The organism is Pseudomonas sp. SbOxS1, from assembly GCF_013416725.1.
Lineage (GTDB): Bacteria > Pseudomonadota > Gammaproteobacteria > Pseudomonadales > Pseudomonadaceae > Aquipseudomonas.
Genome location: NZ_JAAVXC010000029.1, coordinates 57672 through 111448 on the forward strand (window position 1 = coordinate 57672; position 53777 = coordinate 111448).

Below are 53777 nucleotides of genomic sequence, written 5' to 3' on the forward strand. Positions count from 1 at the left end.
ATGCCCAACCTTGCCACCGAACTGCTCCACCTCGGCAATCACTTTGGATGCATCGCCGAATCCGTTGAGAATCAGGTTGGCGCCAGCCTTGGCCAGGCTCAGGGCTATGCCCAAGCCAATGCCGCTGGTGGAACCGGTAACCAGTGCGGTCTTGCCCGAAAGAGTCGTCATCAATACCTCACACAATGCCAGTGGCGTAGAAAGTGCCGATCACTACGAAAACCGCCAGGGTCTTGATCAGCGTAATACAGAAAATGTCTTTGTAGGCCTCGCGGTGGGTCAGGCCGGTCACCGCCAGCAAGGTAATCACCGCGCCGTTGTGCGGCAGGGTGTCCATGCCGCCACTGGCCATCGCCGCTACCCGGTGCAGGACTTCCAGAGGGATGTTGGCGGCGTGGGCCGCTGCGATGAAGTCATTGGCCATGGCCGCCAGCGCAATGCTCATGCCGCCGGACGCGGAACCTGTGATGCCCGCCAGCAGGGTCACGGTGATCGCTTCGTTGACCAGCGGGTTAGGGATGCTTTTGAGCCAGTCGGCCAGCACCAGGAAGCCCGGCAGGGAGGCGATCACCGCACCGAAACCGTATTCCGACGCTGTGTTCATCGCTGCCAACAATGAACCGCTGACCGCACTTCTGCTGCCTTCGGCCAACTTGCCGCGAATTGCCTGGAAGCCGAACACCAGCACCATGATGATGCCGACCAGCAATGCAGCCTGAACGGCCCAGATCGCCGTGAGCTTGGCGATTTCGGTGGTCACCGGCGCGGCCATGCCCGGCAGCGCGAGACTGTGGGTCTTGCCGTACCACTGTGGAATCCACTGGGTAAACAACAGGTTCATGATGCCCACGGCCAGCAGCGGCGACAGGGCGATCCACGGATTGGGGAGTTTGATGTCGGCAGCGGTTTCCGGCTCGTTGCGCAGTTCGGTGCCATAGCCTTCGCCGCTAAGCTGAGCCTTGTTACGCTGGCGCTGCAGAAACAGCATGCCGGCGCAGACCACGAAGATCGAGCCGATCAAACCCAGCCATGGCGCCGCCCAGGCGGTGGTGTTGAAGAAGGTGCTGGGGATGATGTTCTGGATCTGCGGGGTGCCGGGGAGGGCGTCCATGGTGAACGAAAAGGCGCCGAGGGCGATGGTCGCCGGGATCAGGCGCTTGGGAATGTTGCTCTGGCGGAACATTTCCGCGGCAAACGGGTAAACCGCGAACACCACCACGAACAGCGAGACGCCGCCGTACGTCAGCAGGGCGCAGACCAGCACGATCACCAGCATCGCCTGGCGGGTGCCGAGCACGCGAATGGCTGCCGCGACGATGGAGCGCGAGAAACCGGACAACTCGATGAGCTTGCCGAACACCGCGCCCAGCAGGAAGACAGGGAAATACAGTTTGATGAAACCGACCATCTTTTCCATGAACACCCCGGTGAAGGCGGGGGCGACGGCGGAAGGATCGGTGAACAGGACGGCGCCGAGGGCGGCAATCGGGGCAAAAAGGATAACGCTGTAGCCACGGTAAGCAGCCAGCATCAGCAGCGCGAGGGCTGCCAAGGCAATGATCACACTCATGGTGTGTCTCCTGGATTGTTATTTTTGTGTGGGTGAAACGTTGTAGGAGACGGCGTTAGCGAGTTTCGTGCCAGATGCGTAAGCAATTGAAATATATGGATATATTTTTTGAAAGTGGATCGAAAATTATCGTGCTGTCTCAATCTGGAGACTTTCTTTGACCGGACTGGCCTCTTCGCGGGCAAGCCCGCTCCTACAGGATTATCGAAAGGTCGGAAAAATGCGGTCCCTGTAGGAGCGGGCTTGCCCGCGAAGAGGCCCTGTCTACCAATAGAGATGCATGTCTCGTTATTGAGACTCTGCAATCCCCAACGCCACCATCTTCTTGTACAAGGTCGACCGCCCCAGCCCCAACCGCGCCGCCGCTTCAATCACCTTGCCCCCGCATTGCGCCAGGGCCGCTTCAATCAACTGCCGGTCAAAGCGCTCACGCGCCGCACTGAACGTCTCATGCTCCACGACTTCGACAGGCAACGGCGCTACGCGCTCTATCGGCGTAAAAGTCCCGATCGCCGCACGGATGTCCGCCACCGTCAGCCGCAGGTCATCACTGAGCAACGCCGCCCGCTCCAGCACGTTGCGCAGTTCCCGAATGTTCCCCGGCCAGGCGTGTTGACCCAGGAGCGCCAGCGCTTCGCTGTTCAGTTCGTGCTGGCTGCGCAGTTCTTCAAGGATCGCTTCAGTGAGGGCGGGCAGGTCGTCGAGACGCTCGCGCAGCGGTGGTACCTGGATAGGCAGGACGTTGAGGCGGTAGTACAAATCGGCGCGAAACTCGCCACGCTTGATTGCCGCCTCCAGGTCGGTCGAGGTTGCAGCGACCACCCGCACATCGCTCTGGATCACCTCGTTGGAGCCCACTGGTTCGAATTCCTTTTCCTGCAGCACACGCAGCAATTTGCTTTGCAGGGGCAACGGCATGTCGCCGATTTCATCGAGGAACAGCGTACCGCCCTGGGCGATCTGCAGTTTGCCGGCGCGGCCTTTGCGGTCGGCGCCGGTATAGGCGCCAGGAGCGGTGCCGAAGAATTCGGCTTCCAGCAGTGCTTCGGGGATGGCCGCACTGTTGATGCTGACAAACGCCTTATGTGCTCGCGGCGAAGCACTGTGGATCGCCTGTGCCAGCAATTCCTTGCCGGTGCCGGTTTCACCGAGCAGCAACACCGGCGAGTCGGTGCTGGCGCTGCGCCGGGCCCGGCGCTTGACTTCCAGGCTGGCAGCGCTGGTGCCGATGAAGTGGGCGAAGTTGTAGCGAGTCTGCCGCGAGCGCAGCAGCGAGCGCGTGGAAGCCAGCTCTTGCTGCATGCTCATGTAGCGCTTGAGCATCGGCGACAAGCTGCGCAACTCGTCGAACAAGGCAAAGCCAATGGCACCGATCACCTCGCCGGAATCGTCGTGAATCGGCAGGCGCATGACCACCAGCGGTTCCTTGGGGGTGTCCTGCATGTCGAGCAGGATCGGCCGGCCGGTGCGCACCACCTCGCGCAACAGGCTGCCGGGGATGACGCTTTCGCAGGCCTTGCCAATCGCGCCTTCGGCCGAGGGAAGGCCGAAGCGCTTGGCATATCGCTCGTTCATCCAGACGATGTTGGCGTCGCGGTCGACGATCACCGTGCCTTCACTGGACTGCTCGATGATCTCGAACAGCGAGCGGATCGCCAGCAGGCGCACGCGCTGGTAGTCCTTGAGGCTTTCGGTGGTGTTCATGGGGGCTGATCCTGATTATGTGTTGCCTGGGCTGGCCTCCTCACTGTAGGAGCCAGGCTTGCCGGCGAAGAACGATAACGCGGTGCAACAGATACACCGCAGCGTTTGGTTCGCCGGCAAGCCTGGCTCCTACAAGCGAAGAACAATAACGCGGTGCAACAGATACACCGCGGTGCCTGGTTCGCGGGCAAGCCTCGCTCCTACAGAAAGCGACGCGGTCTGACTGGATTATGCCTGCCCCACATGCGCCGCCGCCAACAGCTCTTTGGTGTAAGGATGCTGCGGCGAATCGAACACGTCGTGGCTGGCGCCGCTTTCGACCACCTTGCCGTCCTTGATCACGATCATGTCATGGGCCAGGGCGCGCACCACCGCCAGGTCATGGCTGATGAACAGATAGGTCAGCCCGTGCTTTTCCTGAAGCTGGCGCAGCAGGGCGACCACCTGCTTTTGCACGGTGCGATCCAGCGCCGAGGTGGGTTCGTCCAGCAGGATCAGCGCAGGCTTGAGTACCAGCGCGCGGGCGATGGCGATGCGTTGGCGCTGGCCACCGGAGAACTCGTGGGGGTAGCGATGCCGGCTTTGCGGGTCGAGCCCGACTTCCTGCAGCGCCCGGATCACCTCGGCGTTGCATTGCTCGGCGTTCAGCTGACTATGCACCTCCAGGCCTTCACTGATGATCTGCGCCACGGACATGCGCGGGCTGAGACTGCCGAACGGGTCCTGGAACACCACCTGCATTTTCTTGCGCCACGGCCGCAACTGCTTCTGCGTCAGGCCATCGAGCGCCTGGCCTTGGAAGCGAATGGCGCCCTCGGAGTCCAGCAGACGCAGGATCGCCTGGCCGAGCGTGGACTTGCCGGAACCCGACTCGCCGACGATGCCCAGGGTCTTGCCGCGCTGGATGCTCAGGCTGATGCCGTCCACGGCCTTGAGGTAAGTCTTGCGTTGGAACAGTCCGCCACCGACGGCAAATTGCACTCGCAGGTCGTGCACTTCCAGGACTTTTTCCCGTTCGTCCCGGGGCAGGGCTTCGCCTTCGGGCTCGGCGTTGAGCAGCACGCAGCTGTAAGGGTGTTTCGGTGCGGTGAACATCGTCTCGCAGGTGGCTTGCTCGACGATTTCCCCGGCTTTCATCACGCACACGCGCTGGGCAATGCTGCGCACCAGATTGAGATCGTGACTGATCAGCAGCAGCGACATGCCCAGTCGCTGTTGCAGCGACTTGAGCAGCAGCAGGATCTTGCGCTGCACTGTCACGTCCAGCGCGGTGGTCGGTTCATCGGCGATCAACAATTCCGGCTCGCAGGCCAGGGCCATGGCGATCATCACCCGTTGGCGCTGGCCACCCGATAGCTGATGGGGGTACGACTTGAGCCGTTCCTGGGGGTTCTGGATGCCCACCAGATGCAGTAATTCGAGAATCCGCGCTTGCGCCACTTTGCCGGCCAGGCCCTTGTGCACCAGCAAGGTTTCGCCGATCTGCTTTTCGATACTGTGCAGCGGGTTCAGGGAGGTCATCGGCTCCTGGAAGATCATCGCGATGCGATTGCCCCGCAGTTCACGCAATTTGCGCGCATCGGCGCCCACCAGTTCCTGGCCGCGATAACGGATGCTGCCGCTCGTTTCGGTGTCGCATTCGGGCAGCAATTGCAGGATCGAGTGCGCCGTCACCGACTTGCCCGAGCCCGACTCGCCCACCAACGCCAGGCATTCACCGGGGCGGATGTCCAGGCACAGGTCGCGCACCACGGTCTGGCCGTTGAAGGCGACGCTGAGGTCACGGATTTCGATCAGGTTGGTCATATCAACAGTCCGCTTCACGAACGGGGGTCAAAGGCGTCGCGCAAGGCTTCGCCGATGAACACCAGTAGAGAAAGAATCAACGCCAGGGTGAAAAACGCCGTCAGGCCCAGCCACGGCGCCTGCAGGTTTTGCTTGCCCTGGCCGATTAATTCACCCAGCGAGGCACTGCCGGCCGGCATGCCGAAACCGAGGAAGTCCAGCGCGGTGAGGGTCGAGATGGCCCCGGTAAGAATGAACGGCAGGTAGCTCAAGGTCGCGTTCATGGCGTTGGGCAGGATATGTCGCACGATCACCTTGCGGTCGGTGAGGCCCAGGGCGCGGGCCGCCTTGACGTATTCCAGGTTGCGCCCGCGCAGGAATTCGGCGCGCACCACGTCCACCAGGGCCAGCCAGGAAAACAGCGCCATGATCCCCAGCAACCACCAGAAATTCGGCTCGACGAACCCCGAGAGGATGATCAGCAGGTACAGCACCGGCAGCCCGGACCAGACCTCCAGCAGCCGCTGGCCGAGCAAGTCGACCCAGCCGCCGTAATAGCCCTGCAGGGCACCTGCGGCGATGCCGATCAGCGCACTGACGAAGGTCAGCATCAAGGCAAACAGGATCGATACCCGCGCGCCGAATATCACCCGCGCCAACACGTCCCGTGCCTGGTCGTCGGTGCCCAGCCAGTTCACCTCCGAAGGTGGGCTCGGCGCAGGTTTGTTCAGGTCATAGTTGGGTGTGTCGTCGCTGAAGGGGATCGGCGGGAACAGCAGCCAGCCACCGTCCTTCTTGATCAGGTTCTGCACATAATCGCTGCGGTAATCGGCCTGGAATGGCAATTGCCCACCGAATTCCTGCTCGGTGTAGCGCTTGAACGCCGGGAAGTACAACGAACCCTGGTAGCTGACCACCAGCGGTTTATCATTGGCGATCAGCTCGCCCCCCAGGGTCAGCAGGAACAACCCGACGAACAGCCACAGCGACCACCAGCCGCGGCGGTTTTTCTTGAAGCGCTCGAAGCGGCGTCGGCCTAATGGCGAAAGCTTCAACATCAGGCGTTCCTCGCAGCGAAGTCGATGCGCGGATCGACCAGGGTGTAGCACAGGTCGCCGACGAGTTTTATCAGCAGGCCGAACAGCGTGAAAATGAACAGCGAACCGAACACCACCGGGTAGTCCCGTGACACGGCCGCTTCGTAGCTCATGCGACCCAGGCCATCGAGGGAGAAAATCACTTCGATCAGCAGGGAACCGGCAAAAAACACGCTGATGAAGGCCTGGGGAATTCCCGACACCACCAGCAACATGGCGTTGCGGAACACGTGGCCGTACAGCACCCGGCGTTCACTCAGGCCTTTGGCGCGGGCGGTGACCACGTACTGGCGGGTGATTTCGTTGAGGAACGAGTTCTTGGTCAGGATGGTCAGGGTGGCGAAACCGCCAATCACCAGCGCGGTCACCGGCAGTACCAGGTGCCAGAAGTAATCGGCGACCTTGCCCAGGGTCGACAGCGACTCGAAATTGTCCGAGACCAGCCCGCGTACCGGGAACCAGTTCAGTGAGGTGCCGCCGGCGAACACCACGATCAGGAACATGGCGAACAGGAAAGCCGGCATGGCATAGCCGATGATGATCGCTGTGCTGCTCCAGACATCGAAATGACTGCCGTGGTGCACGGCCTTGCGAATCCCCAGGGGAATCGACACCAGGTAGGTGATCAGGGTCGCCCAGAGCCCGAGGGAAATGGTGACCGGCATCTTTTCCAGGATCAGGTCAGTGACGGTGGCGCCGCGAAAGAAGCTTTTGCCGAAGTCCAGGCGTGCGTAACTGGTGAGCATCAACCACAGGCGTTGCGGTGCCGGTTTGTCGAAGCCGTATTGCTTTTCGATGTCCTTGATCAACTTCGGATCGAGACCGCGGCTGGCCCGGGAATGGCCCATGGTCTCGCTCGAGCCGCCACCGATACTGGCCCCACCGATGCCCTGCAGGTGCGCGATGGCCTGTTCCACCGGGCCACCCGGTGCAGCCTGGACGATGACGAAGTTGACCAGGAGAATGATCACCAGCGTCGGGATGATCAGAAGCAGGCGCCGTACGATATAAGCCCACATCAATGCGGTCCTCCGGGTCTGCCACGACGGATGCGCTCGGCGGTCATTTGCTGGTTGGTCAGCGGCGAGGTGCTCATTTCCCACCAGCTCTCGATGGCTTCGTCATTGCTCGCCTGCACGTTCGGTATGCCGAAGCGATTCCACCACACGGTAGAGGTGCCTGGCGGGTAATAGTTGGGAATCCAGTAATAGTTCCATTGCAGCACCCGGTCGAGCGCATGGGCATAGTGCAACATGTCGGCCTGGGTGTTGGCGCGGATCAGGCCGTTGATCAGGGTGTCCACCGCCGGGTTCTGCAACACCATGTAGTTGTTGGCGCCGGGATCCAGGGCCGACACCGAGCCGAAGTAGTTGATCAGTTCGCCCCCGGGCGAGGTGGTGACCGGGTAGCCAGTGACAATCATGTCGTAGTCGCGGCTCATCAGGCGATTGATGTATTGGGACGAATCGATGCGGCGGATGTTCAGGTCGATGCCGATCTGTTTCAGGGTGCGCTTGTAGGGCAGGAGCAAGCGGTCCATGCCGTTCTGGCTGACCAGGAAGGTGAAACTCAGTGGCTCGCCGTCGGCATTCACCAGTTGATCGCCCTGGGGTTTCCACCCGGCCTGTTCGAGCAGGTCCAGGGCTTGCAGCTGCTTGTCGCGAATCAAGCCGCTGCCATCGGTTTTCGGTGGTTCGAACACCTGGCTGAAGACTTCATCGGGGATCTGTCCCCGCAAGGGTTCCAGAATCGCCAGCTCGGCGGCATCGGGCAACTGCCGGGCCGCCAGGTCGGTATTGGAAAAGTAGCTCTGCTGGCGGATGTACAGGTTGCGCATCATCTGCCGGTTGCTCCACTCGAAATCCCAAAGCATCGCCAGCGCCTGGCGCACCCGGCGGTCCTGGAACATCGGTTTTTGCAGGTTGAACACGAAACCCTGGGCCGATTGTGGCGCTTCGGTGGCCAGGTGGGCCTTTTGCAGGCGACCGTCGCTCAGGGCCGGGCTGTCGTAGCCGATGGAGTAGCCAGTGGCGGAAAACTCGCGGTTGTAGTCATAGGCGCCGCCGCGCAGCACCTGGCGCGCGACATCGGTATCGCCGAAGTACTCGATGCTGAAATGATCGAAGTTGTACAGCCCGCGGCTGACCGGGAGGTCCTTGCCCCACCAGTCGGGGTTGCGCTCGAAAGTGATGCTGCGTCCCGAATCGACCTTGCCGACCTTGTACGGGCCGCTGCCCAGGGGCGGCTCGTAACCGCCGCCATCGGCAAAGTCGCGGGTCTTCCACCAGTGTTCGGGAAACACCGGCAAGGTTGCGATATCCAGCGGCAGGGTGCGGTTTTCGTTGTTCTTGAAGTCGAAGCGCACGGTCAGTGGAGACTCGACTTCCACGCCCTTGACGTCGGCGAACTGCGTGCGATAGCGCAGGCTGCCCTGGGTCATCAACAGATCGAAGGTGTAGCGCACGTCCTGGGCTGTGATCGGCGTGCCATCGGCGAATTGTGCCTTCGGGTTGAGGTAGAAACGCAGGGACAGGCCGTCGTCGGAGCGCTCCATTTGCTGCGCCACCAGGCCGTACACCGTGTAAGGCTCGTCCAGCGAGCGCTGCGCGAGGGGAGAGTAGAGCATGCCATCGATCTGCGTCACGCCGATGCCCTTGTCTATATAAGGCAGGACGTGATCGAAATGCCCGATCTCGATCGCCGAACGGCGCATTGTCCCGCCCTTGGGCGCCAGTGGGTTGGTGTAGGCAAAATGACTGAAGCCGGCAGGGTACTTGGCGGGCTCGCCGTATACGGTCAACGCATGTTGCGGTGCGGCATTCACACCAACGGCGCCCAAGAGCAGGGCCACGGCAGTGAACAACAAAGTCGGGAAAGCCAGTCGCATTGTCAGCCTTAGAGCCGGGGGTCGTTAAGCACAATTTGTACGCTAGCGGCGCGTCCCTCGCCAGCCGAATTACGTATCTGAAACACGACGGCCCACCAGAGGGCGGGCCGTTGCACAGCAAATCCAGGCGTTTATCAGTCCTGGCGGCTGGTCACTTCCAGCAGGTGATAGCCGAACTGGGTCTTGACCGGACCTTGTACCACGTTGATCGGCGCGCTGAAGACCACGGTGTCGAACTCCTTGACCATCTGGCCCGGGCCGAACGAGCCCAGGTCACCGCCCTGGCGGCTGGAAGGGCAGGTGGAGTTGGCTTTGGCGACTTCGGCGAAGTCTGCACCCGCCTCGATCTGGGCTTTCAGTTCATTGCACTTGGCTTCGCTGGCAACAAGGATGTGACGGGCAGTGGCTTTGGCCATGGGTAAACTCTCCATTCAATGTACGGTAAAGTGCTGAGCCTACCGGATTAAGTGGGGTATTTCTCCTCAAAGTTCCGTTGCCAGCGCTCTGGACGGCAGGTTTGGGTTAAAGACCGGCATTTTCCAGGCGCTCGGCGTGCTGCACGTAAAGATCGATCGGGTCGATGCGCCTTTCACTTTGACCACCGACCTGGCGAAGGGTGCCCAGATGATCCAGCGGATAGTCGGAGCGGATGATGGTGCCCAGATGCGAGCTGTAGCGCCCGACCATGCCATCGTTCTGCAAGGGCTCGGTGGTGAAATAACGTGACAGCGCCCGCAGCAGGTCGTGTGAGGGATCGAGTGCGTCCAGTTCCGCATCTCGCCGTTTTCCCTGCAGGATGCCACTCCAGGAATAGTAGCGGACGCCATTGACCTGTTCGTTGCCCTTGTCACCCCAGCTCGGCGGCAGGCCTTGCGGGTACTTCTGGTTGAATGCGCCCACGCCTTGCGTGGTCAGGGCGTTCAGCGCGGCGATAGCATTTTGCGGTATCCGACGCTTGCCGCTGAGCAACGACAGGAGGTCGGCGAACAAGGTGGCGATGGTTTCGGCCAGCGTTTCCGGAAGGTCGCCGGGCGTCAGTGCCTTGCGTAGCAAGTCGGCCAGTTCCGACCCGTGGTTCGGTCCGCTGACGGATGTCACCGAGGCCACCTTGCCTGGCGCTGTCGCGGCGGCATACCGTGCGGCCAACGCGCCCTGGCTGTGGCCGATCAGATTGACCTTGTGGGCACCGGTCCCCTGCAGTACCCGCTGGATCTGCGCCAGGAGCTGTTCGCCGCGGACTTCGTTGCTGTGGGTGGCGGATAGATGCGGGATGAACACGCTTGCCCCGGCCCCCCGCAGGGCCTGCTTGACGTCGTGGAAGAGTTGCACACTGGCGATCCGCTCGAAGCCGAAAAGCCCGTGCACCAGGAGGATGGGATAATGAGTCTTTGCATTCCGTTGCATGTTCATTCCTTTTTCCAGGGTTCAAGAAAGTGATTTCGACTTCACTTTAAAGACTCCAATGCTGGCGCGATGCATGAAATGGCCGCGGTGGCTTGGAGAAAAAGGCATAGGCGCGGTACGAATGCTCGGAGGTTGGCGTGGCCTTGGTCTTGAACTGTGCAAGGCTTTTGTGGTGCGTGATCGTTCCCACGCTCTGCGTGGGAATGCCGCCAGGGACGCTCCGCGTTCCGCTGACGACGCATGACGTGAGCCATGCGCAATGGTGACGCGGAGCGTCACAGGATGCATTCCCACGCAGAGCGTGGGAACGATCACCAAGCCCAAGAGCCCCGCGGGGTGTCAGGCTCCCGGAGCATGCTCGCTCCTGCAGGCGTCATTCCTGTGTCCGCAGCCGATCCGCCGCCTGGCGCAACAGCTGTTCTGTCGCGCTCCACCCCAGGCAACCGTCGGTGACCGAAACGCCGTACTCAAGCGACGAGCCCAGCGGCTGGCAACCCTCGAACAAATGACTTTCGATCATCATGCCGATCAGCGAGCGATCACCCTGCAGGCGTTGCTCCAAAACGTCATTGAACACAGCAGGCTGGCGCAGCGGATCTTTACTGCTGTTGGCGTGGCTGCAGTCGACCATGATCCGGGTCGGGATCTTCAGGCGGGTCAGGTCGGCGTGCACGCGGGCAACGCTGGCGCGATCGTAGTTCGGGCCGTGATGGCCGCCGCGCAGCACTAAATGAGTGTCGGCGTTGCCCGGGGTCTGGATGATCGCGGGATGGCCCTGGCTGTCGACACCGAAATGGCGATGCGGATGGGCGGCCGAGCGCATGGCGTCACAGGCCACGCCGACTCCGCCATCGGTGCCGTTCTTGAAGCCGACTGGCATGCCCAGGCCGCTGGCCATCTCCCGATGGATCTGCGATTCGGTGGTGCGGGCGCCAATGGCCACCCAGCTCAGCAGGTCATCGAAGTAGCCGGCGGCCATGGGTTGCAGCAGTTCAGTCGCCACCGGCAAGCCGAGCATGAGCATTTCACGCATCAGTTCCCGGGACAGGGTCAGGCCGCCGGCCATGTCATCGCTGCCATCGAGGTGCGGATCGTAGGCCAGGCCTTTCCAGCCCACCGTGGTGCGAGGTTTTTCGACGTAGGCGCGCATCACCAGGAGCATCTGGTCGCTGACGTCGGCGGTCAAACGGGCCAGATTGTCGGCGTATTCGAGGGCTGATTTCGGGTCATGGATCGAGCAGGGACCGACGATGACCAGCAGGCGGGAGTCTTCCCCGTCGAGGATTGCGCGAACTGCCTGGCGGTGAGCCGCGACTTGGCGGACCAGGGCATTGCTCAGTGGCAATTGCTGTTTGAGTTGCAACGAACTTGGCAGGCGCAGGGTCAGCGCTTCGTTGGCAGGGTTGAGGGTCGACAGTGGCAGAGCAGAGACGGACGAGTTCATGTTCAGGCTTCCTGGGCGGCGGCGGGTCGTTCCCGCGCGCTCGGCCCTACTGGGGTGTTCGACAATTGGCCGGATTGGCTGCGTGTGTGTGCTTGCCACCAGTGGGTGACCGATCGGAGGCGGCAGGCTGTCCCGAGCGGAGGGTGGTAAATCGCCAGGCGCTAAAACTGTCGTGACGGTAATAAGTGGCGTAGTTCATTTGTAAAATCCTCTTGATGGCGGTGTGTCGCTAAATAAGTGGCGGGCCCAAAAAACAAAACCCCCGGTCGGGAGGCCGACCGGGGGTTGAGAATTCTCTGGTGGCGACCCGTTTGAAGTGGGCGCCGTGTGGGTATCAGGCGCGCCAGTGGCTAAACCAATACCCAAAATAAAAGCTTGCCGGAGCGCGCACGTCGTTCACCCGGGCAGCCGCAACCGAGCGCGGGGCGCTGGCGGTACGAAGCGGTGGGCGGGCGTTGAACATGGTCTGTCTCCGATCAATGCGCCGAGCTTACTAGAGGCCGGTGCGAGGTTTCAATCAGAAAATGCTATCGGTCATCAGCGGCGGTTTCTATCGCTTGAGTGCCCATGGGGTTGTGACACACACTCCTTGTTTTTGAAAACGCCCCCGTCACAGGATCAAGCATGACGCCATTGCATGACCTTCGCCGCCGCTTGCCGGAGGTTGACTGGCGCCCGGCAACGGACCGCGACCTCGATTTTGCCCGGGACCTGACGTGCGTCAACATGTTGCGCTATTACATCCAGCACGATCTGTTGTGGCTGGACGAAGCGTTCGATGTCGCCTGGGCCGGGCGGGACAACCGGATAATCGTGAGCGGCGAGCGTCGACTGGGGTTCGTCAGCCTCAGTCGGGATGCCCGGGCGCTGTACATCCGCGAACTTCATGTTGGCCAGGCGTTTCGAGGGCAGGGTGCCGGTTTCTGGGCAATCGATCAGGTATTGGCACTGGCGTGCAGTGAAGGGCACCAGCGCTTGCGCTTGACGGTTTTTGAAAATAATCCGGCGCGTGCCTTGTACGAACGCAAGGGCTTGAAGGTGGTGGGCAGGGACGAGTGTTTCCTGCGCATGGAGCGTGAAGTGTTCGCTGCTCCTGGCTGAAACACACTGCCGACAAGCTCTGCAAGACGAATGGAAACTTTTTATATAGCGCTGGGCGCTAGGTCTGCCAGATGCTTTTTGCTAAGGTGGCGGGCAATCCAAATAAGATCCTATCGCGAGGTGTCTGCTTGATTAGGGTGCTAGTAGTCGATGACCATGATCTCGTTCGTACAGGCATTACGCGAATGCTGGCTGACATCGATGGCCTGCAAGTAGTCGGCCAGGCAGAGTCCGGGGAAGAGTCCCTGCTCAAGGCGCGTGAGTTGAAACCCGATGTGGTCTTGATGGACGTGAAAATGCCTGGGATCGGCGGTCTTGAAGCCACTCGCAAATTGTTGCGCAGCCATCCCGACATCAAGGTTGTCGCGGTGACCGTGTGCGAGGAAGATCCGTTTCCTACCCGGCTGTTGCAAGCCGGCGCGGCGGGCTACCTGACCAAGGGCGCCGGATTGCCGGAAATGGTCCAGGCCATCCGCCTGGTGTTTGCCGGGCAACGTTACATCAGCCCGCAAATTGCCCAGCAACTGGCGATCAAGTCGTTCCAGCCGACTAACGATTCGCCCTTCGACGCGCTGTCGGAGCGGGAAATCCAGATCGCGCTGATGATCGTCGGCTGCCAGAAAGTCCAGATCATCTCCGACAAGTTGTGCCTGTCGCCGAAAACCGTGAACACCTACCGATACCGCATTTTCGAAAAGCTTTCGATCAGCAGCGATGTCGAGTTGACGCTGTTGGCGGTGCGACACGGCATGGTTGATGCCAGCCTCTGAAAATGACTGAAAAATTCGATCCAAGTGCCTTCCTGTCTACGGTCAGCGGGCGCCCCGGCGTCTATCGCATGTTCGACAGCGATGCGCGCCTGCTCTACGTCGGCAAGGCCAAGAATCTCAAGAATCGTCTGTCGAGCTACTTTCGAAAAACCGGCCTGGCTCCCAAGACCGCTGCGCTGGTGGCCCGTATCGCCCAGGTCGAAACGACCATCACGGCCAATGAAACCGAGGCCTTGCTGCTCGAACAGACGCTGATCAAGGAGTGGCGTCCGCCGTACAACATCCTGCTGCGCGACGACAAATCCTACCCTTATGTCTTTCTCTCCGATGGCCAGTTCCCACGGTTGAGCATCCACCGCGGGGCGAAGAAGGCCAAGGGCAAGTACTTCGGTCCCTATCCGAGCGCCGGAGCGATTCGCGAAAGCCTGAGCCTGTTGCAAAAGGCCTTTTTCGTTCGCCAGTGCGAAGACAGCTATTACAAGAACCGCACGCGGCCTTGCCTGCAATACCAGATCAAGCGCTGCAAGGCGCCTTGTGTCGGCCTGGTCGACCCGCAGGTGTATGCCGAAGATGTGCGGCACTCGGTGATGTTCCTCGAGGGTCGCAGCAATGCGTTGAGCGACGAGTTGTCCGCGGCCATGGAAGAGGCGGCGATCAACCTCGAATTCGAGCGTGCTGCCGAACTGCGCGACCAGATTTCGCTGCTGCGCCGGGTTCAGGATCAACAAAGCATGGAAGGCGGCACGGGCGACGTCGACGTGATAGCTGCGTTCGTCAACCCGGGCGGCGCCTGTGTCCACCTGATCAGTGTGCGGGGCGGGCGAGTGCTGGGCAGCAAGAACTTCTTCCCGCAGGTGGGTATCGAAGAAGACGTGTCTGAAGTCATGGCGGCGTTTCTTGGCCAGTACTACATCAGCAGTCCCGAACGCGACTTGCCGAGCGAGTTGATCGTCAATGTGGTTCACGAAGATTTTCCGACACTGATTGCGGCCATTGACGAACTGCGCGGTCGCGAACTGACCATCAGCCACCGGGTGCGCGGTACGCGTGCGCGCTGGCAGCAATTGGCCGTGACCAATGCCGAGCAAGCCCTGGGCGCGCGCCTGGCCAACCGACAACACGTAGCCGCGCGTTTCGACGCCCTGGCCGAAGTGCTCAAGCTGGACGAGCCACCCCAGCGCCTCGAGTGTTATGACATCAGTCACTCCAGCGGGGAGGCGACCGTGGCCTCGTGCGTGGTGTTTGGCCCCGAAGGCCCGATCAAGTCCGATTACCGGCGCTACAACATCGAAGGCGTCACCGCGGGCGATGACTACGCCGCGATGCACCAGGCACTGACCCGGCGCTTCAGCAAGCTCAAGGACGGGGAGGGTAAGCTGCCGGATATCCTGCTGGTCGACGGCGGAAAGGGCCAGCTGTCGATGGCCCGTGACGTGCTCGATGAACTGGCGGTCCCCGACCTGATCCTGCTCGGCGTGGCCAAGGGTGCGACGCGCAAGGCCGGTTTCGAAACCCTCTACCTCAACGACGCCGCCCACGAATTCACCTTGCGCGGTGATTCCCCCGCGCTGCACCTTATCCAGCAGATTCGCGACGAAGCTCACCGTTTTGCGATCACCGGGCACCGCGCGCGACGCGGGAAAACCCGGCGCACCTCGACGCTTGAAGGTGTTGCCGGAGTCGGGCCGACACGTCGGCGCGATTTGCTCAAACATTTTGGTGGATTGCAGGAGCTGTCTCGTGCCAGCATCGAAGAGATCGCAAAAGCCCCCGGGATCAGTAAAAAGCTCGCAGAGTTGATTTATGCCAATCTGCACAGCGAGTAGAATGCCCCCCTCACCTCGTAGCCAGTTGTGCCGATGAATATCCCTAATCTGATTACCGTTCTACGCGTCCTGCTCATACCGATCTTCATTTTGCTGTTCTACCTGCCTTACCAATGGAGTTACCTGGCGTCAGCCTCGGTCTTCGCCTTCGCCGCCGCCACCGACTGGCTGGACGGATACCTGGCCCGACGCCTGGAACAAAGCACGCCGTTCGGGGCCTTCCTCGATCCCGTGGCCGACAAGCTGATGGTCGCCGTTGCCCTGGTGTTGCTGGTACAGGAACACGGCAATCTGTGGCTTACGCTGCCGGCTGCCGTGATCATCGGTCGCGAGATCGTGGTCTCGGCCTTGCGCGAATGGATGGCCGAGCTCGGCGCCCGTGCGCACGTGGCCGTGTCGAACCTGGGCAAATGGAAAACCGCCGCGCAAATGCTGGCGCTGGTAATCCTGCTGGCCAATCCTAAGGACTTCAGCTTCTGGGTCTTGTTGGGTTACGCCTTGCTGATGGTCTCCGCAGGCCTGACATTGTGGTCCATGGTTCAGTACTTGCGGGCTGCCTGGCCGCACCTGAAGACTGACGTGCAAAAGAAATAAAACTTTTTTGAATCAAAGGGTTGACGTGGCTTCTGGATTCTATAGAATGCGCCACACCAAGACGCGGGAATAGCTCAGTTGGTAGAGCACGACCTTGCCAAGGTCGGGGTCGCGAGTTCGAGTCTCGTTTCCCGCTCCAAGTTTTACGCATTTGATGTCGCGCTACTGACAACAAATGTTTTGAGGCCGAGTAGCAAAATGGTTATGCAGCGGATTGCAAATCCGCCTACGCCGGTTCGATTCCGACCTCGGCCTCCACTATTGAAAGCCCCGCAGATTAACGTCTGCGGGGTTTTTTATTGGGCGCTGGAAAGTGAGGGAGTTCCGAAACTTTAGGGGGTGGAGTTCCGAAACTATTTCATTTTGACGGTTGAGCGATCGCCCCGATACGGCGATAAACACGTTTGGTGATTTCCTGCTCAGAGTGGCCCAGCAGGAGACTCGCGTCGGCGATGTCGGTTATTTCGGAAGCTGCTTTTGGTCGGATATCCTTGAACTGGAATTGGCGAATCTTCTCTGCGTCATCACTCCGGCCCTCGATGATTGCCAGCGATCGAGCTGATTCCCGGGCGTCATCCCATCTATTGCGCAGCATCTGCTGAGAAACGCGCATCCCCGACTTGCTGAGGATGAAGTGCGACGCGCTGTGCTGTTTGTTTCTCTCCATGATTTCCTCTATGAGTAGGCCAAGGCTATTTTTCACCCCATCGGCCTGCATCTGGATTCGAAGTCGTTTGCTGGTTTTGCCTTGCTGCACAGTCAAATAATCCCCCTCGATGTCTCCACGTGTCATTGCAATAACGTCGGCCGGGCGCTGCCCCGTCAAATATGCCAAATCCATCGCGTCCCTCAGCTCCTGCGGAGCTTTTCCATACACTGCCGACCAGACCATATCGTTGGCATAGTAGTCTCGGACCTTTTCCTTATTTTTCCGGACGCCTGCACACGGGTTCTCCCGGTCAGTGAAACCCCATTCCCGCGCAATATTGAATACATGGGACAGGAGGGCAATTTCCCTGTTTGCCCTGGTCTTGGCCGTCCTTGCATCCCGGTACTGCGCAACCATGGATGGGGTAATTGCGTCGATTGGCGCGCCTTCAAACCCTTTGCGTAGATGCTTGAGCTCAGCCCTGTTGTCCTTTTGCGTGCGTGGCGCCTTCTTCGGGATAATGTCCCGCTCGTATCTGTCAAAAATCCCCTTCATGACCTTCAGGTCAGCCGGTTTTGCCTTGGCTTCCAGTTCAGCCCATTTCAGCCTTGCCTTGTCGAAGTCCCCGCCAAGCGACACCTCCTTGCCGTTCGCGTCCCGGTAGTAGTACCCAATCCAGACAGTACCGTTCTTGCGGGGCCGTTTACGCCGCACCATCCCTGGCGGCAAATCCCTATTTTCTGTCTTGCGGGGGCGCATATCAGTTCACTCTGGAGAAGTCTGGCGTCCAGGCCGGACGCGTCGGGGGCGGGTTTGGGTCAGCGATAGACGGGGAGAGCACGCCCAACTTCATGCGAGCGTACATCCGGCCAACCAAAGGGCGCTTGCCGCGGCTTTCGACGAACACCCACTGACGATCAATCAGCCAGCGACGCTGGTAGGCTCTGGCCTTGTAGCCAGTGAGTTCGGCCAGTTCCTCGTCCGAGAGGATTTCAGTTTCCATGGAGATGCTCCATGCCGCGCGTGGCGGCAGAAGGTGGTTATTGGATTAGCCTGCTTTGCGCAATGCTTGGGCGAAGAGTCGGCGGCGGCTTATGAGAACCTGCAAGCGATACGCGTGGAATCGGCGACCGCCCTGCGATTTGATTTCCGGTGCCAGGTACGACAGGTCCTCTTTCATTTGGCCAAAGTAATAGAGGTGCTCGCCGTCACTTCCCCGCTCGGGCTGTGCGGTTACCCAGTTGCGAGCAGTAAGACATGGCATGCATATTTTGAACGAGCCCATGTCACCCTCCCGGCTTCCGGATATGAGCTGATATTTCTGGCCGGGATCGATGTGCCCGTGGCACTCGCCGCATTTGCGCACCTTGCGAACGGTGGCGTGGATTCCGCTTGAAAATCGGACATAGCGATTCCTTGCCCGCCGCTCATCGGCAGGCTCGAGAGTTGTCGTTTGATGGGGGGTATCAGGTGGGTTGGATGAGTGCATCGCGCGTACAGAGTCGCTGCAAGATTTTCTTTGTGAATTTTAATGTTGCACAGTAAATCTCCGAGATTTATGATGCCATCTCCACGGCAAGGAGGTGTTTGATGGGGCGATCGGTAGCGACAGAGGATGGGGCTAAAATTTATGCGCACGAATGCAGGGTTCGCGATGCTTACGCAGAAACTCTTAGCGATCACCGTAACGGAGAGATTCTGGCCAGAACAGAACAGGGTTATGACGGAACGCTTTTACGTGCGGATATGCGCACTATTGATAAAAGTGATTTGATACGGGAGTGGGAATTTAAAATTTCCGCTGACTACAAGGCATTAGGGCAAATCCTTCAATATGTTGCGTTGGCTAGAAAGACAGAGAATTTTCGCCCTATCCGTGGAGTAATTGCAGCGTTTCGTTTTTCGCCTGAGATGATTGTTGCCAACGAGGTAATGAACTTGAATATCGAGTTCGTAGTTTTGCCATCCTGGTTGCGTCGATCTGGTTTTGTTGTTGGCGCACCATTGCAAGTATTGCCAAAAATTCCTTTTCTTCCTAATGAATATGTTGAGAGCAAATAATATGGCCATACCAAACTTAGCTAAAAAAGTTATTTTAACCAATAGCATTCCAAAGGATGGAGAATATCAGGGGCTTCGGATTGTACGTGCACAAAGCAATTCTGATGACCTTGATGCATTTGAGCGAAGTGCTTACGAATTTCAGAGTCCAACCTCTAACTATATTAGGCTCCATGCAACACTTAGTCGGAAAGGTTTCGTTTCCGATAGTGGGCAGTGGCGTATTTTAGTTACTGCACATCCTACGTTAAGCGTATTTGTTGAAATGGTTCGATATGATCCTTCGAATCCTCCACCCGATAATTATGACGCTTTGCGAATGACCGAAATGCATGAGCGTACTCAAAGCGACTTTAAGGGGCAGAAGGCACAAAATAAGATTGATTTCCGAGATTATATACTAGAGGGAATTAGGGGGGATAGACCGTTATATCTACCTACGATTTCTGGGTGGCAATCATCAGTTGTATTTGATCAAACTGTTTTTGTTGCCTTGGATGAAACTAATCCAAATAGTTTGTATGGGATAATATATTTGCCTAAGTCGCCACTCATGCAGTCTGACGGTCAAACGCAGACGGCGGCCCTTTTTTCGGTAGCGAATTCTAAGGACGCGGTCGACGTTGGTGCCCTAGAAAATTTAGTGGTGACTCTAGAAGTTGAACTCAATATGGATGAGCGAAAGGCTGGCCAAAGCTTTGCTGATCGAAATGGTCGGGGTTCGAAGAAGAATAAAAACCTTGTGATAAGCCTGGACACATCCTCTGCACTAAGTGAGTTGCGTGTCAGTGCTATCGCTGGGACGATATTTGAATCAAGGCTCGCAACCGGTCGCAATACTAGTACCAGTGAGACAGCAACTAAGTGTCTTGTCGATTTGAGCACGATGGAGCAAATATTGCTGAATGTCGTGTCGGAAGGCAGATTGAAGACTGAGCACTTCAAGCACTTTCATGTTAAGCACTTTCTTCCTTTTGCGAAGGATTTTATAGCGATTCTTGAGCAAAATTTTGGCCCGGCCTGGTTGGAGGAAACTCCCGCCGACTCAGACCCCTTTAGAAAATTGTATGTCCATGGTTGGCCGTTTGCGTTAAAGGCGCTTGCAATTGCATATCATCGGTCTCGCATTGATGAGATAGGTCCTCTTGTATCGGCTATAGGAGCCAAAGATGCCGGGAAAACTGTCGAAGAGGCTTATAACTCGCAGGTTAATAGTTTAAAGGCTAATTGGGATAAGAAACCTACGTTATCAGTTTCAGAGCTAAAAGATAGAATCTCTAAGATCGATTGGCTTAGATATAGAGCGCATTGGATTACTATCACAGGTTATAAGCAAGATAAAAATGGTCAGCCTCGTCGTATTAAACTAAAAAGCACCAAGGGTGTGGAGGTTGCTATGGCCCAAGCTCAAAACACGGCGTCTGTTATTGGTTTGGTTGCGAATAAAATTGCATCGCAGACTTGGAGTGATTTGACGTCTACTGATAATTTCTAATACTTGGTTGGTTTTTAGCTTGATTTATAACCAACGCTGCCAAAAGGCAGCGTTTGGGTGTTAATAAAAGTTCGAATCCGACTCGATTGTCAAAGCGCCATCTCAACTTGAGTTTCTCGTTGCCAGGCCGGCGCACTGTTGTGCGCCTCAATCCGGTCGGCGATGACGTTCGCGCGCTGGCCAGCAGTAGGTGGCGCGTACATTCCGAAGCGACTGATGCTGCCCCCATTCACTGCTGCATTCGTGGAATCGGCAGAGGCCAGTGGCAATAGCTGAAATATAGCGGGGTCGAGCATGCGTAGTCCGTGGAGTCGGCATATTGGTCGGCCGCTATCATCGCAGATCGCATTCATCGCCGCACCGATACGCTTCCACCATGGATTGGTTCCTGGGCTGGACCACTCGCCGGAACTGCCGATTGCAACGGTCTGCCAGTCAGATGCGAGCTTCTGTAGGCGCTCTAGAGATTCGTGGAGATGCCAGACCGGCACGCCATGCAATTCTCTCGGCCATGCCGCCAGAAGTGCGTCGTTCGCTGTCTCATTACCGTCGATTACATCAGGGATCAGCGCCCAGTCGAAACCGGGGTGCCGGTGCCACTGTTCCACCCAGCGGGTGTATCCGTCGATGTCCAGGGTGCCGCCCTTCTTCCAGACGGAAAACGCGCCGTTGTCGAAGACGAACGACTGGCAAACTTCAGCAACGATGGCTATGTCGTCCTGGCGCGGGAAGGGCACTAGCGCGTGCCTAGAGGCAAGGAAGCGAGCGCCATCTTGCCGAGTTCCGCCGACCGGTGTGCCGTGGTAATGGATCATGAAGGCTCCAATGTCTTTCAGACCTTTTTCTGGTCTGGTCGTTGAGTTTTTTTCATATGGAAATTACGTGATGACTATGAGATATTCCGCCCTAGTTGTTATTAGAGAGCACGGAGCGGACATGAAAGTTTTTGTCAGTTGGTCAGGGCAAAGGAGCAAGGCTGTAGCGGAGTTGATTAGCGATTGGATAAAGTGTGTACTTCAAGCGTCTCAGCCGTGGATATCCACGCGAGATATTGACAAGGGAGCAATTTGGTTTTCTGAGATTTCAGATCAGCTTAAAGATACGGCAGCTGGTATTGTTTGCTTGACTCAAGAAAATAAAAACAAACCGTGGATTCTTTTCGAAACTGGCGCGCTTGCGAAAGGATTAAGTACGAACAGAGTGTGTACGTTTTTGATTGATTTACAGCCTAGTGAGATTGAAGACCCTTTGGCTCAGTTCAATCACACTGTTCCTGAGCGATCGTCGATGTGGAGTCTTATAAGCTCTTTAAATTCATGCATGGAGATCAACAAGCTTGATGAGCGAATTCTAAAGCAGGTGTTCGAAACTTATTGGCCCCAGTTTGCGGATGGCTTTGCATTAGCATTAGAGTCGAACCCTCAATTAGTGGATGTTGCGCCGCGTTCCGAAGAAAGTATATTGGCCGAAATACTTTCAAACACTCGATCCCTTTCAAATCGCGTGAGGGACTTAGAGTTTAGAACGAGTTCGACTGCTGATGCTGGGAATCCGTTTTCCGATTTAGCGGAGAAGCGTCAGTTATTCATATCCCTAATAGAAAAAAATGTACCGATCGAACAGATTGTTGAGCTTGCGAAAAAAAATGAATTCCCTCTTAAAGAATTAGATTCACTGTTAAGCGTTTTCCGTAAGACAACAAAGATTCGCGGTACGGTGGATGGCTCGTACAGCGGTGCTAATTTTGCTTCCGAGCCCAAATAAATCCTCACTGGAGAGCAGTTCTTCCTTTTCTCGCGCCGCCCTCCATGACCGGATGCGGTGACGCGATTCATTGAGGTGGGTTATTTGTGTTCGGCCCGGCATGGGGCCGGTCTTAAGGAGTCAATTTTGGATACAGCGGTTTGGGCAAATTGCATTGCGGGCGCCGCACTGCTGATTTCTGTAGTTGCAGCGATTCTTTCTTGGCGAGCGGTGGCCACCGCAAAACAAGCAAATCAAATAAATATTCATCTTTATCAAAAAATATTGTACGAGAAATTTCGCATTGCTTTTGAACAGCTAAAAAAATCAAATTCGGAATCAAGGCAGCGAGAGTTTATGGAGTTTGGTCCCCATGTACAGTCAGCTAGCATTTATGTCTCTTCCGGCTTGGCTGAGGATATCAAGGAGTTTTACAGCGTTTGTTTGGACTTGCATGAGAGTAGAGAAATCTTGGAGGTTTCGAAGTCTAAGTTAGATAACGTGCAGGACCCTAATCTTGTGTCCATGAGCAATCCGGTTTCAAGTCAGGAAACAGAACTGGCTGCGCGAAATTATGCCAAAGCGCGTGGTAATTTCATCTACGCTCGTGCGCATGCAATAAATCTCGGGACAAAATTGCAGGATAGGTTCATAAAAGAAATGGTGCTGGTTTGATGCGTAGTTACCTTCACGCAATAGACTGAGAATGGTTAGCAAACAAAGCCCGTCATTTCGTCAAGTGAAAATTCGATAAGGTAAAAAAGTACCACCGGCGGTACTGTCGTTCAGAGCGTCGCCAAGTTGAGGAGTTACCTCCCGTTAGGCGCGGCCCTCCGTAACCGTTGGTGGCAATTTGGTTTTGGTTCGTGTCTGATACGCGGCTGATTATTTCCCGCCGGATCCTTTATGAAAGAAGATCTACTCGTTCCAGCTATCGTCGCCCTCGTCGTTGGCCTGATTGCAGCCGTTGTGTCTCTGGTTGTCTCTATTCTTGCAAAGGACCAGAAAACCTCAGAGTTTCGGCAGGCGTGGATTGATGCCTTAAGGAACGATGTCTCCCAGTTGATAGCGCAACTTGGGATCAAAATGACCACCACAGAGATTATCCAAAGCAAATCAACGGAACAGGTCGATGAGTATCTGCTTGCTCATCAGGAGGATTATGTGGAGATCGCCATGCTTATCTCTCGAATTCGACTGCGCCTGAATCCGGATGAGCATGAAAAACTGAGTCATCTACTGATAAGCATGGACAATTTCAACGACAAGGGCATGGGAGCCAGGATCGAGACTATATCGGTCGAGGCACAGCAAATTCTGAAAACGGAGTGGGATCGGGTGAAGGTGGGTGAGCCATCATTCGTCTGGTTGAAGAGAATTTCAAAAGCTGGCTTCTTCTCTGTTTTGGCTATTGGCGTAGGAGTGTGCGCTGCAGTCGTATCTGACCAGATCGGCACTTACTGGAGCAGGTGACAGAATTTCGTCCCCTATATCCTGATGAATCAACTGCAGGCTCTTCCGATGAAAAGCCAGCGACACGTTTAGGGATAGCTCGATAACGTGTCGCGTTGCGGCAACCAGCGGCGCGGACTTTTGAGGGCCTAATCCATGAAGATGATGAGTCATCAGCGTGATTGCCTCACCCTGTTCCTCGATGCCGCTCCAGGCCATCATCTCAGTGAGCGCTTGGCGCTTGCCGGGCAGGCAGTGCAGCCTGATTTCCTCTTCGCTGCGGCTTTCGCTGAGCGATCCGCATTGCTCTTGACCATGGCCTGCCTCTTCAATTCCGTGGGCTGGTAGATCCAGCCATGTCTGTCGTCGGCGCTGGCGCACCTGGTTGCTGATGCGTCTCACGGCGGCCCCGGGAACTTTATGTTGTTCTCGCGGGCGATGAGCCTGGCGCGCTTCGATTCCATGCCCATCTCTTTCGCTGCTTGAATGACGGTCTTGCCGGCGTCGGCCAGCTCCTTCAACCGAGGCGCCTGCTTGTTGCGCCCGACCCGCAGCTTGTTGCTGTGGTAGGTGCCGAACATGGCGTCATTTTCGCCGGTGACGCCGGCGGCAACTTCCTGCACCTCGCGACCTGCGCCGAAGAAGTGATCCAGTTGCTGGTTCAGGTTCGCGATTATCGAGTCCCGTGGGTTGGGCATAGGTACGCCGATCATTTCCGGTCACCTGATAGCGAGAGCTTGATGCCATCGGCGCGCGATTCCAGTGCCTGGGCCAGGTTGATCGCTTCCTTCCACGTCCAGCGAAACCCCTTCACCTTGCCGGTGGATCGCTCGATGATGTGATAGGCATGGGTGCCCTTGGCGATGACCTGGAAGCGAATCTCTTGCACGGGCTGCTCCTTGCCAATCATGGCGTAGAACGCGGCGGTGGCGATGTTTGCGCGAGCGCGCAGGGCGGCAACCCCGTCGACTCGCTGTTGAAGTGATGGATGCATGGCGATTCCTCGGTGGGGTTGCGTGTATTCGTCAGTACTCGGGCCGCCAGCTGGTTGCCGTTGGGCGCAGGTGAGAGTGCTGGCGGATAAAGGCGGGCGTAAAAAAGCCCGAGATCACCCGGGCTTTTATTGGCGTCACGAAGACCTCCCTACGTGAGCGCCACCCAGGCCCGCTACTGGCGACGGCCTGGGTTTGAATCATCAGCGGTGACCTTGAGCTTGGGGTGGCCTACCGATTGCTCGGCCGGTGCGCGGTGACACCGTCGGCCCAGATGTCCGCTGCCTGCCAGGGTGAAGGGCGCAGCCTTCAGGCTTACTGCGCCACACAGGTGAAGCGGTTAATGCTGCATTGGTGCAAACCCTCCGTGCTTGAGATGGAAAAACCATTCCGGTTAGGTGCAATTTGTTTCCGGTCCCGCTGGATGCAGGGGGCCGCTTTGCGCGGTGCAGAATCATCCGCATCGGGGTGTGATCTGCATGACGTTTGTCAGCCGTTGCTCTCACGCTGACTGGCGGTACTCAGATCACACTCCGATGCGTCCTGGTGCTGGGGAGTACCAGCGCATCGGGCAGTTATCGTCAGGCTGACGTGGCGCTGGTTGGTCTTACACGTGAGTGATGGATAGATCACTGATCACACAAATCGAACCGTCCTCAGGATCGGTTGAATCGGAGTAGTCGATCTGGTTGTACACGCCGCCGTGGAAAGCGAGAGTCTTCGTGTCCCAGGTGTTGTCGAGGCGCATGATTGCTGAGGTGGATTTGGCGCCGTTGCAGCTGGCAGATACCGATACAGCGCCGCTCGAATTGGCGTGAATGTTGATTTTGAAGAGCGCGCCGAGCGGCACGTTTTCCAATACCGTTGAGTTGACCGGATCGTCTTGTAGGTAGCTCGACCGGAAACCCATGGTGATTTTGCCTTTGTTCCAGAACACCTTTACCGGCGGGCGTTCAGAGCCCTGCACATGAATTTGGCTGATCACGACCTTCTGCAACGAATTGACCTTCGTCAGCCGCATTTCTTGACGGCACCAATGGTCTGCGGCACTGGCAAACAGCCAATAGCCAGGCTCTTTCCATTCACAGCGAGTTCGATGGACGCTTTTACTGGAAGCGCCCAGGGTGGGCGCTGTCATCTGCAGCGATCCGTCGGGAAGCATCGAAATGATGCTTGGGCATTCGATCAACGCTCGCCAGCCGATCAAGTCCAGGGAGATAGGGTTTGTGTCGGAAATTGGAAGCGGGGTGGCGATTATGAAATTGCTGATATCTACAGTCATTGTCGATTCCTTATTTCATTTGATGTCACCTGTGCTCTGTTGAGCCCTTCGCTTGATATAGGCCTACATCCCGCTGCCCACTCAGTGAATGGGCAGAAGTGATGCTCATTCAGCCTGGAGCGCTTCGATTGCCTGCCGGTAGTCCGAGGCGATCACCCTGCTGTTGGCCGCATCTTCGTACCGGCCTTCCTTCTCCTGGATGGCGGCGTTGCGTTCGTAGTTGGTGGCGCAGTTGTCGAGCAGATCGACAGCAAATGTGTGCTTCATAGAGCTCTCCAAGGTCATGCGTGGTGGTCGTAGGCTTCAGCGCGCTTTGCCGTCCGGACCTGAGCGATACGGCGCTCAGGGACGCGGCGATCACGGCGCATAGAGTCACCATCGAGCATTGCGTGCATGGCGATCAGCGCTGCCAGAACAAAGCACATCGGGGAAATGATTTGGCGGCGCATCGCTTCAGCCACCAGTGCGGCGCGGCGGGTAACGCCGAGCTTGAACATTGCGTTGGTGAGGCGCTTCGCTACGGTGGCCGGCGAAATGCCCACCTCCCGTGCGATTTCCTTTGCTGTGAGCCCCAGGGCGACCCAGAGAAGAAACTGAAGCTCTCGCGGTGCCAGGCCACGACCGAGGTGACCCTTCCATGTGCCATTTACGATTTCTGTTTCCATCGTTTTGACTCCCGGTTGTTTTCCCAATGCACCCGGCCAACCAGGTGCATCAGTGAAACTTTCCGTCCTATTACCGCCGGAGAGGCGGGGCGCATTGCTTACCGGGTCATTCACACGGTTCTGGCGTTTCACCATCGAGCAACCGTCCAGGTTGGTCCTGTCGTTGGCAGGCTTTCGGGCCTGTCTGCTCGCCGGTCGCCGGTAGAGGCAATGCGGTCTGTTTTTTATTGCGCTGTCTGTTAAAGAGCGGCGGGCCACTTGACCCTTTCGCTTCTGGTCCCTGGTTGGGTACTCAACGGCGATGAAGTAAATATAAGCTAGCTTATTTTAGTCGTCAATAAGCAGCCTTATAATTTTTCTTCGTGGCGATAAAAAGCCCGCTCAGTGGCGGGCTAATTTCATGCCTCGCAGTACTGTCGCCAGCGGATCCTGACGGCGCCGCCCTCTAAAGATTCGACCATCACGCCGGCCGTCTCGCTGATCTCATCGATTAAACGCTGCCAATCCTCAACGGTTTCGTGCTCGAGCCTGAACACGGTGACCGCCTGAACCTTTTGAACGCCAGGTGCTGCGATGATCGCTTGTAAGCGCCGCCCGGTTAATTCGTAGGAGGTGCGAGGTTTTGTCGTAGGAATCGAGGAGGAGAGCATGCGGTTTTCCTTATCGTAACTGTATGAATGTACAGTATTGATATGAAACCATTTTGGCAAGATGTGCGGAGTACATTTGTACTCCTCCCGATGACGGGCGTAAAAAAGCCCACTCGTCGGTGGGCTTTGAGGCGCGTGCTTTTTGGACAGTCTCTACAGCTTTTGCAGCGCCCTGACTACGACGCCGACAATCCTGCAGTTCTCTGCACACATTTCAATAGGGTACGCAGGGTTTAGCGGCTTCAGGAACCGTCGACCGCCATCATCGACGAGCTTTTTAAAGGTTGCCTGGTCGCTGTCCGCCAGCTTCGCTACCACCAGTTTTCCTGATTGAGCATCAGCTTCCGTGTCGACCAAGATCAGTGTCCCCTCGGTGATACTCGTTCCGACTGGAGAGGTCATCGAGTCACCTTTTACCTCGAGCCAAAATGCTGGACCTTTTGAGTCGTAATCCGACAGCTCATACCGATCGGAGTATCCAGGAGGGAAGGGCTCAACTGCTTCGGCCCAAGCGCCAGCGGCAACCCAGCTGATTACCGGATACCGGAAAGACTCTACCGGCTGACGAGCTTCACCAACGTTTGAGTCGACCTTCGCGGCGCTGATCATTGGACCAATATTTTCAGACAGCCAGATAGCGCTCACGCCGCATGCATGCGCGATCTTCGGCAGATGTGCGCTTTGAAGATTCTTTCCAGTCTCCAACTGCGAAATCACTGGCTGCTCCACTCCAGCCTTTTGGGCTAGGGCCTTTTGCGTCAGCTTGGCGTGACTTCGTGCGGATTTAATTCGTTCGGCGAGTGTGCTCATCCGTTGGAATTTATAAGTTTCCTTATTGGCTTGCAAATAAGTGTCCTTCTACATACGATATAAGCAGGCTTATCAGGAGGGATCAAAATGACTCCCATCGAAAGGCTCGTCGACTACTTCGGCGGGCAGACCAAAACAGCTTTGGCTCTCGGCGTATCTCAGGCTGCGGTTTCGTACTGGGTGTCTGGTATTCACCTGATGAGCGCCGAAAAGGCCTTCAAGGCAGAAGAGCTAACAGCTGGGCAAATCACGGCTCGCGAGCTTTGCTCCCGCCCTCAAGCGGCTCGTAAATCAGCCGCCTAAACCACACCACGCAACCCCGAATGCGGAAGTGAACCTATGGCCTACGACGATAAAGCCCACCGGCACGAGCACCAGGTGAAGGTGCGCCTCGATGACGAAGTCTTTCAAGAGCTGAAGGACGTTGCCCGCGACATGAAGCTGCAACACAGCGTGCTTAGCCGAGAAATCATCGAGGCCGCGCTTGAGGTCAAGCGAACGCTCGGAGAGCTGCCGTTTGAGCTGGAGAAAAGACGGGCCTGAGAAGGCCGCAGAGGGGGATTCATGCCCAGTGCAGTAGTTGACTTACGGAAGGGCGACACAGAAGACCTGGCGCGATGGGCGTCGGAGATCGGGACTACCCCGGATGCACTGGCCTCGCAGATTTTGCGACTGGCCATGCCGGGACTCAAAAAGGCGGCGAGCGACAACGTACCGCTCGACAGCAACGTGATTGCCTTCGCTCCCAAGCGATGAGTTCCGCCCCTTATTAGGGACCGCACGGTTGCGAAGGTGGGTCGGTTACAGATTTCAAGTTTGGCGCTGGTCCCTGTTTCGGGACTGGAAGAAGAGAAGGTCATGGGTTCGTCCCTGGTCGAGCTGTTGAAGCAAGTATCCCGGGAATAAGGCGGCACCGGTAGAACATCGGATTAGCTGTGAATTTAACCAGTACTCAAATTGCACCCACAAAAAAGCCGGTGGCTAGACCGGCTTCTTCACAACGCAAAACACTGAGGGACCATTATGAACACGATCGCTACTCCGGGCAATACCCGCCGTGTCGTGACACTTTTCGAGCAATCGTCAAACGTGTTGCGACTCAGCATCACGGTTGAATCTGAAACTGGGGATCGGCTGTGAGCACCATAATCATGAGCTTGTGCTGGCCGCTCCAGGGCATGAGCGGGCCACAAAAGGCTGTGCTGATCTCGTTGGCGGATAACGCAAACGACGAGGGCGTTTGCTGGCCATCGGTTGCCCGAATTTCAGAACGCACTTGCCTTGCTGAAAGGACCGTTCAAACGGCCATCAAGTGGCTGGGGCAAGTTGGCCTGTTGTCCGTCCGTGAGAGGATGGGCCGCTCGACGATGTACACCTTGACCCCGGCAGCATATGCACCCCCGCATGAGTCGCACCCCGCAGCAACTGCACCATCACCCCCGCAGCTCACGACAGAAACCCCCGCAGCAGCCGCACCCAGAACCGTAATAGAACCATCAAGTGAACCGTCACCTCTTGCTGGCGATGATCAGCCATCGAAGATTTCGAAGCCGAAGTGCCCAACCCAGGCAATCGTCGATTTGTTCAACAAGACGATCCCGGAGTTTCCTCGCGTCGTGATGTTGACCAAGGATCGGATTGCCAAAATCGGTGCTCGCTGGAACGAAAGCGAAGTGCACCAGGATCTCCAATTCTGGGCTGAGTACTTCGCACTGGTGCGCTCGAGCAAGTTCCTGATGGGGGAGGTTTCCACTTCTGGGGGCAACCCTTTCCGTTGCAACTTCGACTGGCTGATTGCGCCGAGCAACTTCGTCAAGGTCGTGGAGGGCAACTACCATGCGTGACCCTCACAGCGCGGAGGCCGAACACAGTCTGCTGGGCGCCATGATGCAGCGTCCAGACCTGATCGATACTCTCTCCGAAGACTTGTCCGCCGAGGCGTTTTACTTCCCTGCAAACGCCGAGGTGTACCGCAGCATCATCGCCATTCGTTCGTCTGGTCAGGCGGTGGATTTCCTGACTGTCGGGAATCACATCGGCTCGATGGATGACGGGAGCCCGGCATTTGCCTATTGCGCCGAGATCGTCAAAAACACGCCAAGTATTGCTAACGCACGGACATACGCCCAGATCGTTCGTGAGCGGGCCATTGACCGGGCGCTCTACGACCTTGGCAGCCAGGCGATGGAGATTTCCCAGGGGACCGAGGATACGCAGGCGAAGATCGCTGCTGTCCAAGCAGCGGCTATGGCGATTGATTGCGGTTCGGGTGATGACGATATCGTCAAAGTGGGTGACGTACTGGTTGACCAGCTGGAGGTTTGGCAGGAGCGCCATGATCGGCATACCCGCGGAGAAACGCTGATTGGCCTATCGACCGGCCTGAAAGACTTGGACGAAAAGCTGGGTGGCCTGCAGCCGGATCATCTGTACATCGTTGCGGGTCGCCCCGCGATGGGCAAGACCACGCTTGCCATGGGCTTTGTCATCGACGCCGCCGTGCGCCAGAGCAAGTCGGCACTCGTCATCAGTTGTGAAATGAACAAGGGCCAGCTGCTGGACCGGGCCGTGGCTTCCGAGGGGCGCATTCCGCTCACGTTGGTGAAAAACGGGACCGCGTGCGAGACCCACGGCACTGAACTCGCCGCGGCAGCCGGCGTGCTTCGCCGCGCGCCGCTGTACATTGCCGACCGTGCTGGCTCGTCGATTGGTCGCATTCGCTCGCTGGCTCGCCGCCACAAGATGCGTTACGGCCTGGACCTGCTGATGATCGACTACCTGCAATTGCTGGAAGGCGAGGGCGGCAACCGCACCGAAGAGGTCAGCAGCATCAGTCGTGGCTGCAAGTTACTGGCCAAGGAGCTGGGCATCCCCGTCGTGCTGCTGAGCCAACTTTCGCGCAAATGCGAAGAACGTCCAAACAAGCGACCCATCCCCTCCGACTTGAGGGAGTCAGGTGCCATCGAGCAAGACGCCGACGTGATCCTGTTCGTGTACCGCGACGAGGTCTATCACGAAAACACCGAAGCCAAAGGCATCGCCGAAATCATCATCGGCAAGGGGCGCGACATCGAGATGGGCACTGTCCGCACGGCGTTTCTTGGGCAGTACAACCGTTTTGAAAACCTTGCCGCTGGGTGGAAGCCAGAGCCGGTCGAGCAGCCGGAGAAAGTCACCAGCCTGGCCAACCGTTACCGAAAAAAGGAATCGTTCTGATGGACTCTCAGCGACTCGCTGTTCCCGATCCGGCCACCTACCGCTTCGCGGTGTTCTGCTGCTCTTTCAAGATGGAGTTGGGTAGCACCCCGGACCATGCGTTGGCCCTGTTCGCCGACGAGGCCATGGCCAAGCGTTATGGCGCTTGGATGTGGCCTTCAACGTTTGAGGTGGTGGACCGTCTCGCCCAGCCGGAGGCGAGCGATTGAGCACCCTGATCAAGACCCTGACGGTGAAGCTGTCAGACACCGAGATTCAGCGCAACGCCAGGCTCGAGCATGTGCGCGACCTGCGTGATGCCAGTCACCCGGCGTTGCATTTCCGTTATGCGAAGAATCGCGCGCGCGGCTCCTGGTACCTGCTGAACAAGCGCCAGTGGCACCGCATCGGCGGATTTCCTGACCTGAGCACCAAGCAAGTGGTCGCAGCGTTACCGGCAGTGCGTTTGCGAGTGGCGGCCGATGGCGCAGCGAGCGTTTCGGGTTGGGTAACCGTCGGCGAACTGCTGGACTGGTTTGGCGATCGCATGGCCCGCTCGCGCGCGCTCTCGGCAAAGCGTCGTTCAGCCGGCAAGTCGGCCATCAGTTGCCAGCTCAAGCCGCGCCTCGGTGATCTGCTGATTCGTGACGTCAACGCCCAGACCCTGGACAAGCTGCTGATTTGGCCGGCTCAGGCAGAGTTGTCGCTGTCGTACGTCCAGCAGTTGTACCGACTGCTCGCGGTGGCCTTTCGTCAGGCCCGTAAGCTCGATCTGATTCCATCCAACCCGATGGCGGAGCTCAAGTTCATCAATTTCACGACGGCGCGCATCCTACCCAAGCCCGCCCGTCTGCGTGATGTACAGGTGCCCGAGTTGGTGGAGCAGTTGGCGGAGCGATTCGTGACTGCGCCGGGTGACGCCATGCTGGCCCTGATGATGCTGTGCCACGGCACCCGCATTGGCGAAACGCGTCAGTCGCGCTGGGCCGATATTGCGTTGCCTGAGCGTGAGTGGTTCCTGCCGGCCGAACACACCAAGAGCAAGACCGAGCTGCGGGTGCCACTGACCGACCAGGTGAGCGCACTGCTGCGCCGATACCGGGACCGGCAGACCGCCCACGGGTATGAGGGGCCATTCCTGTTCCCGTCCCGCCGAGGGAAGCCGCTCAGCGATAACCAGGCCAGTGCCGTGTTCACCCGATTGGGGCAGGGCGCGTGGACCAGTCACGACTTGCGCAAGGTGGCCCGCACCGCGTGGACTGACCTCGGTGTCGACGGGCACATCGGCGAGATGCTGTTAAACCATTCGCTGGGCAAGATCGCTTCGACCTACATCAACACCCAGGCCAAGGAGCAGCGTCGGCTGGCGCTGGTGAAGTGGCACAACTGGTTAGATGAGCGTGGCTTCAAGGCGATCCATGAGCAGACAGGCGCTAGATATGAAGATTCGCAAATCCTCGTAGACGCTTTGAATGGCGCGGTCTGCGAGTCGATTCCGCAATTTGTTAAGGGCGAGGTTTTAAACCATGCAGAAAAGACCAGTGCCTGGCTTTGAGCGGGAACGGGTCGAGCTTGAGCCATGCTCGATCTGTAAGGGGAAAGCAGTAGTGAAAGGGCTGTTTTATGAGCTGGTTTGCACTGATTGCAACGGCTCAGGTTGGGTTGTTAGGGGAAGCAAGTTGGTGCTTTCTACCGACGAGTTGGTGACCCAATTGAGTTTCAAATTGCAGCACGCTCAGCGTGAAATTTTGGCTCTGAAAAGTTCAAGTCAGATGGACGGGTTTCAGAGCCAAAACCATAAAGCCAACCGCCTGGGGGCGGGCGGAACAAACCACACAGGGGATTAAGAGCATGATGATTCGTAAGCCAGCAGGCCGTCCGTTGGGAGACACCGAATATCTGCTCGAACAATGGGGCTGGTGGCGGATGGATGGAATGGGGGTCCCTGGTTACACATCCCCGACTTTAGCGCTGATGCGTCAAGCGGTTGCACAGCCGGCATTAAGCAAAAACTACTGCATCACGGATGACTGGGCAATGGCGATAGACAATGCGGTTGCCAAACTCTCCATCCGTGATCAGCAAATGGGCGATGTTATTTGGCTTTACTTCGGGGCCAAATGGCCAATGGCGCGCGTCGGTAAATACTACGGCACGAGTGAGGGAAAAACTCGTGAGCTGGTTAGGGCTGGAGCGGCGTGGATCGATTGTGCCGTTGGATCAATGAGGGTAGCTGCGTAAGCGATGAGCTAGCTTCGGCAGTTGAGCAGCACCTTATGGCGGGCGTCTCACTACTCCCCATAAGGTGATTGTGACAACATCCAATGTCATTCATAGCTATGTGGAGAGGAACGATGCACCAGCAGCTCGCGAATTCAACATTTCGGATTGTCACTGGGAACAGCTCAGGGAGTGGTTTCAGCTACATCAATGACCGGCTTGTGATTACCAACCACCATGTGATTGAGCCGCATCTACAAAATGGCGCCCCGATCTACGCTATTACCGAGGACAACGTGCCTTTGCCGACGCAGCTAATTGCGTATTCGGACAAGACGGAATATGACTTTGCAATTTTGGAGTTGAAGGCACCACTACCCAGTGGTCGCAACGTGCTTCAACCTGCTGCGAGCCCAGTCACTTCGAGGGGGGAGCGAATTATCTTCTCTGGATTTCCTCACGCTATTCCCCATCTCCTTGTACATGAGGCGGTGATTTCATCTCCTTACGAGCAGCACGCGTTTTACATTGATGGTTCGATAAATGGCGGAAACTCCGGTGGCCCAATCATCAGCGCAGCCACGGGAGAGGTGCTAGGGATTGTCACACAGCGCCGCTTTATGGGAGGGGATTCGTTACAGAACCTTTCTCCTCAGCTTGAGCAATTGACTCGACACTGTGCGGCCGTTGCCACGAGAGGTAGCGTCGCAATCAACGGGATTAACTTCGGTGATTTTGCAACGATGCTAGCTCAGGGGCTCGGGGCCATTTCCAGGGTCATCGAAGCGAATGCCAATTCTGGCATTGGGATTGGGTTTCACATCAGATTTGTTAACGCTGAGCTTTCGAGACTGGGGCTCTCCTAGGGTTCGTTCGTATGCTGCGTCAGGATTGAGCTGCTCACGCGAATTTTCTGCATAAAAAAGGGAGGGGGCAGCCCTTTGACTGAGTGGATTTGTGTTGAGAGGTCATAGGGTGAAATTACCCAGGCTCGCCTAGAAAATGCTTTTCCGCGCGGAATAGATCTGTTTTTATAGCAGCGTGGATTGCTGTGAACGCAGCGTGACGCCTTTCAAGAACCCGGCCATCGAGCCGGGTTTTTTGTTCCCATTTATAAGCCTTGCCGTCGAGCAGGGCTTTTTCGTTTTTCGGCCCCATGCCTGGCTCTTTGCTTCAAGCGGATGACAGTGACATGGAGGCCGGACCTATTCGAGGACAACAGATGAATACTGAGCATCAGGCTCTTGCTGACGTGCCCCTTTGGCTGTTGGTGTTGTTGAGCATGGCCGGTTTGTCCGGGGAGATGCTGAGAGCGTCAGGCTCCGACCTTGGGCTTCGGCAGATCCTGCAGCGCGTAGCACTGCGCTTTCTTGCGTCTGGCCTATTGGGTATGGCCACGCTACTGCTCGCTATGGCTCTGTGGAGCAATCTCTATCTGGCTGCAGGTTTAGGCATTGTCATCGCGGTCATCGGTGCCGATGTTGCTGGTGGTCTGTACACGCAGTTCTTGGCAAAGAGGGCAGGAGTTAGCGAACCATCGCCAGGGCAAAAGACAGGCGGAGAGTAGGTATATGCTCGACCTGAAACTAGATATCGACAGCGTGGCCCTGGCCCGTGAAATCTCTGACATTCAGCGAAAGCAGATCCCTTTTGCCCTGGTGCTCGCGCAAACGCGTCTGGCCACCAATCGGATCAAGCCCGGGATTCTCAAGGTCATGGGTCAGCGCCTGGACCGGCCGACACCAACCACCATGCGCAGCCTGTTTGCCCAGGCGGCCACTAAGACCCGGCCTGCCAAGGTCTGGTTTAAGGATTCGTGGACCACGGGCATTCCCGCTGATGCGTACCTGCAACAGGCAGTGCAGGGCGGGGCGCGACCGCATAAGCGCTTTGAGAAGTCGTTGATTGCTCAAGGGCTGATGAAGTCCGGCCAATACGCCGTGCCGAGCGGAGACTACCTGAACCAATACGGCAACGTCGCACGCGGTACCATGACACGCATCTTGTCGGGCTTGGGTGCGGCCGAGTCCGGGCGCGGCTACCAAGCCAACGCCACGGATAGCAAGCGCAGCCAGCGTAAGGGCAATGCTCAGCGCTATTTCACCGGCACGATCGGCGATGAGTCGGGCATTTGGGAGCGCAAGGCGCGCAAGCAGGTCAAGCCGGTGTTTCTCTACACCAAAGGCGCCCCGCAATACCGCGTCATTTTCCCGTTCTACAAGATCGGCGAGAACATCGGAACGGCGCACGGACAGGCCGAACTGGCAAACGCGTTGCGTGATGCGATCCTGACAGCGAAGTGAGGTCGCGCAAGGCGCGGGCACCCCGGCACCCCTTGGCCATCCGGCCGGGTAGGCGGCTCGGGCCAGCCTGGACCCACCCCCGCCCCCCGGCTTATGGGTCCTCCCGAGCCCACCGGGGCTAGGGGGTAATTCGGGCCCCGCTCATTCGCTACGTATGACCTTTTTCTAGGGGTTGGTTGTTGTTATGTCTTCGAAGATCACAACGATCACGCGACAGCCGTTCTGGCTGAACAAGAAGAACATGGCCGATAGCCTCGGCATTACGGTGCAGGCCTTTGATAAATGGGGCGTCCAGTCGGTTGCAAAGATCGGTCGCGAGTCGTTCTACGACGTTCGGTCGGTGCTCGATAACCGCCTGCAGCATCAGAGCGGCAAACACCAACCTGGTGCTGATGAGATTGATCCGCTCATTGGTTACAAGATCGATCTTGAGCGGTGGCGCCTGACCAAGGAGCAAGCCGACGCCCAGGCACGAAAAAACAAGGTTGGTGAAAAGGAGCTTGTCCCGGTCGGATTCATGGTGTTTGCGCTGGCCAGTTTGTCCGCGCAGTTGGCCTCAACGCTCAACACCGTTCACAAAAACGTGAAGCGCAAACATCCTGATATCGCCGTGCGCCACTTGGAGGCCGTCGAGAGCGAGATTGCCGTTACGCGTAACGCGGCTGCCGGGTTGGCTGATCGCATACCGGAGCTTTTGGATGAGTACATCACCACCCTGGATGAGGGATCTGGTTGAGGCTGTCCGGCGCGGGCTGAAGAACCTTGAAGTCGATCCGCCCATGACCGCCGTGGAGTGGGCCGACAAATATTTCTACATGTCGTCCGAGTCGTCCTATGGCGAAGGCAAATGGACCACCGAGTTTTTTCAGGTGGCACTGCTCAACGCCATGGGCAACGACCTAGTGCATGAGCTGAACCTGCCGAAGTCGGCGCGGATCGGCTACACCAAGATGCTGATGGCGAACATCGCCTACAAGCTCAAGCACAAAAAACGCAGTATCTGCATGTGGAGCCCGACGGACGACGACGCCAAAGGCATCATGAAAAAACACGTCGATCCGATGATTCGCGACGTGCCGTTGATCAAGGCTATGGCGCCCTGGTTCGGGAAAAAGCACAAGGACAACACCGAGGATCAAAAGACCTTCGAAAACCGCAAGGTGCTGTGGTGGTTGGGCGGCAAGGCCGCTGGCAACTATCGGGAAAAGAGCCCGGACGAGGTCGGTTATGACGAGCTGTCGAGCTTCGACGCGGACATTAACAATGAGGGCTCGCCGACCTTCCTGGGGGACAAGCGCCTTGAGGGGGCGACCTTTCCCAAGTCGATTCGCGGTTCTACGCCCAAGCTCGCGGGTAGCTGTCAAATCACCCGGGCCGCCGAGGAATCGGCCTACCTGTTGCGCTTCCATATCCGCTGTCCGCATTGCCACACCGAACAAACCTTGAAGTGGGGCGGGCCGGATGAGCCGTTTGGGCTCAAGTGGTCCAAGGATGCGCTCGGCGAAGTCGATAAGGCCTGGTATCTGTGCGAGTCCGGCCACGGTTGCACCTTCGAACATCACGAGATGATCAAGGCGGGGCCATCGGGCCGCTACATCTGCGAGAAAACTGGCGTCTGGACCCGCGACGGCATGGAGTGGTTTGGGGCGGATGACGCACCGATTCGCACGCCGCGCCGCCTGACGTTCCATATCTGGACCATTTACTCGACCTTCACCACCTGGGTGAAGATCGCCGACGAACGCGTCAAGGCCGGTAAGGACCGGGGCAAGCTGAAAACCTTCGTCAACACGACGCTGGGCGAGCCCTGGGAAGAAGACCTAACCGAAAAAGTCGACTGGGAGCAGCTACGCGATCGCCGCGAAGTCTACGCCGCCCAGGTACCGGCACGTTGCGTTGCGCTTATGGGTGGCATCGACACCCAGGACGACCGCTACGAATTGCGGGTGTGGGGCTTTGGTGCTGATGAAGAGGCGTGGCTGGTCTACCGCCGGATTTTGACGGGTGACCCGGCCAGCCTTGAGCTGTTGCGCCAAGTTGGCTTGGAGCTGCATAGGCAATTTACCCGAGCCGACGGCACGAAAATGGGCGTAATGCGTTGGTGCTGGGACTCCGGCGGTCACCATTCGGAGACTGTTAGGGCTCAGAGCCGCAAGCATGGTTTGCATTGGGTGATCCCGATTTTCGGGGCCAGCACCTACGGCAAGCCGATTGCCAGCTTCCCGCGCAAGAAAGAGAAAAAGTCCAAAACCTACCTGACCGAGGTAGGCACCGACAACGCCAAAGAGGTCATTTACAACCGCCTCAAGCTGCAGCCGGACGGCAATCGCCCTGTGCCGGGCCTGATTCACTTCCCGGCCGACGATCTGATCTGTGACGACGACGAGCTTAAGCAGCTGACCAGCGAAACCAAGAAATGGATCTTGGCGAAAGGTCGGCGCGTGTTGCGTTGGGATGCCAGCAAGAAGCGCAACGAAGCGCTCGACTGTTTTGTGTACGCCCTGGCCGCGTTGCGGATCAGTCAAGAAAAGTTCGGTTTAGACCTCGACCTGTTGGCCAGCCAGAACCCCAAAACGGGGGTGTGGGAGGTGCCGGCAGAACCACCACCTGCGGCCGAGCCAGAAGTGCCGGCCGAAGTACCGCCGCCGGCGCCTGTGGCGCCGCAACCAGATCACCAGCCCGCTGCCGGCGGTTGGATTGAGACAGGAGTAAACGGATGGCTGTAGAAGCCCAAACCTTGACCCCCCAACAGATGGTCGCGCTGTACATGCAGGCCGAGGCTGACCTGGTGGCCGGGGGCAAAGATGTGACCTTGAACGGTCGGCGATTCGTGTATGCCGAGCTGAACCAGATACGAGACGGCCTGTTGTACTGGGAGCGCCGAGCAGCGGCCCAAGCACGCGGGGGGCGTCCGGGCTATTCCCTGGCGAGCTTCTAGTGAGTGGCATGAACCTGCTGGACCGGGCGCTTGCGCCGCTGTTTCCGGGCATGGTCGCCGAGCGCCTGCGGGCGCGTAACGTGATCATGGCGTTTGAGTCCGCCAAGCCTTCGCGGACCCATAAGGCCAAGAAGCAGACCGGTAACGCGGATCGCGCGCTAAATCACACGCTCAAGTCGATGCGCGAGCAGAGCCGCAAGCTGGACGAAGACCACGACATTGTCACCGGGGTGTTTGACCGCCTGGAGGAGCGCGTGGTGGGTGGGGCGGGAATCGCCGTTGAGCCGATCCCGCTGCACCTTAATGGCACGGTGCACCGCGAGTTTGCCGCCGCCATTAACGCGCTGTGGGGGGAGTGGTCGCTTAAGCCCGAGGCATCGGGCGAACTGAGCCGGCCGCAGATGGAGCGCCTGGTGGTGCGTAGCTGGTTGCGCGATGGCGAGGCCTTAGCCCAGGAACTGATGGGCAGGGTGCCGAACTATCAGTACCTGCACGGCGTGCCGTATGCGCTGGAGCTGCTGGAGGCGGACTATCTGCCGATCGAGTACACCGACGATTCCAAGGGCATTGTCCAGGGCATCGAGCGTAACGGGTGGCGCCGCGTGTTGGCTTACCACCTGTTCAAAGCGCACCCGGCTGGCCTTCGTGGCAGCTTGGCGCAGAACACCAAGCGCGTGCCGGCCGAGCAGGTGATTCACATTGCCTACCGCAAGCGCATTGGTCAGAGCCGTGGCCAGCCGCTGTTGCATGCGGTCCTGATGCGTCTGGCGGATATCAAGGACTACGAGGAAAGCGAGCGGGTGGCAGCGCGGATCAGTGCGGCGCTGGCCATGTACATCAAGAAGGGCACGCCCGACGACTACGTGCCGGCCGGACCGGGCGAGAAGCGCGAAGAACGGACCTTCCCCATTGCCCCTGGCATTGTGGTCGACACCCTGTTGCCGGGTGAAGACGTGGGCATGATCGAAAGCAACCGGCCTAACCCGTTCCTTGAGGGGTTCCGCAATGGACAGCTCAAGGCGGTGGCTGCCGGTACGCGCAGCACCTATTCCAGCGTGGCGCGCAGCTACGACGGCACCTACTCGGCGCAACGCCAGGAGCTGGTCGAGGGCCAGCTGGCTTACGACCAGCTGCAGCATGAGTTCATCGACTACTGGTGCCGCCGCGTGTACCGCAACTGGCTGCGCATGGCGATCCTGAGTGGTCAGCTCAAAGTGCCGGCGGACGTGGATCAACGGACCATCTACGGCGCCTTTTACCAAGGGCCAGTGATGCCGTGGATTAACCCGGTCCATGAGGCCGACGCCTGGGAAAAGATCATCAAGGCCGGTGGCGGCGACGAGGCGGAAATGGCGCGCTCGCGTGGCCGCAACCCGTCCGAGCTTAAGGCGTCTCGCAAGTCTGAGATTGCCGCCAATCGGGCAGACGATCTGGTGTTCAGTTCGGATGCCTACCACGAGTATTACGGGAGAAACCAACCCAATGAGCAAACGAAAACCACGGGCAAGGCCGCCCGTCCTGGGTCCACGCGGGGCGGTGGCGACGACGACTGACCCGGCTGCGCAGACTTGGTACACGTTGCGCGCATCCAGTCAGCGCGGCGTGGTCGATCTGATGTTGTACGGCGAGATAGGCGCCTGGGGTATCTCGGCCAACCAGTTTGCCCGCGATCTGAAAGCCCTGGGTGATGTGTCACAGATCAATTTGCATGTGCATTCCCCCGGCGGCGACGTGTTCGAGGGGATGGCCATGTACAACCTGCTGCGCAATCACCCAGCCCGGGTGGAGGGCACGGTAGATGGTCTGGCGGCGTCGATGGGCAGCGTGATTCTGATGGCTGCCGACGTCATTCGCATCCCTGAAAACGCCATGATCATGGTGCACAAGCCCTGGGGCATTCAGGGCGGTGACGCGGATGAAATGCGCCGTTACGCCGATCTGCTCGACAAGGTCGAGGATTCCCTGGTGGCGGCGTACACCAACAAGACCGGCAAGACCGTCGAGGAAATCAAGGCGTTGCTCGCCGCTGAAACGTGGATGACCGGCGCCGAGGCCGTCGAGCTGGGCTTTGCCGATGAATTGGTGGGGGCGTTGGAAGCCTTCGCCGCACTCAACTCTCAACGCATGCAGGAGTTCACCAACATGCCTACCGCTGCACAACCGATGTTCGGCCCGCGCGGCCAAACCCAGCCACCGGCGCCGGTCAATCAGCCGGCCCCGCCGGTTAACCAACTGCCGGCGAACGAAACCCCCGAGCAGATTCAGGCGCGTGTGCTGCTGGCCGATGCCACTCGCCGCACCGCGATCACTGCCGCGTTTGCCATGTTCGCCACCCTGGAGGGCTCTGCCGCCCTGCGTGACGAGTGCTTGAATGACACCAGCTGCACCGTGGAGTCGGCAAACGCCAAGCTGCTGGCTCACATGGGCAAGGCGACCACACCGACCGGCAGCCAGGCCCCAGGCCAGCACGGTCACATCAGCAACGGCAACATTGTGGGCGACTCGGTGCGGGCATCCCTGGCAGGGCGTGTCGGGCACGCGGCCAATGAGGCCGACAACGCCTATAACCACATGAGCCTGCGTGAGCTGGCCCGCGCCTCGCTGAATGATCGCGGCATTCTGACTGCCTCGCTCAACCCGATGCAGATGGTCGGCCTAGCCTTCACTCACGACACCAGTGATTTCGGCAACATCCTGATCGACACCGCCGCTGTGTCGGTTCTGGCCGGCTGGGACGAGGCTCCCGAGACTTTCGATCAGTGGACCCGTCGTGGTCGCCTGAGCGACTTCCGCGTTGCCAAGCGTGTCGGCATGGGGGCCTTCCCGGCCCTGCGCGAAGTGCGCCCAGGTGCCGACTACAAGTACATCACCACCGGTGACCGTGGCGAGACCATCAGCCTGGCCACCTATGGCGAGCTGTTCTCGATTACCCGTCAGGCAATCATCAACGATGACCTCGACCTGCTCAGTGCCATTCCTTACAACATGGGTTTGGCGGCGCGCGGCACCGTCGGCGACCTGGTCTACGCGGTACTGACCACCAACGCCCAGATGAGCGATAAAAAGGCCCTGTTCGATGCCTCGCGCAAGAACCTGTTCACCGGTGCCGGCTCGGCCTTGTCGATTGAGGCGATGATTGCCGCCAAGAACGCCATGGCGCTGCAGAAGTCCCAGGTTGAAGGCGGTAAGGGGCGAACCCTGAACATTCGCCCGGCCTTCCTGCTGTGCCCGGTGGCCCTGGAAGACAAGGCCAAGCAGCTGATCCGCTCGGCCTCGGTGCCAGGCGCTGACGTAAACGCCGGCATCGATAACCCGATTCGCAACTTCGCCGAGGTGATCGCCGAGCCGCGTCTGGACGACGATTCTGCGAAGTCTTGGTATCTGGCCGCCGCGCAAGGTCGCGACACTATCGAAGTCTCTTACCTGGATGGCGTCGACAAGCCGTACATGGAGCAGCAAGAGGGCTTCACCGTCGACGGCGTGGCTACCAAGGTGCGGATCGACGCCGGCGTTGCGGCGCTGGACTCGCGCGGTCTCAACAAGTCTGTCGGCGCGTAACCGCAGACCCCACCCAAACACCCCGCTTACGCGGGGTTTGTTGTTTTTGGATAGGAGAAAATGGCCATGGCCAAGAACTACGTTAGTGCCGGCGACAGCATCAGCTTGCCGGCCCCTACTGGCGGCTCCGTCGCTGGTGTGCCTCAGGTTATCGGTGATCTGGCGGTCATGCCGCTGCAGTCCGGCCCTAAGGGTGCGGTGATCACCTATCGCACCTGTGGCGCCTGGAGCGTGCCGGCGGCCGCTGGCCTCAAGGCCGGCGCCAATGTCAGCGTGCTCAATGGCGCCCTGGTCGCCGCCGGTACTGCCGATTCGGTGCCTTACGGCAAGTTGCTGAGCGATACGCTCAACGGCTTTGCCGAAGTGCTGATCGTTCAGTAATGGCCCGCCCCAGCTTTCGCGAGCGCATGGCGGTATTGAGCACGCGCATTCTGCAGCGCGTGGGCGATCGCGCCACGCTCGAGGACGGTACAGAGGTTATGGGGGCTTTTGAAAACCCATTCCTTGATCCTCAAGTGGGCGGTAAGAGTGGCAAGGGGCTGGCCTCGGCGGTCGACGCCGCGGAACTGGGCGAGCCGCGTTTCTCTGTGCTGGCTGCAGACGCGGCGCGCTTGCACAATGAATCGGTGCTGACCATTGAGCTGCCACCCGCTGAGGGCGGCGGACGTTATCGGGTGGTCCGGCCTGAGCCTACCGGCGACGGCATGGTTGCCCTGGTGCTGGAGGTAGACCATGAGCGAACAGCAGACATCTTCTAGCGAGCCGGCCCCTGTGCCGACTGAGCTGAGTGTGTTGCATGACGCGATGACGGCCGCCATGAAAGCGGCGCTGCCGCAGATCGAACACGTCGAGGCGTATCCGGTCCTGAAAGAGGGGATGAAGCTGCCGGCTCTGCTGTACGCCATGACAGGCGTAGCGCCGGCGACCAAGCCCGGGGACGGCCGGTTGTGCGTCAAGGCGACGTTTGAGGCCTGCATTCTGGTCGAGTCGAAACGCAAGATGGCGCCCCTGCAGGCGGCCGTTCTGGCGGCCAAGCTGATGCAGTTGCTGGATGAACAGTATTGGGACGTCGACTTTGTCGATCAGGTGCGGGATGTGCAGGCCATGCCGTCGGAAATCATTCCCGAGCTGGCGCGCTGCACGGGCTGGTCGGTGCTGTGGCACCAAGATATTTATCTGGGTGACACCGCTTGGCCTTGGGAGCACGAGCCGCCTGGCTCGCTGCTGTTTGCGTTTGATCCTGACGCCGGGCCTGGCAACGAGCATCACTACCAAGCCCCGGAGGCCATGACATGAGCTATGCGACCGCCGAGCATGACCGCATGCTGGCCGGTCTGGTGATTCCCTGTCGCGTTGTGGCGGTGGATCTGGTGGCCGCCCTGGTGCGTGTATCCGATGGCGGCAACTGGACCAGCGCCTGGGTGCGTTGGCACAGCATTGCGGCCGGCAAGGCCCGCCACTGGCGTGCGCCGAGCCTGGGCGAGCAGGGCGCGTTAATCAGCCCTAGCGGTGATCCCGCGCAGGGCACGTTTATTCCTGGCTTGTATGGCGATGCCGGCGCACCGCCGGACAATCGCGATCATGTCGAGGTGTGGCGTTTCGATGATGGCGGCTCGCTGGTCTACGACTGGGCGGCCCATAGCTACACCATCACGCTCCCCAGCGGCACGGTGGCGGTCAAGGTCGGCGGTACCGAAGTGGTGGCGACTGACAGCGCGCTCACTGCCAAGACGACGACCGCCACGGTCGAGGCGCCGAACATCAACCTGAAAGGGGCGGTGTTGATTGACGGCCCGTTACGCGTCACGGGCGATATCCGTGGTGACGCCTCAATCATCGATACGACGGGCAACACGCCCAATCACAAGCACTGACGGCCCGCTTCGGCGGGCTTTGTCTTTTCTGGAGAGTCCTTATGAGCACCAAGAAACCCGCTGCGCCTGGTGCGCCGGCGGACGTGACCTTTACCGACAGCGGCTACGCCTCGCGCTCGCTGTTCCTGGCGAGTGGCGAGGGGCTGCGCGAATTCAAGGTTGTGGGCCATCGCGTGACGGTCCAGGGCGATGACGCCGAGGCGCTGGAGTGCCTGGCCGGCCATGCCGAGCTGCAGCGCCTGGAAGGCTAGCCATGATTGGCATGGATCGTCGAACCGGCCAGCTAATCACGGGCCTTGATCGTTTGCGGCAGTCGATCGAGGACATTTTGACCACGCCGATCGGCAGCCGACGAATGCTGCCGGAATACGGCAGCAAGCTGCGCCGTTACGTCGACCTGCCGGTTAGCGAGGGTTGGAAAAGCGCAGTACAGGCCGAGGTCGCGCGCGCCCTGGGTCGTTGGGAGCCGAGTTTGAAGCTGGAGCGGGTGCGTGTGACAGCCGTTGTCGGCGGTCAGATCAGCCTGGAGTTAACCGGCGAATACCTGGGCAATGCTGCCGTAGTGGAGGTAAGCGCATGATCGATCTTTCTTTGCTGCCCCCGCCCGATGTCGTGGAAACGCTGGAATTTGAGACGCTGTATCAGCAGATCCTCGGCGACTTTCGCGCGCACATGGGCGACCAGTGGACGGCGGTGTTGGAGTCCGACCCGGTGGTCAAGCTGCTGGAGGTGGCGGCCTATCAAAAGATGCTCGGCCGGGCCCGGATCAATGCGGCGGCCAAGGCCAGCTTGCTGGCTTATGCCCGGGGTGCCGATCTGGACAACCGCGCGGCCGATTTTGGCGTACAGCGTTTGGTTCTGGTGCCGGCTGATCCTGACGCGGTGCCGCCGGTGTCGGCGGTCATGGAAAAAGACGAGGACTTTCTGTATCGCACGCGGCTTTCTCTGGAGCGTCTTTCAGTGGCCGGCGGCCGTGGTGCGTATGAGTTCCACGCGTTAACGGCCTCGGGCGACGTGGCCAGCGTGTCGGTGGACTCGCCGACGTTCAAGGCGGCCGAGGTCAGCGCTCAGGTTCGGGCGCTGTTGCCGGCCGGTGCGATCGTGCTGGTGTGCGATTACGCGGCCGGCCTGAGCAATCCCTTGCCGGGTGACGTGTCGCTGGCGGTGCTGCCGACTGTGGGCAGTGCGGCTGATCCGGCTGCCCTGGTGGCGGCCGTGCAAAAGGCCGTGGCCAACGAGGAAGTCAGGCCGATCACGGACCGCCCCCGCAGTCTGCTGGGGCAACCGGACGAGTATCACGTAATCGCCCACCTGGAAGTGCTCGATGGCCCGTCGTTGCCGTTGGTGGTGGCGGAGGCCAAGGCCAAGCTGGCGACGGTGATTGCAGCGGCCCGGGATCTGGAGGGGGAGCTGTCGCTGTCGGCGATCTACGGCGCGCTGCACGTCTCGGGTGTGCGGCGTGTGGTGCTTACGGCACCGACGGCGGATGTGCTGAGTGACAAGCGCCATTACCCCAGCTGCGTCGGTGTCGACGTTAAGGGCGTGGTGGTCGCATGAGCCAGTTACTGCCGCATAACAGCACCCCGTTGGAAAGGGCGCTGGCCACCGCCGGTGATCTTGGGGTTGATCCCGAGATCATTCGCGGGGTGGCCGACTCGGCGCGTTGCCCGGTCGACTTTCTGCCATGGCTCGCTTGGGCCATGTCGGTCGAAGGCTGGGAGGCCGCCGACACGGAAGCCCAGCAGCGGGCGCTGATCCGGCAGTCGATCCCGATTCACAAGCACAAGGGCACGGTCGGCGCGATCCGCCGTGTGCTCAAGGCTGTCGGGTTGACTGCAGATTACAAGGAGTGGACGCAAATACCGGGGGCTGTGCCGTACAGCTTTGAGCTGACGGCCTGGGCGAACGACAACCGCCCGGGTGAAGGTTCGATTCTTTCCCCGCAACTGTTCCAGCGCATCAAGGCCCTGGTCGACGCGACCAAGAACGAGCGCAGCCATTACACGCTCTTGCTCGGTGCGCGGTTCGATAACGCGCTGGGCGTGGCCAACGCGAGCCAAGGGCAAGTGGTGGTTCGTGGCAGCCAAGAGCCTTTGCTGTTACAGCCTGATACGGCTGTCCAGGCGCTGGGTGTGGCCAACGTGGTCGACGTGTGCGGGGTGAGTCGGTACAGCGCAGACCTTCAGGGGGTGCCAGCAGCGACGAAGCAGAGCTTTGCGGTGGCCAACGCGGCACAGACCCTAATCGTTGTCAGGGGCACTATGGAGGCCGTTTTATGAGTGAGCTACAACCCGTTATTACCAAGGCCGGCTTGTCTGCGGTTTGGCGTAAGGACAAAACCGGACTAGCTGCGGAAATCACCCATGTGGTGATCGGGACCGAAGGTTATACGCCGGCCAACACACAAACGGCTTTGCGCAAGCAGGTGGCCGTTTACCCCATCTCTGACGGGGAAACCCTGAGTTCCACGCTGCTGCACGTCACGGCGGTGGCGGATGGTCCGCAAGCCATTTGGGTGCGCGAGATCGGCTACTTGCTGTCGGACGGCACCCTGTTTGCGGTCTGGTCGCATCCTACCGACGTGTTGGCCTACAAGCCGGCCGCGAACAAGTTGCTGTTGGCCTACGACCTGTCGCTGACCGCCTTGCCGCCGGACAGCGTCACGATCACCTCAACCGGCGCGGGCCTGAACCTGACGCTGTCGGAAGAGTTGGCCGCCCTGGCGACGGCCAGCATCGCGGACATGCTGCGCGGGCTGGAACAGCAGGACGTAGTCGAAAGTCAGGCCAAGCTGCACCAACTGGAAGGCGGCCAGATTGCCAACCTGATGGAGCGCATGCGCAAAGCCGAGGCCCGCCAGAACAGCGACTACGCGGGGTTTACCGAGCTGGCCGCCGTGCAGGCTTCGGCCAGCATCGCGGACATGCTGCGGGGTGTGACGCAACAAGACCTGATCGAAGGTCAGGCGAAGCAGCACGAGCTGGAAGGTCGCCAGATTGACAGCCTGACGAATCGAATGCGTCAGGTCGAAGTGCGTCAGTCTGGCGACTATGAGGGGTTGTTGACGGCGATTGTGGTTAACGCAGTGGCAGTGGTCAGCCTGCAACATCAAATTACTAAAGCAACTTACGGAGTGTAAGCGTTATGAGTCTTGAATCCTCGATTGGCGACCTGGTGACGAAAACCACCCTCTTGCTGGACTATTTCAACGGCAAGAAAGCAAGTATTGACGCGGCGGTCGTTTCGGCGATTGCAGCCGTACCGGCGAACAAGCGAATTCTGTACGTCCATCAACTCAATGGCCTGGACACCAACGACGGCGGCCCTCTGTCGCCGCTGAAGACTATCGACAAGGCGATTGCCATTACGCCGGTAGGGGGCGTGTGCAGCATTCGACTGTTGTCGGATTATGCGATCGGTTCGCATATCACTGTTGAGGGCACGGCGGTCGAACTGCGCTCTGACACCATCGGCACTAAGCGGACTATTCGCCCCGCGTACTTCAAGGACGGGAACGGCGTCACCAACCTAGCGGGCATTTCCTTTTTGCTGTCGGCGCAGATTGTGGCCCGGGACATGATTATTGAGTTCCCAAGTGCTACGGGCCAAGTCCCGGTGCCTAGCGGTGGCTTTAACGCGTTCTTGAAAAGCAATACCACGGGCACAGCACCTTTGCTGCCGGTCAAGTTGATTGACTGTGAAATCGCGGATCTGCCAGGCGCGACGGCAACGCTGTGTTCCGCTGCGGCCTCCGGCTTGATTCTGACCGTAACGGGCGTGATTTTCCCGGCAGGTTTCGCGGGGCGCTACGTCGCCGCCGTGGCGGCTGGTACCACTGCCAACACGCTGAGCAACATCGTCACCAACCTGGCCACTCTCTGAGGTAGTTATGCAAAAGCAAAATATCAACGTCGACTTCAACGGTCGTACTTACGCCGGTTTCAGCTTTGAAAGCCTGCCTTTGGCGGCCGCGCTGTTGGTGGCTGCACAGCAGATTGACCAATGCGCCGACCAAGCGCGTCGCGCCGTCCTGGGCGATCCGCTGCGCGCTGTGGAATACCGCCTGACAGCAGAGGAGGCCGAGCGCTTCGCGGCTGCCAACTATTCCGGCCCGGTTCCCGCCACTGTTCAAGCCTGGATCGACGCGACGGGCCTGACCGCCCAGGCGGCGACCGACAGCATTCTGGTCGAGGCCAGCGCCTGGAAGGCGGTGATTTACGCCATTCGCGCCGAACGTCTGAAGGGTAAGCAGGACGCGCTCAAGGCGGGCAGTCATGAGGCCGCCGAGGCTGTGGCTGATGCAGCGATCGCGGCCATTCGCGCCAGTGTCCAAGGCGTCGGCAACGCCGCCTAATCCAAACCTTTCACCCGCACCCCGAGGCCGCTAAGCGGCTTTTTTTGTGCCTGGAGAAAATGCTTTGAATCGAACCAACCTCGAGCACGCGCTGTGCGCCGTGCTGATCATGGCCGTGCTGTGGGCGGCCTTTTTCCTGCTGGGCGTGCCCAGTGGGCAATGGGTCGGCGCTGCTGCCGGTATCGCCTTTTTTGCTGGTCGTGAGTTCACCCAGGCCCAGCGCGGCATCGCCAAGGCGCAAGGCGTGACGCTGACCGAGTTGCCCTGGTACAGCGCCCTGGATATTCGAATGTGGTCGCGAGACGGCCGGCTCGATCTGTTGTTCCCGGTGGTGTCCTGCCTGGCGCTGGCCTGCCTGGTGCCGCTGTTGCTCTGACCAGAACCGCAATAACCCCACCAGTCGCCCCGCTTAGTCGGGGCGTTTTCGTTTCCATTTGGCCGCGCCTGTCGCGGCCTTGTGCTTTCTGGAGTTTCACATGCCATCAGCTGGTTTTTTCCACGGCGTTACCGTAACGAACGTCGACACCGGCGCGCGCAACATCGCGCTGCCTTCTTCTTCGATCATTGGCTTGGTCGACACCTTCACCGAGGGTGTTAACGCCACGGCCAAGGCCGGCGACTTGGTGCTGGTCACCAACGATCGCGAGGCGATTGCCGCCTTCGGTCCTGATTCGGCCATTACCAAGTCGTGTCAGGCGATCTTCACCCGCGCCCGGGCGGTGATTGTCGCGTCGGGCGTGGCCAAGGCCGTCGACGCGGCCGCACAAACGTCCTCGATCATTGGTGGCGTCCAGGTCGGCGGCAAGCGTACCGGCCTGCAGGCGTTGCTTGATGGCAAGAGCCGGTTCAACGCTCAGCCGCGGCTGATCATCGCGCCTAAGCACAGTGCCACCCAGGCGGTCGCCACCGCCATGGACGCGTTGGCCGGCAAGCTGCGCGCGATCGCCATCATTGACGGGCCGGGCACGACCGACGAAGCGGCCACCACCTACGCCGGCCTCTTTGGCTCCAAACGCCTGTTCATGGTCGACCCTGGTGTGCAGGTATGGGACACCCTGACCAGCAAGACTGTGGATGCGCCGGCGTCGGCCTGGGCGGCGGGTCTGTTTGCCTACACCGACAGCGAATACGGTTTTTGGGCCTCACCGTCGAACAAAGAGTTTGTCGGCATCACCGGCACCTCGCGCGCTATCGAGTACCTGGACGGCGACGAGACTTGCCGGGCCAACCTGCTCAACAACGCCAAGATCGCGACCATCATCCGTGATGACGGTTTCCGCCTGTGGGGCAACCGCACCCTGGCCAGCGATGAAAAATGGAAGTTTGTAACCCGCGTGCGCACCATGGATATCGTCATGGACGCCATCCTCTACGGGCACAAGTGGGCCGTCGACCGGGCGATTACTTCGACCTACATTCGCGACGTGACCGAAGGCCTGCAGGCCTTTATGCGCGACCTAAAAGCGCAGGGCGCAATCATCAACTTTGAGGTCTATGCCGACCCCGCGCTCAACACGGCCAGCCAGCTGGAGCAGGGCAAGGTGTATTGGAACATTCGCTTTACCGACGTTCCGCCGGCTGAGAACCCGAATTTCCGTATCGAAGTCACCAACCAATGGCTGACCGAAGTCCTCGATCAAGTCGCATAAGGAGCGCATAACCCATGGCAATGATTCCCGAAACACTGGCAAACCTTAACTTGTTCGTCGACGGCATGAGCTTTCAAGGCGACGTGCCCAGCCTGACCCTGCCCAAGCTCACGCTCAAAACTGAAGAACACCGCGCCGGCGGCATGGACATGCCGATTGAGCTGGATATGGGCATGGAAAAGATGGAGTCCAACTTCGTCACCACCGGCGTGCGCAAGGAGTCGTTGAAGTTCTTCGGCTTGGCCGACGGTAACGCCTTCAACGGCACTTTCCGAGGTTCTTTCAAGGGCCAGAAGGGCGAAACCAAGGCGGTCGTGGTCACCCAGCGCGGCATGCTGAAAGAGGTCGACATGGGCGATTGGAAGCCCGGCGACAAGGCCGAATTCAAGCACGCCATTGCGGTGACTTACTACAAGTTGGAAGTCGCCGGCGAAGTGATTTACGAGATCGACCCGGCGGGCATGAAGCGTGTGATCAATGGCGTCGACCAGCTGGCCAGCCAGCGCCGCGACCTCGGCCTGTAACCCCCAACCCTTTCGCACACCTTTTCGAATCAAGGACACCGTCGCATGAGCAAGCCACTGCCGAAGTACATCAAGCTGGACTCTGACCGCGTTACCGTCACCCTGACCAAGCCGACCGAGCTGAACGGCGTCACCCAGGATCAAATCACCCTGCGCGCGCCGACCGTGCGCGATATCCGCAACGCTTCGAAGGTCTCCGATGGCGACGAGGAAGAGCGCGAGCTGAACCTGTTTGCCTCGCTGGCCGAGGTCGGCGTGAAGGATCTGGACGGCCTCGCTTACAAGGACTACAGCCGCCTGCAGAGCGGCTATTTTCGCCTGGTGCAAGAAGACTGACTTTAATCCAGACACGCAAAAACGTGCTGCCAAGCGGCTTGCGGCCGAGCTGAATTTCTCGGCCGCTGAAATCTTGACCATGTCCTATACAGACATGGTCTGGTGGCTCACAGATTGAGCCGGCAAGGGGGTAGGCAATGGCTCTAAAGCCTTTGATGCTGGTCATTGGTGGTGCCGTCGCTTCGTCGGTCGGCTCCGCATTCAAGACGGTTGAAAGCGGCATTCAGAAGCTGGAGGCCAAAGGCAACAAGGCCAAGGTGCTGAAAAGCACCATTGGCGAAACCATCAAGCTACGCGAGGAATGGAAGCGTGCGCACGACAGCGGGGCCGCCTCGGCCGCCGGTCTACTGGGCAAGCTCAATACCAACCTTGATGCGCTGCGTAAGCAAGGGGTCGAGGTTGGCCGCCTGGGTCGCGAGTACCAACGCTTAGGCCGCGAGGCCAAGGCCGCCGATCTGCAGCTAAAGGGTCACCAGCAACTGCAGGCCGGCAAGTCTTCGCTCAAGTCGAACATCGGCGCCGCTGTCGTCGGCGCTGGCATGACGGCGGTTCCCACCAAGATCAGCGCGACCTATCAGGCGATCATTCGTGACATCGCGATCAAGGCGGACATTGCCAATAAGCCGGAGGAAGCCCAGCTAACCCGGACGGTGATCGACACGTCGAAAGACACGGGAATGTCGCGCAATGACGTGGCGGATCTGGTCAATCAGCTGGTCGGTGCCGGCATGGAGCTGGACAAGGCCATGTCCTACGCGCCGACGGCGGCCAAGTTCGCCATTGGCCAAGGGGCATCTGGCGTCGACACGGCCAGCATGATCATGGCGCTGCAGCAAAACGCCAAGATCAATGACCCGCGTGTCATGCAGCAGGCCCTGGAGGCGATCGCCTTTCAAGGTCAGGCGGGCAGCTTTGAGGCCAGTGACATGGCCAAGTGGTTCCCGCAACTGCTCGCGTCGATGGAGAAAAACGGCAGCACCGGCATGGATGCGGTCACGTCCCTGGGCGCGATGCTGCAGGTGCAGATGAAGACGGCCGGCAGTTCGGACGAGGCGGCCAACAACCTCAAGAACTGGATGGAGAAAATCGGTTCTGGCGATGTGGTCAAGGCCTACAAAGACGCCGGGATTGACTATCAAGGCTCGCTCAATACTGGCATTCAGAAGGGCATGAGCGCGCTGGAGTCGTCCATGGCTCTGGCGTTGAAATACGTCGAGGCGACCGACCCGGCCAAGGCGCAAAAGATGAAGGATGCCCAGGCCGGCATCGACAAGGAGGTTGATCCGGAGAAAGCCAGGGCCGCGCTCGATGCCCTGGAAAAGACCCTGCGCACCGGCGATATCTTCGCTGACATGCAAGTCAAGGCCGCGCTCACGGCCTACGCGCAGAACCGGGGGCTGTACAACGAGCTGAAAGCCGATTCGCAGAAGGCGAGCGGGATTCTCGATAAGAACCTGGCCGAGCGGCGCGAGACTTCGGCGCAGCATTGGTCGGAGCTTGGCCAGGCGGTGGACGACTCGATGCGTAGCATCGGCGATGCCATCCGCCCGGCAACGGATGCAGCGGCCCAAGGCCTGACCTGGGTGGCTCGTGGTCTGACCTCGCTATCGGACAACGCGCAGCCGGTGGTGCTCGGCATTGCCGGCATCGTGGCGGCGGTGGGTGCCTTCCTGACGGTTTCCAGCGGGGTGAAAATTGGCCGCGGGGTGGTCAATATCGCGCGCGGCCGAGGCCTGGAGCGGTTCGGCGGTCGCGCGGATCGCGGCGACAGTGCTCCGCTCGATCTGCCCAAGACTGGCAACAAGGTGGTCGATACCGGTCTTGGGGTGTTGGGCAAGGTGTTTGGCGCCTCGACCGGTCCAGCGCCGGCTAATGAGTCAGAGGCCGACGGTAACGATCTGCAGCGCGTTTTTGTGGTCAATGCCGATGCCCTCGGTGGGATTGGCTCAAGCGTTGCCAATAGAGCCCCTGCAGAGCCTGCCAAGGGCAGCCGGAGAAGTCGCCAGCGTGCACGGCGGCGCGCGGGTGCGGTGGGCGCCTCGGTTCGGCCAACGCCAGTCGAGGCACCTAGAGCGCATGCAGCCAAGCCCAGGCTGTTGGCTGCAGCGTCGTCGTTCATCGGCACTAACGACTTAGGCAAGGTCGCGCGCTCGCTTCGCGGCGTGACGGGGCTCGCCAAGCGGTTGCCCGGTGGCAGTTTCATGGATGCCGGCGCAACCGCGCTTGATGTGGCGGTGAATGCCAAGACCCAAGACGAAAAGGCCGAGGGTTACGGGGCTGCCGGCGGCAGTCTGGCGGGTACGCTCGCCGGCGCCGCAGCCGGGGCCGCCATTGGTTCGGTCGTGCCGGTGATCGGTACGGCGGTGGGTGGTGCCGTGGGTGCCGTCTTGGGCGGCCTGGGCGGTGAATCGCTCGGCGGCTGGCTGGGTAAGAAACTGTTCGGGGATGCTCAGCCCGAAGGGGAGGCCAAGGCCGAGGCGGACGGGGCACCGGCGCCTGCCGATGCGTTACGCGTAACGCTGCCTCCTGCTCAGGATGCAAAGCCGGCGATCGGTGACGCCCTGCGTGTCACGGTCGCACCGTCTGCGCCTGAGGAGGTCAAGTCGCCGATCGTGCCGGCGCCGCGTGAGCCGCTGACCAAGGCGCCGTTGGTGGTTCCTGCAGCGATCGACCACCGGGCACCGTTGCCGGTGGCCACTCCGGTACCGGCTGCGCCGCCAGTCCCGGCCCTGGGCGATGCCGTGCGTGATCTGGCCAAGGCCACCGTGCCGGCGCCTGCAGGTGAAGTGGTCAAGTCGACCGTCCTGCCGGCACCGCGCGAGCCGCTGGCCAAGGCGTCGTTGGT

General features: G+C 59.2%; 64 protein-coding genes and 2 tRNA genes (2 of these 66 cut by a window edge). 44 read left to right on the forward strand and 22 right to left on the reverse strand.

Going from position 1 to position 53777, the window contains the following annotated elements:
* The 10 genes from hbdH to HFK74_RS22915 form a co-directional block, all read right to left on the reverse strand.
* A protein-coding gene (gene hbdH / locus HFK74_RS22870; protein ID WP_180205458.1) for a 3-hydroxybutyrate dehydrogenase crosses the window boundary here: on the reverse strand, positions 1 to 171 show its 5' portion. Its footprint begins 603 nt before the window's first position; only the first 171 of its 774 coding nucleotides appear in the window; it begins with the start codon at positions 169 to 171; its stop codon lies off the left edge, out of view.
* Between the two features lie 7 nt (positions 172 to 178).
* Entirely contained in the window at positions 179 to 1570 is a 1392-nt protein-coding gene (locus HFK74_RS22875) for a GntP family permease (protein ID WP_180205459.1), read from the reverse strand.
* 288 nt (positions 1571 to 1858) lie between these two features.
* Positions 1859 to 3274 carry a sigma-54-dependent Fis family transcriptional regulator gene (locus HFK74_RS22880; RefSeq protein ID WP_180205460.1) on the reverse strand — a complete coding sequence of 472 codons (1416 nt, stop codon included), beginning with the start codon at positions 3272 to 3274 and terminating at the stop codon, positions 1859 to 1861.
* A gap of 228 nt (positions 3275 to 3502) precedes the next feature.
* Positions 3503 to 5080, reverse strand: coding sequence for an ABC transporter ATP-binding protein (locus HFK74_RS22885; RefSeq protein WP_180205461.1), 1578 nt, complete (start codon positions 5078 to 5080; stop codon positions 3503 to 3505).
* 14 nt (positions 5081 to 5094) lie between these two features.
* Positions 5095 to 6117, reverse strand: a complete 1023-nt coding sequence (locus HFK74_RS22890) for an ABC transporter permease (RefSeq protein WP_180205462.1) — start codon at positions 6115 to 6117, stop codon at positions 5095 to 5097.
* Positions 6117 to 7175 (reverse strand): microcin C ABC transporter permease YejB, encoded by a 1059-nt coding sequence (locus HFK74_RS22895; RefSeq protein ID WP_180205463.1) that lies wholly within the window; start codon positions 7173 to 7175, stop codon positions 6117 to 6119. The genes HFK74_RS22890 and HFK74_RS22895 overlap by 1 nt, the downstream gene beginning before the upstream one ends.
* Positions 7175 to 9043 (reverse strand): extracellular solute-binding protein, encoded by a 1869-nt coding sequence (locus HFK74_RS22900; protein WP_180205464.1) that lies wholly within the window; start codon positions 9041 to 9043, stop codon positions 7175 to 7177. Before HFK74_RS22900 ends, HFK74_RS22895 begins: the two co-directional genes overlap by 1 nt.
* 134 nt (positions 9044 to 9177) lie before the next feature.
* The gene (locus HFK74_RS22905) at positions 9178 to 9459 is read right to left on the reverse strand and encodes a peptidylprolyl isomerase (RefSeq protein ID WP_007984657.1); all 282 of its coding nucleotides are present in this window, start codon (positions 9457 to 9459) and stop codon (positions 9178 to 9180) included.
* Positions 9460 to 9565: 106 nt separating this feature from the next.
* Positions 9566 to 10447: a triacylglycerol lipase gene (locus tag HFK74_RS22910; RefSeq protein WP_180205465.1), complete on the reverse strand. Its 882-nt coding sequence runs from the start codon at positions 10445 to 10447 to the stop codon at positions 9566 to 9568.
* A 373-nt stretch (positions 10448 to 10820) separates the two neighbouring features.
* Positions 10821 to 11891 carry a 3-deoxy-7-phosphoheptulonate synthase gene (locus HFK74_RS22915; protein ID WP_180205466.1) on the reverse strand — a complete coding sequence of 357 codons (1071 nt, stop codon included), beginning with the start codon at positions 11889 to 11891 and terminating at the stop codon, positions 10821 to 10823.
* A 624-nt stretch (positions 11892 to 12515) separates the two neighbouring features.
* On the opposite strand from HFK74_RS22915, the gene HFK74_RS22920 reads away from it, so the two are divergent.
* From HFK74_RS22920 to HFK74_RS22945, 6 genes are all read left to right on the forward strand, one after another.
* Positions 12516 to 12992, forward strand: coding sequence for an N-acetyltransferase (locus HFK74_RS22920; protein ID WP_180205467.1), 477 nt, complete (start codon positions 12516 to 12518; stop codon positions 12990 to 12992).
* Positions 12993 to 13120: 128 nt separating this feature from the next.
* Positions 13121 to 13762 carry a UvrY/SirA/GacA family response regulator transcription factor gene (gene uvrY, locus HFK74_RS22925; RefSeq protein ID WP_008015884.1) on the forward strand — a complete coding sequence of 214 codons (642 nt, stop codon included), beginning with the start codon at positions 13121 to 13123 and terminating at the stop codon, positions 13760 to 13762.
* A gap of 2 nt (positions 13763 to 13764) precedes the next feature.
* A complete protein-coding gene (gene uvrC, locus HFK74_RS22930; RefSeq protein ID WP_180205468.1) occupies positions 13765 to 15588 on the forward strand; it encodes an excinuclease ABC subunit UvrC in 1824 nt (607 codons plus the stop codon).
* A gap of 33 nt (positions 15589 to 15621) precedes the next feature.
* Entirely contained in the window at positions 15622 to 16182 is a 561-nt protein-coding gene (gene pgsA / locus HFK74_RS22935; protein ID WP_180205469.1) for a CDP-diacylglycerol--glycerol-3-phosphate 3-phosphatidyltransferase, read from the forward strand.
* Positions 16183 to 16245: 63 nt separating this feature from the next.
* Positions 16246 to 16321: transfer RNA gene (locus tag HFK74_RS22940), tRNA-Gly, on the forward strand.
* Between the two features lie 45 nt (positions 16322 to 16366).
* A tRNA-Cys gene (locus tag HFK74_RS22945) sits at positions 16367 to 16440 on the forward strand.
* A gap of 100 nt (positions 16441 to 16540) precedes the next feature.
* Here the strand turns inward: HFK74_RS22945 and HFK74_RS22950 are convergent.
* Genes HFK74_RS22950 through HFK74_RS22960 form a run of 3 tightly spaced genes read right to left on the reverse strand, consistent with a single transcriptional unit; the run spans position 16541 to position 18116 of the window.
* Complete coding sequence (locus tag HFK74_RS22950; protein ID WP_180205470.1) at positions 16541 to 17590, reverse strand: tyrosine-type recombinase/integrase; 1050 nt, start codon at positions 17588 to 17590, stop codon at positions 16541 to 16543.
* A 1-nt stretch (position 17591) separates the two neighbouring features.
* Positions 17592 to 17834, reverse strand: coding sequence for a DUF4224 domain-containing protein (locus HFK74_RS22955; protein WP_180205471.1), 243 nt, complete (start codon positions 17832 to 17834; stop codon positions 17592 to 17594).
* Between the two features lie 45 nt (positions 17835 to 17879).
* The gene (locus tag HFK74_RS22960) at positions 17880 to 18116 is read right to left on the reverse strand and encodes a hypothetical protein (protein ID WP_257230395.1); all 237 of its coding nucleotides are present in this window, start codon (positions 18114 to 18116) and stop codon (positions 17880 to 17882) included.
* Positions 18117 to 18421: 305 nt separating this feature from the next.
* Between HFK74_RS22960 and HFK74_RS22965 the strand changes: the two genes are divergently transcribed.
* Both HFK74_RS22965 and HFK74_RS22970 read left to right on the forward strand, forming a co-directional pair.
* Positions 18422 to 18892, forward strand: a complete 471-nt coding sequence (locus HFK74_RS22965; RefSeq protein ID WP_180205472.1) for a hypothetical protein — start codon at positions 18422 to 18424, stop codon at positions 18890 to 18892.
* A gap of 1 nt (position 18893) precedes the next feature.
* On the forward strand, positions 18894 to 20387 hold the full coding sequence (locus tag HFK74_RS22970) for a hypothetical protein (protein WP_180205473.1): 1494 nt from the start codon (positions 18894 to 18896) through the stop codon (positions 20385 to 20387).
* Positions 20388 to 20476: 89 nt separating this feature from the next.
* Here HFK74_RS22970 and HFK74_RS22975 read toward each other — a convergent pair whose 3' ends face one another.
* A complete protein-coding gene (locus tag HFK74_RS22975) occupies positions 20477 to 21202 on the reverse strand; it encodes a hypothetical protein (RefSeq protein ID WP_180205474.1) in 726 nt (241 codons plus the stop codon).
* A gap of 121 nt (positions 21203 to 21323) precedes the next feature.
* On the opposite strand from HFK74_RS22975, the gene HFK74_RS22980 reads away from it, so the two are divergent.
* The 4 genes from HFK74_RS22980 (at position 21324) to HFK74_RS33445 (ending at position 23930) form a co-directional block, all read left to right on the forward strand.
* On the forward strand, positions 21324 to 22151 hold the full coding sequence (locus HFK74_RS22980; protein WP_180205475.1) for a TIR domain-containing protein: 828 nt from the start codon (positions 21324 to 21326) through the stop codon (positions 22149 to 22151).
* Positions 22152 to 22277: 126 nt separating this feature from the next.
* Positions 22278 to 22805 carry a hypothetical protein gene (locus tag HFK74_RS22985; protein WP_180205476.1) on the forward strand — a complete coding sequence of 176 codons (528 nt, stop codon included), beginning with the start codon at positions 22278 to 22280 and terminating at the stop codon, positions 22803 to 22805.
* A 231-nt stretch (positions 22806 to 23036) separates the two neighbouring features.
* Positions 23037 to 23603 carry a hypothetical protein gene (locus HFK74_RS22990; protein ID WP_180205477.1) on the forward strand — a complete coding sequence of 189 codons (567 nt, stop codon included), beginning with the start codon at positions 23037 to 23039 and terminating at the stop codon, positions 23601 to 23603.
* A gap of 135 nt (positions 23604 to 23738) precedes the next feature.
* Positions 23739 to 23930, forward strand: a complete 192-nt coding sequence (locus HFK74_RS33445; protein WP_180205478.1) for a hypothetical protein — start codon at positions 23739 to 23741, stop codon at positions 23928 to 23930.
* 50 nt (positions 23931 to 23980) lie between these two features.
* On the opposite strand, the gene HFK74_RS23000 is transcribed toward HFK74_RS33445, so the two are convergent.
* The 7 genes from HFK74_RS23000 to HFK74_RS23030 form a co-directional block, all read right to left on the reverse strand.
* On the reverse strand, positions 23981 to 24295 hold the full coding sequence (locus HFK74_RS23000) for a hypothetical protein (RefSeq protein ID WP_180205479.1): 315 nt from the start codon (positions 24293 to 24295) through the stop codon (positions 23981 to 23983).
* On the reverse strand, positions 24292 to 24576 hold the full coding sequence (locus tag HFK74_RS23005; RefSeq protein WP_180205480.1) for a hypothetical protein: 285 nt from the start codon (positions 24574 to 24576) through the stop codon (positions 24292 to 24294). The genes HFK74_RS23000 and HFK74_RS23005 overlap by 4 nt, the downstream gene beginning before the upstream one ends.
* A 605-nt stretch (positions 24577 to 25181) precedes the next feature.
* Positions 25182 to 25856: a polysaccharide lyase family 7 protein gene (locus tag HFK74_RS23010; protein ID WP_180205481.1), complete on the reverse strand. Its 675-nt coding sequence runs from the start codon at positions 25854 to 25856 to the stop codon at positions 25182 to 25184.
* A 105-nt stretch (positions 25857 to 25961) separates the two neighbouring features.
* Positions 25962 to 26123 (reverse strand): hypothetical protein, encoded by a 162-nt coding sequence (locus tag HFK74_RS23015; protein ID WP_180205482.1) that lies wholly within the window; start codon positions 26121 to 26123, stop codon positions 25962 to 25964.
* 14 nt (positions 26124 to 26137) lie between these two features.
* The gene (locus HFK74_RS23020) at positions 26138 to 26521 is read right to left on the reverse strand and encodes a response regulator transcription factor (protein WP_093219601.1); all 384 of its coding nucleotides are present in this window, start codon (positions 26519 to 26521) and stop codon (positions 26138 to 26140) included.
* A gap of 398 nt (positions 26522 to 26919) precedes the next feature.
* Positions 26920 to 27171: a DUF1654 domain-containing protein gene (locus HFK74_RS23025; protein WP_180205483.1), complete on the reverse strand. Its 252-nt coding sequence runs from the start codon at positions 27169 to 27171 to the stop codon at positions 26920 to 26922.
* 153 nt (positions 27172 to 27324) lie between these two features.
* The gene (locus HFK74_RS23030) at positions 27325 to 27981 is read right to left on the reverse strand and encodes a S24 family peptidase (RefSeq protein WP_180205642.1); all 657 of its coding nucleotides are present in this window, start codon (positions 27979 to 27981) and stop codon (positions 27325 to 27327) included.
* Between the two features lie 87 nt (positions 27982 to 28068).
* Between HFK74_RS23030 and HFK74_RS23035 the strand changes: the two genes are divergently transcribed.
* The 9 genes from HFK74_RS23035 to HFK74_RS23075 all read left to right on the forward strand — a co-directional run bounded on the left by HFK74_RS23035 (position 28069) and on the right by HFK74_RS23075 (position 34262).
* The gene (locus HFK74_RS23035) at positions 28069 to 28284 is read left to right on the forward strand and encodes a Cro/CI family transcriptional regulator (protein ID WP_180205484.1); all 216 of its coding nucleotides are present in this window, start codon (positions 28069 to 28071) and stop codon (positions 28282 to 28284) included.
* 36 nt (positions 28285 to 28320) lie between these two features.
* Complete coding sequence (locus HFK74_RS23040; RefSeq protein ID WP_020799051.1) at positions 28321 to 28524, forward strand: hypothetical protein; 204 nt, start codon at positions 28321 to 28323, stop codon at positions 28522 to 28524.
* Positions 28525 to 28545: 21 nt separating this feature from the next.
* Positions 28546 to 28737, forward strand: a complete 192-nt coding sequence (locus tag HFK74_RS23045) for a hypothetical protein (protein ID WP_180205485.1) — start codon at positions 28546 to 28548, stop codon at positions 28735 to 28737.
* Between the two features lie 380 nt (positions 28738 to 29117).
* Positions 29118 to 29825, forward strand: a complete 708-nt coding sequence (locus HFK74_RS23050) for a helix-turn-helix domain-containing protein (protein ID WP_368738174.1) — start codon at positions 29118 to 29120, stop codon at positions 29823 to 29825.
* Positions 29818 to 31197 carry a replicative DNA helicase gene (dnaB, locus tag HFK74_RS23055; RefSeq protein WP_180205486.1) on the forward strand — a complete coding sequence of 460 codons (1380 nt, stop codon included), beginning with the start codon at positions 29818 to 29820 and terminating at the stop codon, positions 31195 to 31197. The genes HFK74_RS23050 and dnaB overlap by 8 nt, the downstream gene beginning before the upstream one ends.
* On the forward strand, positions 31197 to 31406 hold the full coding sequence (locus HFK74_RS23060) for a hypothetical protein (protein ID WP_180205487.1): 210 nt from the start codon (positions 31197 to 31199) through the stop codon (positions 31404 to 31406). Before dnaB ends, HFK74_RS23060 begins: the two co-directional genes overlap by 1 nt.
* Positions 31403 to 32731, forward strand: a complete 1329-nt coding sequence (locus HFK74_RS23065; RefSeq protein WP_180205488.1) for a site-specific integrase — start codon at positions 31403 to 31405, stop codon at positions 32729 to 32731. The genes HFK74_RS23060 and HFK74_RS23065 overlap by 4 nt, the downstream gene beginning before the upstream one ends.
* 296 nt (positions 32732 to 33027) lie before the next feature.
* Entirely contained in the window at positions 33028 to 33417 is a 390-nt protein-coding gene (locus HFK74_RS23070) for an antiterminator Q family protein (protein WP_180205489.1), read from the forward strand.
* 113 nt (positions 33418 to 33530) lie between these two features.
* On the forward strand, positions 33531 to 34262 hold the full coding sequence (locus HFK74_RS23075; RefSeq protein ID WP_180205490.1) for a serine protease: 732 nt from the start codon (positions 33531 to 33533) through the stop codon (positions 34260 to 34262).
* Between the two features lie 115 nt (positions 34263 to 34377).
* Here HFK74_RS23075 and HFK74_RS23080 read toward each other — a convergent pair whose 3' ends face one another.
* A complete protein-coding gene (locus tag HFK74_RS23080; RefSeq protein WP_180205491.1) occupies positions 34378 to 34554 on the reverse strand; it encodes a hypothetical protein in 177 nt (58 codons plus the stop codon).
* A 64-nt stretch (positions 34555 to 34618) separates the two neighbouring features.
* Between HFK74_RS23080 and HFK74_RS23085 the strand changes: the two genes are divergently transcribed.
* The 23 genes from HFK74_RS23085 to HFK74_RS23195 form a co-directional block, all read left to right on the forward strand.
* Positions 34619 to 34963 (forward strand): phage holin family protein, encoded by a 345-nt coding sequence (locus HFK74_RS23085; protein WP_180205492.1) that lies wholly within the window; start codon positions 34619 to 34621, stop codon positions 34961 to 34963.
* A 4-nt stretch (positions 34964 to 34967) separates the two neighbouring features.
* Positions 34968 to 35699, forward strand: a complete 732-nt coding sequence (locus HFK74_RS23090; protein WP_180205493.1) for a hypothetical protein — start codon at positions 34968 to 34970, stop codon at positions 35697 to 35699.
* 184 nt (positions 35700 to 35883) lie between these two features.
* On the forward strand, positions 35884 to 36435 hold the full coding sequence (locus HFK74_RS23095; RefSeq protein ID WP_180205494.1) for a terminase small subunit: 552 nt from the start codon (positions 35884 to 35886) through the stop codon (positions 36433 to 36435).
* A complete protein-coding gene (locus HFK74_RS23100; protein ID WP_257230411.1) occupies positions 36398 to 38425 on the forward strand; it encodes a phage terminase large subunit family protein in 2028 nt (675 codons plus the stop codon). Before HFK74_RS23095 ends, HFK74_RS23100 begins: the two co-directional genes overlap by 38 nt.
* Positions 38416 to 38637 (forward strand): primosomal replication protein PriB/PriC domain protein, encoded by a 222-nt coding sequence (locus tag HFK74_RS23105; protein WP_180205495.1) that lies wholly within the window; start codon positions 38416 to 38418, stop codon positions 38635 to 38637. The genes HFK74_RS23100 and HFK74_RS23105 overlap by 10 nt, the downstream gene beginning before the upstream one ends.
* 8 nt (positions 38638 to 38645) lie before the next feature.
* Positions 38646 to 40190: a phage portal protein gene (locus tag HFK74_RS23110; protein ID WP_180205496.1), complete on the forward strand. Its 1545-nt coding sequence runs from the start codon at positions 38646 to 38648 to the stop codon at positions 40188 to 40190.
* Positions 40120 to 42195, forward strand: a complete 2076-nt coding sequence (locus HFK74_RS23115; RefSeq protein ID WP_218953793.1) for a ClpP-like prohead protease/major capsid protein fusion protein — start codon at positions 40120 to 40122, stop codon at positions 42193 to 42195. The genes HFK74_RS23110 and HFK74_RS23115 overlap by 71 nt, the downstream gene beginning before the upstream one ends.
* A 66-nt stretch (positions 42196 to 42261) precedes the next feature.
* Positions 42262 to 42576, forward strand: a complete 315-nt coding sequence (locus HFK74_RS23120; RefSeq protein ID WP_180205497.1) for a hypothetical protein — start codon at positions 42262 to 42264, stop codon at positions 42574 to 42576.
* On the forward strand, positions 42576 to 42953 hold the full coding sequence (locus tag HFK74_RS23125; RefSeq protein ID WP_180205498.1) for a hypothetical protein: 378 nt from the start codon (positions 42576 to 42578) through the stop codon (positions 42951 to 42953). Before HFK74_RS23120 ends, HFK74_RS23125 begins: the two co-directional genes overlap by 1 nt.
* Entirely contained in the window at positions 42928 to 43491 is a 564-nt protein-coding gene (locus HFK74_RS23130; RefSeq protein ID WP_218953794.1) for a hypothetical protein, read from the forward strand. The genes HFK74_RS23125 and HFK74_RS23130 overlap by 26 nt, the downstream gene beginning before the upstream one ends.
* Complete coding sequence (locus HFK74_RS23135) at positions 43488 to 44069, forward strand: phage baseplate assembly protein V (RefSeq protein WP_180205499.1); 582 nt, start codon at positions 43488 to 43490, stop codon at positions 44067 to 44069. The genes HFK74_RS23130 and HFK74_RS23135 overlap by 4 nt, the downstream gene beginning before the upstream one ends.
* 41 nt (positions 44070 to 44110) lie before the next feature.
* Positions 44111 to 44320, forward strand: coding sequence for a hypothetical protein (locus HFK74_RS23140; RefSeq protein WP_180205500.1), 210 nt, complete (start codon positions 44111 to 44113; stop codon positions 44318 to 44320).
* Between the two features lie 2 nt (positions 44321 to 44322).
* On the forward strand, positions 44323 to 44649 hold the full coding sequence (locus tag HFK74_RS23145; RefSeq protein ID WP_180205501.1) for a GPW/gp25 family protein: 327 nt from the start codon (positions 44323 to 44325) through the stop codon (positions 44647 to 44649).
* Positions 44646 to 45626, forward strand: coding sequence for a baseplate J/gp47 family protein (locus tag HFK74_RS23150; RefSeq protein WP_180205502.1), 981 nt, complete (start codon positions 44646 to 44648; stop codon positions 45624 to 45626). The genes HFK74_RS23145 and HFK74_RS23150 overlap by 4 nt, the downstream gene beginning before the upstream one ends.
* On the forward strand, positions 45623 to 46348 hold the full coding sequence (locus HFK74_RS23155; RefSeq protein ID WP_180205503.1) for a phage tail protein I: 726 nt from the start codon (positions 45623 to 45625) through the stop codon (positions 46346 to 46348). Before HFK74_RS23150 ends, HFK74_RS23155 begins: the two co-directional genes overlap by 4 nt.
* Positions 46345 to 47208, forward strand: coding sequence for a phage tail protein (locus HFK74_RS23160; RefSeq protein WP_180205504.1), 864 nt, complete (start codon positions 46345 to 46347; stop codon positions 47206 to 47208). Before HFK74_RS23155 ends, HFK74_RS23160 begins: the two co-directional genes overlap by 4 nt.
* Positions 47209 to 47213: 5 nt before the next feature.
* Positions 47214 to 47951 (forward strand): hypothetical protein, encoded by a 738-nt coding sequence (locus HFK74_RS23165; protein WP_180205505.1) that lies wholly within the window; start codon positions 47214 to 47216, stop codon positions 47949 to 47951.
* A 7-nt stretch (positions 47952 to 47958) separates the two neighbouring features.
* On the forward strand, positions 47959 to 48423 hold the full coding sequence (locus tag HFK74_RS23170) for a hypothetical protein (protein WP_180205506.1): 465 nt from the start codon (positions 47959 to 47961) through the stop codon (positions 48421 to 48423).
* A 64-nt stretch (positions 48424 to 48487) separates the two neighbouring features.
* Positions 48488 to 48799 (forward strand): hypothetical protein, encoded by a 312-nt coding sequence (locus HFK74_RS23175; protein WP_180205507.1) that lies wholly within the window; start codon positions 48488 to 48490, stop codon positions 48797 to 48799.
* Positions 48800 to 48899: 100 nt separating this feature from the next.
* Positions 48900 to 50072 (forward strand): phage tail sheath family protein, encoded by a 1173-nt coding sequence (locus HFK74_RS23180; protein WP_180205508.1) that lies wholly within the window; start codon positions 48900 to 48902, stop codon positions 50070 to 50072.
* Between the two features lie 14 nt (positions 50073 to 50086).
* Positions 50087 to 50596 (forward strand): phage major tail tube protein, encoded by a 510-nt coding sequence (locus HFK74_RS23185; protein WP_180205509.1) that lies wholly within the window; start codon positions 50087 to 50089, stop codon positions 50594 to 50596.
* Positions 50597 to 50641: 45 nt separating this feature from the next.
* Complete coding sequence (locus HFK74_RS23190) at positions 50642 to 50932, forward strand: phage tail assembly protein (protein ID WP_180205510.1); 291 nt, start codon at positions 50642 to 50644, stop codon at positions 50930 to 50932.
* A 137-nt stretch (positions 50933 to 51069) separates the two neighbouring features.
* Positions 51070 to 53777, forward strand: the 5' portion of a protein-coding gene (locus HFK74_RS23195; protein WP_180205511.1) for a phage tail tape measure protein. Its footprint extends 961 nt past the window's final position; only the first 2708 of its 3669 coding nucleotides appear in the window; its start codon is at positions 51070 to 51072; its stop codon lies off the right edge, out of view.

Bases quoted from the DNA above. Each gene is read 5' to 3' on its own strand.
- HFK74_RS22960 (WP_257230395.1), bottom strand. From the start codon at position 18,116: ATGGGCTCGTTCAAAATATGCATGCCATGTCTTACTGCTCGCAACTGG.
- HFK74_RS22885 (WP_180205461.1), bottom strand. From the start codon at position 5,080: ATGACCAACCTGATCGAAATCCGTGACCTCAGCGTCGCCTTCAACGGC.
- HFK74_RS23015 (WP_180205482.1), bottom strand. From the start codon at position 26,123: ATGAAGCACACATTTGCTGTCGATCTGCTCGACAACTGCGCCACCAAC.
- HFK74_RS23095 (WP_180205494.1), top strand. From the start codon at position 35,884: ATGTCTTCGAAGATCACAACGATCACGCGACAGCCGTTCTGGCTGAAC.
- HFK74_RS23190 (WP_180205510.1), top strand. From the start codon at position 50,642: ATGAGCAAGCCACTGCCGAAGTACATCAAGCTGGACTCTGACCGCGTT.
- HFK74_RS23150 (WP_180205502.1), top strand. From the start codon at position 44,646: ATGATCGATCTTTCTTTGCTGCCCCCGCCCGATGTCGTGGAAACGCTG.
- HFK74_RS22975 (WP_180205474.1), bottom strand. From the start codon at position 21,202: ATGATCCATTACCACGGCACACCGGTCGGCGGAACTCGGCAAGATGGC.
- HFK74_RS23135 (WP_180205499.1), top strand. From the start codon at position 43,488: ATGAGCTATGCGACCGCCGAGCATGACCGCATGCTGGCCGGTCTGGTG.
- HFK74_RS22880 (WP_180205460.1), bottom strand. From the start codon at position 3,274: ATGAACACCACCGAAAGCCTCAAGGACTACCAGCGCGTGCGCCTGCTG.
- HFK74_RS23035 (WP_180205484.1), top strand. From the start codon at position 28,069: ATGACTCCCATCGAAAGGCTCGTCGACTACTTCGGCGGGCAGACCAAA.
- HFK74_RS22915 (WP_180205466.1), bottom strand. From the start codon at position 11,891: ATGAACTCGTCCGTCTCTGCTCTGCCACTGTCGACCCTCAACCCTGCC.
- HFK74_RS22980 (WP_180205475.1), top strand. From the start codon at position 21,324: ATGAAAGTTTTTGTCAGTTGGTCAGGGCAAAGGAGCAAGGCTGTAGCG.
- HFK74_RS23180 (WP_180205508.1), top strand. From the start codon at position 48,900: ATGCCATCAGCTGGTTTTTTCCACGGCGTTACCGTAACGAACGTCGAC.
- HFK74_RS22875 (WP_180205459.1), bottom strand. From the start codon at position 1,570: ATGAGTGTGATCATTGCCTTGGCAGCCCTCGCGCTGCTGATGCTGGCT.
- HFK74_RS23020 (WP_093219601.1), bottom strand. From the start codon at position 26,521: ATGGAAACAGAAATCGTAAATGGCACATGGAAGGGTCACCTCGGTCGT.
- HFK74_RS33445 (WP_180205478.1), top strand. From the start codon at position 23,739: ATGAAGATGATGAGTCATCAGCGTGATTGCCTCACCCTGTTCCTCGAT.
- dnaB (WP_180205486.1), top strand. From the start codon at position 29,818: ATGCGTGACCCTCACAGCGCGGAGGCCGAACACAGTCTGCTGGGCGCC.
- HFK74_RS23005 (WP_180205480.1), bottom strand. From the start codon at position 24,576: ATGCATCCATCACTTCAACAGCGAGTCGACGGGGTTGCCGCCCTGCGC.
- HFK74_RS23160 (WP_180205504.1), top strand. From the start codon at position 46,345: ATGAGTGAGCTACAACCCGTTATTACCAAGGCCGGCTTGTCTGCGGTT.
- HFK74_RS22900 (WP_180205464.1), bottom strand. From the start codon at position 9,043: ATGCGACTGGCTTTCCCGACTTTGTTGTTCACTGCCGTGGCCCTGCTC.
- HFK74_RS23040 (WP_020799051.1), top strand. From the start codon at position 28,321: ATGGCCTACGACGATAAAGCCCACCGGCACGAGCACCAGGTGAAGGTG.
- HFK74_RS22965 (WP_180205472.1), top strand. From the start codon at position 18,422: ATGGGGCGATCGGTAGCGACAGAGGATGGGGCTAAAATTTATGCGCAC.
- HFK74_RS23170 (WP_180205506.1), top strand. From the start codon at position 47,959: ATGCAAAAGCAAAATATCAACGTCGACTTCAACGGTCGTACTTACGCC.
- HFK74_RS23145 (WP_180205501.1), top strand. From the start codon at position 44,323: ATGATTGGCATGGATCGTCGAACCGGCCAGCTAATCACGGGCCTTGAT.
- HFK74_RS22970 (WP_180205473.1), top strand. From the start codon at position 18,894: ATGGCCATACCAAACTTAGCTAAAAAAGTTATTTTAACCAATAGCATT.
- HFK74_RS23090 (WP_180205493.1), top strand. From the start codon at position 34,968: ATGCTCGACCTGAAACTAGATATCGACAGCGTGGCCCTGGCCCGTGAA.
- HFK74_RS23045 (WP_180205485.1), top strand. From the start codon at position 28,546: ATGCCCAGTGCAGTAGTTGACTTACGGAAGGGCGACACAGAAGACCTG.
- HFK74_RS23030 (WP_180205642.1), bottom strand. From the start codon at position 27,981: ATGAGCACACTCGCCGAACGAATTAAATCCGCACGAAGTCACGCCAAG.
- HFK74_RS23165 (WP_180205505.1), top strand. From the start codon at position 47,214: ATGAGTCTTGAATCCTCGATTGGCGACCTGGTGACGAAAACCACCCTC.
- HFK74_RS23070 (WP_180205489.1), top strand. From the start codon at position 33,028: ATGATGATTCGTAAGCCAGCAGGCCGTCCGTTGGGAGACACCGAATAT.
- HFK74_RS22910 (WP_180205465.1), bottom strand. From the start codon at position 10,447: ATGCAACGGAATGCAAAGACTCATTATCCCATCCTCCTGGTGCACGGG.
- HFK74_RS22950 (WP_180205470.1), bottom strand. From the start codon at position 17,590: ATGCGCCCCCGCAAGACAGAAAATAGGGATTTGCCGCCAGGGATGGTG.
- HFK74_RS23085 (WP_180205492.1), top strand. From the start codon at position 34,619: ATGAATACTGAGCATCAGGCTCTTGCTGACGTGCCCCTTTGGCTGTTG.
- HFK74_RS23060 (WP_180205487.1), top strand. From the start codon at position 31,197: ATGGACTCTCAGCGACTCGCTGTTCCCGATCCGGCCACCTACCGCTTC.
- HFK74_RS22905 (WP_007984657.1), bottom strand. From the start codon at position 9,459: ATGGCCAAAGCCACTGCCCGTCACATCCTTGTTGCCAGCGAAGCCAAG.
- pgsA (WP_180205469.1), top strand. From the start codon at position 15,622: ATGAATATCCCTAATCTGATTACCGTTCTACGCGTCCTGCTCATACCG.
- HFK74_RS23185 (WP_180205509.1), top strand. From the start codon at position 50,087: ATGGCAATGATTCCCGAAACACTGGCAAACCTTAACTTGTTCGTCGAC.
- HFK74_RS23000 (WP_180205479.1), bottom strand. From the start codon at position 24,295: ATGATCGGCGTACCTATGCCCAACCCACGGGACTCGATAATCGCGAAC.
- HFK74_RS23125 (WP_180205498.1), top strand. From the start codon at position 42,576: ATGGCCCGCCCCAGCTTTCGCGAGCGCATGGCGGTATTGAGCACGCGC.
- HFK74_RS23075 (WP_180205490.1), top strand. From the start codon at position 33,531: ATGCACCAGCAGCTCGCGAATTCAACATTTCGGATTGTCACTGGGAAC.
- HFK74_RS23115 (WP_218953793.1), top strand. From the start codon at position 40,120: ATGAGCAAACGAAAACCACGGGCAAGGCCGCCCGTCCTGGGTCCACGC.
- uvrC (WP_180205468.1), top strand. From the start codon at position 13,765: ATGACTGAAAAATTCGATCCAAGTGCCTTCCTGTCTACGGTCAGCGGG.
- HFK74_RS23110 (WP_180205496.1), top strand. From the start codon at position 38,646: ATGAACCTGCTGGACCGGGCGCTTGCGCCGCTGTTTCCGGGCATGGTC.
- HFK74_RS23130 (WP_218953794.1), top strand. From the start codon at position 42,928: ATGAGCGAACAGCAGACATCTTCTAGCGAGCCGGCCCCTGTGCCGACT.
- HFK74_RS23010 (WP_180205481.1), bottom strand. From the start codon at position 25,856: ATGACTGTAGATATCAGCAATTTCATAATCGCCACCCCGCTTCCAATT.
- HFK74_RS22890 (WP_180205462.1), bottom strand. From the start codon at position 6,117: ATGTTGAAGCTTTCGCCATTAGGCCGACGCCGCTTCGAGCGCTTCAAG.
- HFK74_RS23025 (WP_180205483.1), bottom strand. From the start codon at position 27,171: ATGCTCTCCTCCTCGATTCCTACGACAAAACCTCGCACCTCCTACGAA.
- HFK74_RS22990 (WP_180205477.1), top strand. From the start codon at position 23,037: ATGAAAGAAGATCTACTCGTTCCAGCTATCGTCGCCCTCGTCGTTGGC.
- HFK74_RS23105 (WP_180205495.1), top strand. From the start codon at position 38,416: ATGGCTGTAGAAGCCCAAACCTTGACCCCCCAACAGATGGTCGCGCTG.
- HFK74_RS23120 (WP_180205497.1), top strand. From the start codon at position 42,262: ATGGCCAAGAACTACGTTAGTGCCGGCGACAGCATCAGCTTGCCGGCC.
- HFK74_RS22955 (WP_180205471.1), bottom strand. From the start codon at position 17,834: ATGGAAACTGAAATCCTCTCGGACGAGGAACTGGCCGAACTCACTGGC.
- HFK74_RS23155 (WP_180205503.1), top strand. From the start codon at position 45,623: ATGAGCCAGTTACTGCCGCATAACAGCACCCCGTTGGAAAGGGCGCTG.
- HFK74_RS22920 (WP_180205467.1), top strand. From the start codon at position 12,516: ATGACGCCATTGCATGACCTTCGCCGCCGCTTGCCGGAGGTTGACTGG.
- HFK74_RS22895 (WP_180205463.1), bottom strand. From the start codon at position 7,175: ATGTGGGCTTATATCGTACGGCGCCTGCTTCTGATCATCCCGACGCTG.
- HFK74_RS23140 (WP_180205500.1), top strand. From the start codon at position 44,111: ATGAGCACCAAGAAACCCGCTGCGCCTGGTGCGCCGGCGGACGTGACC.
- HFK74_RS23080 (WP_180205491.1), bottom strand. From the start codon at position 34,554: ATGGGGCCGAAAAACGAAAAAGCCCTGCTCGACGGCAAGGCTTATAAA.
- HFK74_RS23100 (WP_257230411.1), top strand. From the start codon at position 36,398: ATGAGTACATCACCACCCTGGATGAGGGATCTGGTTGAGGCTGTCCGG.